This is a genomic window from Arthrobacter sp. efr-133-TYG-120, assembly GCF_030209785.1.
In the GTDB taxonomy this organism is placed as follows: domain Bacteria; phylum Actinomycetota; class Actinomycetes; order Actinomycetales; family Micrococcaceae; genus Arthrobacter.
Map to the genome: position 1 here is coordinate 1 of NZ_JARVRI010000035.1, position 55,538 is coordinate 55,538.

The 55,538-nt window shown below is 64.8% G+C and carries 56 protein-coding genes (1 of these 56 running past the window's edge); 16 read left to right on the forward strand and 40 right to left on the reverse strand.

Annotation, left to right across the window (positions count from 1 at the left end; genetic code table 11):
- Positions 1-469: PRC-barrel domain-containing protein (locus QRN51_RS18350; protein ID WP_284991249.1), on the reverse strand; the 469-nt coding region annotated here is incomplete at its 3' end.
- Positions 470-577: 108 nt separating this feature from the next.
- Positions 578-1,774, reverse strand: a complete 1,197-nt coding sequence (locus QRN51_RS18355) for an SLC13 family permease (protein WP_284991250.1) — start codon at positions 1,772-1,774, stop codon at positions 578-580.
- An 82-nt stretch (positions 1,775-1,856) separates the two neighbouring features.
- Between QRN51_RS18355 and QRN51_RS18360 the strand changes: the two genes are divergently transcribed.
- Entirely contained in the window at positions 1,857-2,342 is a 486-nt protein-coding gene (locus tag QRN51_RS18360) for a DinB family protein (RefSeq protein ID WP_284991251.1), read from the forward strand.
- An 83-nt stretch (positions 2,343-2,425) separates the two neighbouring features.
- On the opposite strand, the gene QRN51_RS18365 is transcribed toward QRN51_RS18360, so the two are convergent.
- The gene (locus QRN51_RS18365; RefSeq protein ID WP_284991252.1) at positions 2,426-3,367 is read right to left on the reverse strand and encodes an aminodeoxychorismate lyase; all 942 of its coding nucleotides are present in this window, start codon (positions 3,365-3,367) and stop codon (positions 2,426-2,428) included.
- 109 nt (positions 3,368-3,476) lie between these two features.
- On the opposite strand from QRN51_RS18365, the gene cls reads away from it, so the two are divergent.
- On the forward strand, positions 3,477-4,949 hold the full coding sequence (gene cls, locus QRN51_RS18370; protein ID WP_284991253.1) for a cardiolipin synthase: 1,473 nt from the start codon (positions 3,477-3,479) through the stop codon (positions 4,947-4,949).
- Positions 4,950-4,953: 4 nt separating this feature from the next.
- Here cls and QRN51_RS18375 read toward each other — a convergent pair whose 3' ends face one another.
- Positions 4,954-5,400, reverse strand: coding sequence for a MarR family winged helix-turn-helix transcriptional regulator (locus QRN51_RS18375; RefSeq protein WP_284991254.1), 447 nt, complete (start codon positions 5,398-5,400; stop codon positions 4,954-4,956).
- A gap of 112 nt (positions 5,401-5,512) precedes the next feature.
- Between QRN51_RS18375 and QRN51_RS18380 the strand changes: the two genes are divergently transcribed.
- Positions 5,513-6,610, forward strand: coding sequence for an FAD-dependent oxidoreductase (locus tag QRN51_RS18380; protein WP_284991255.1), 1,098 nt, complete (start codon positions 5,513-5,515; stop codon positions 6,608-6,610).
- 21 nt (positions 6,611-6,631) lie between these two features.
- Here QRN51_RS18380 and QRN51_RS18385 read toward each other — a convergent pair whose 3' ends face one another.
- Positions 6,632-7,345, reverse strand: coding sequence for a hypothetical protein (locus tag QRN51_RS18385; protein ID WP_284991256.1), 714 nt, complete (start codon positions 7,343-7,345; stop codon positions 6,632-6,634).
- A 71-nt stretch (positions 7,346-7,416) separates the two neighbouring features.
- On the reverse strand, positions 7,417-7,881 hold the full coding sequence (locus tag QRN51_RS18390; RefSeq protein WP_059389862.1) for a DUF8821 family protein: 465 nt from the start codon (positions 7,879-7,881) through the stop codon (positions 7,417-7,419).
- 136 nt (positions 7,882-8,017) lie between these two features.
- Here QRN51_RS18390 and QRN51_RS18395 point away from each other — a divergent pair, with 136 nt between their 5' ends.
- On the forward strand, positions 8,018-9,598 hold the full coding sequence (locus QRN51_RS18395) for an NCS1 family nucleobase:cation symporter-1 (RefSeq protein WP_284991257.1): 1,581 nt from the start codon (positions 8,018-8,020) through the stop codon (positions 9,596-9,598).
- Positions 9,599-9,601: 3 nt separating this feature from the next.
- On the opposite strand, the gene pabB is transcribed toward QRN51_RS18395, so the two are convergent.
- From pabB to uriH, 5 genes are all read right to left on the reverse strand, one after another.
- Positions 9,602-11,713, reverse strand: coding sequence for an aminodeoxychorismate synthase component I (gene pabB, locus QRN51_RS18400; RefSeq protein WP_284991258.1), 2,112 nt, complete (start codon positions 11,711-11,713; stop codon positions 9,602-9,604).
- Positions 11,710-12,270, reverse strand: a complete 561-nt coding sequence (locus QRN51_RS18405; RefSeq protein WP_059389864.1) for a low molecular weight protein-tyrosine-phosphatase — start codon at positions 12,268-12,270, stop codon at positions 11,710-11,712. The genes pabB and QRN51_RS18405 overlap by 4 nt, the downstream gene beginning before the upstream one ends.
- A gap of 93 nt (positions 12,271-12,363) precedes the next feature.
- The gene (locus QRN51_RS18410) at positions 12,364-13,308 is read right to left on the reverse strand and encodes a ribokinase (protein WP_284991260.1); all 945 of its coding nucleotides are present in this window, start codon (positions 13,306-13,308) and stop codon (positions 12,364-12,366) included.
- Positions 13,305-14,732, reverse strand: coding sequence for a uridine transporter UriT (gene uriT / locus QRN51_RS18415; protein WP_059389865.1), 1,428 nt, complete (start codon positions 14,730-14,732; stop codon positions 13,305-13,307). The genes QRN51_RS18410 and uriT overlap by 4 nt, the downstream gene beginning before the upstream one ends.
- Positions 14,733-15,764 (reverse strand): uridine-preferring nucleoside hydrolase UriH, encoded by a 1,032-nt coding sequence (gene uriH, locus QRN51_RS18420; RefSeq protein ID WP_284991261.1) that lies wholly within the window; start codon positions 15,762-15,764, stop codon positions 14,733-14,735.
- A gap of 223 nt (positions 15,765-15,987) precedes the next feature.
- Here uriH and QRN51_RS18425 point away from each other — a divergent pair, with 223 nt between their 5' ends.
- Together QRN51_RS18425 and QRN51_RS18430 are read left to right on the forward strand one after the other, a co-directional pair.
- A complete protein-coding gene (locus QRN51_RS18425; protein ID WP_284991307.1) occupies positions 15,988-16,998 on the forward strand; it encodes a LacI family DNA-binding transcriptional regulator in 1,011 nt (336 codons plus the stop codon).
- A gap of 164 nt (positions 16,999-17,162) precedes the next feature.
- A complete protein-coding gene (locus tag QRN51_RS18430; RefSeq protein WP_284991262.1) occupies positions 17,163-17,573 on the forward strand; it encodes a hypothetical protein in 411 nt (136 codons plus the stop codon).
- Between the two features lie 242 nt (positions 17,574-17,815).
- Here the strand turns inward: QRN51_RS18430 and QRN51_RS18435 are convergent, their stop codons facing one another.
- The 7 genes from QRN51_RS18435 to QRN51_RS18465 all read right to left on the reverse strand — a co-directional run bounded on the left by QRN51_RS18435 (position 17,816) and on the right by QRN51_RS18465 (position 22,263).
- Positions 17,816-18,439 (reverse strand): LysE family transporter, encoded by a 624-nt coding sequence (locus QRN51_RS18435; protein WP_284991263.1) that lies wholly within the window; start codon positions 18,437-18,439, stop codon positions 17,816-17,818.
- Between the two features lie 65 nt (positions 18,440-18,504).
- Positions 18,505-18,903 carry a type II toxin-antitoxin system VapC family toxin gene (locus QRN51_RS18440; RefSeq protein WP_059389868.1) on the reverse strand — a complete coding sequence of 133 codons (399 nt, stop codon included), beginning with the start codon at positions 18,901-18,903 and terminating at the stop codon, positions 18,505-18,507.
- On the reverse strand, positions 18,864-19,115 hold the full coding sequence (locus QRN51_RS18445) for a type II toxin-antitoxin system Phd/YefM family antitoxin (RefSeq protein WP_059389870.1): 252 nt from the start codon (positions 19,113-19,115) through the stop codon (positions 18,864-18,866). Before QRN51_RS18445 ends, QRN51_RS18440 begins: the two co-directional genes overlap by 40 nt.
- A gap of 82 nt (positions 19,116-19,197) precedes the next feature.
- Positions 19,198-19,659 (reverse strand): hypothetical protein, encoded by a 462-nt coding sequence (locus tag QRN51_RS18450; RefSeq protein WP_284991264.1) that lies wholly within the window; start codon positions 19,657-19,659, stop codon positions 19,198-19,200.
- Between the two features lie 48 nt (positions 19,660-19,707).
- The gene (locus tag QRN51_RS18455) at positions 19,708-20,961 is read right to left on the reverse strand and encodes an RNA polymerase sigma factor (protein ID WP_284991266.1); all 1,254 of its coding nucleotides are present in this window, start codon (positions 20,959-20,961) and stop codon (positions 19,708-19,710) included.
- A 3-nt stretch (positions 20,962-20,964) separates the two neighbouring features.
- Positions 20,965-21,324, reverse strand: coding sequence for a YciI family protein (locus QRN51_RS18460; RefSeq protein ID WP_284991268.1), 360 nt, complete (start codon positions 21,322-21,324; stop codon positions 20,965-20,967).
- Between the two features lie 123 nt (positions 21,325-21,447).
- Positions 21,448-22,263, reverse strand: a complete 816-nt coding sequence (locus QRN51_RS18465; RefSeq protein WP_078107399.1) for a methyltransferase domain-containing protein — start codon at positions 22,261-22,263, stop codon at positions 21,448-21,450.
- Positions 22,264-22,349: 86 nt separating this feature from the next.
- Here QRN51_RS18465 and QRN51_RS18470 point away from each other — a divergent pair, with 86 nt between their 5' ends.
- Complete coding sequence (locus QRN51_RS18470) at positions 22,350-23,192, forward strand: hypothetical protein (RefSeq protein WP_284991269.1); 843 nt, start codon at positions 22,350-22,352, stop codon at positions 23,190-23,192.
- Positions 23,193-23,199: 7 nt separating this feature from the next.
- On the opposite strand, the gene QRN51_RS18475 is transcribed toward QRN51_RS18470, so the two are convergent.
- The 13 genes from QRN51_RS18475 to QRN51_RS18535 form a co-directional block, all read right to left on the reverse strand.
- Entirely contained in the window at positions 23,200-24,426 is a 1,227-nt protein-coding gene (locus tag QRN51_RS18475) for a pyridoxal phosphate-dependent aminotransferase (protein ID WP_059389874.1), read from the reverse strand.
- Between the two features lie 64 nt (positions 24,427-24,490).
- The gene (locus tag QRN51_RS18480) at positions 24,491-25,420 is read right to left on the reverse strand and encodes a PASTA domain-containing protein (protein ID WP_284991270.1); all 930 of its coding nucleotides are present in this window, start codon (positions 25,418-25,420) and stop codon (positions 24,491-24,493) included.
- 27 nt (positions 25,421-25,447) lie between these two features.
- Positions 25,448-25,921, reverse strand: coding sequence for a hypothetical protein (locus tag QRN51_RS18485; RefSeq protein WP_284991271.1), 474 nt, complete (start codon positions 25,919-25,921; stop codon positions 25,448-25,450).
- A gap of 13 nt (positions 25,922-25,934) precedes the next feature.
- Positions 25,935-26,465: a phage tail protein gene (locus QRN51_RS18490; RefSeq protein ID WP_284991272.1), complete on the reverse strand. Its 531-nt coding sequence runs from the start codon at positions 26,463-26,465 to the stop codon at positions 25,935-25,937.
- Positions 26,458-29,106 (reverse strand): baseplate J/gp47 family protein, encoded by a 2,649-nt coding sequence (locus tag QRN51_RS18495; RefSeq protein ID WP_284991273.1) that lies wholly within the window; start codon positions 29,104-29,106, stop codon positions 26,458-26,460. The genes QRN51_RS18490 and QRN51_RS18495 overlap by 8 nt, the downstream gene beginning before the upstream one ends.
- Positions 29,103-29,540 carry a GPW/gp25 family protein gene (locus QRN51_RS18500; RefSeq protein ID WP_113990730.1) on the reverse strand — a complete coding sequence of 146 codons (438 nt, stop codon included), beginning with the start codon at positions 29,538-29,540 and terminating at the stop codon, positions 29,103-29,105. The genes QRN51_RS18495 and QRN51_RS18500 overlap by 4 nt, the downstream gene beginning before the upstream one ends.
- 10 nt (positions 29,541-29,550) lie before the next feature.
- On the reverse strand, positions 29,551-29,892 hold the full coding sequence (locus QRN51_RS18505) for a hypothetical protein (RefSeq protein WP_059389879.1): 342 nt from the start codon (positions 29,890-29,892) through the stop codon (positions 29,551-29,553).
- A complete protein-coding gene (locus tag QRN51_RS18510; RefSeq protein ID WP_284991274.1) occupies positions 29,892-31,412 on the reverse strand; it encodes a phage baseplate assembly protein V in 1,521 nt (506 codons plus the stop codon). Before QRN51_RS18510 ends, QRN51_RS18505 begins: the two co-directional genes overlap by 1 nt.
- The gene (locus QRN51_RS18515; RefSeq protein WP_284991275.1) at positions 31,409-32,167 is read right to left on the reverse strand and encodes a CIS tube protein; all 759 of its coding nucleotides are present in this window, start codon (positions 32,165-32,167) and stop codon (positions 31,409-31,411) included. Before QRN51_RS18515 ends, QRN51_RS18510 begins: the two co-directional genes overlap by 4 nt.
- Before the next feature lie 1,124 nt (positions 32,168-33,291).
- Positions 33,292-33,783: a phage tail protein gene (locus tag QRN51_RS18520; RefSeq protein WP_268020181.1), complete on the reverse strand. Its 492-nt coding sequence runs from the start codon at positions 33,781-33,783 to the stop codon at positions 33,292-33,294.
- A gap of 1 nt (position 33,784) precedes the next feature.
- Positions 33,785-35,053 carry a phage tail sheath family protein gene (locus QRN51_RS18525; RefSeq protein ID WP_284991276.1) on the reverse strand — a complete coding sequence of 423 codons (1,269 nt, stop codon included), beginning with the start codon at positions 35,051-35,053 and terminating at the stop codon, positions 33,785-33,787.
- Positions 35,054-35,066: 13 nt separating this feature from the next.
- A complete protein-coding gene (locus tag QRN51_RS18530) occupies positions 35,067-35,729 on the reverse strand; it encodes a hypothetical protein (protein WP_059389883.1) in 663 nt (220 codons plus the stop codon).
- A gap of 51 nt (positions 35,730-35,780) precedes the next feature.
- The gene (locus QRN51_RS18535) at positions 35,781-36,317 is read right to left on the reverse strand and encodes a MarR family winged helix-turn-helix transcriptional regulator (protein WP_059389882.1); all 537 of its coding nucleotides are present in this window, start codon (positions 36,315-36,317) and stop codon (positions 35,781-35,783) included.
- A gap of 105 nt (positions 36,318-36,422) precedes the next feature.
- Here QRN51_RS18535 and QRN51_RS18540 point away from each other — a divergent pair, with 105 nt between their 5' ends.
- Positions 36,423-38,648, forward strand: coding sequence for an MMPL family transporter (locus QRN51_RS18540; RefSeq protein WP_284991308.1), 2,226 nt, complete (start codon positions 36,423-36,425; stop codon positions 38,646-38,648).
- On the opposite strand, the gene QRN51_RS18545 is transcribed toward QRN51_RS18540, so the two are convergent.
- On the reverse strand, positions 38,624-39,559 hold the full coding sequence (locus QRN51_RS18545; RefSeq protein WP_284991310.1) for an NAD-dependent epimerase/dehydratase family protein: 936 nt from the start codon (positions 39,557-39,559) through the stop codon (positions 38,624-38,626). The two genes, QRN51_RS18540 and QRN51_RS18545, sit on opposite strands and share 25 nt — an antisense overlap.
- A gap of 156 nt (positions 39,560-39,715) precedes the next feature.
- On the opposite strand from QRN51_RS18545, the gene QRN51_RS18550 reads away from it, so the two are divergent.
- The 7 genes from QRN51_RS18550 (at position 39,716) to QRN51_RS18580 (ending at position 46,545) form a co-directional block, all read left to right on the forward strand.
- The gene (locus tag QRN51_RS18550; RefSeq protein ID WP_284991278.1) at positions 39,716-40,441 is read left to right on the forward strand and encodes a TetR/AcrR family transcriptional regulator; all 726 of its coding nucleotides are present in this window, start codon (positions 39,716-39,718) and stop codon (positions 40,439-40,441) included.
- Between the two features lie 21 nt (positions 40,442-40,462).
- Complete coding sequence (locus QRN51_RS18555) at positions 40,463-41,254, forward strand: oxygenase MpaB family protein (RefSeq protein WP_284991280.1); 792 nt, start codon at positions 40,463-40,465, stop codon at positions 41,252-41,254.
- Positions 41,255-41,260: 6 nt separating this feature from the next.
- Positions 41,261-42,142, forward strand: coding sequence for a DUF817 domain-containing protein (locus QRN51_RS18560; protein ID WP_284991282.1), 882 nt, complete (start codon positions 41,261-41,263; stop codon positions 42,140-42,142).
- Between the two features lie 141 nt (positions 42,143-42,283).
- On the forward strand, positions 42,284-44,146 hold the full coding sequence (gene dnaK, locus QRN51_RS18565) for a molecular chaperone DnaK (RefSeq protein WP_284991283.1): 1,863 nt from the start codon (positions 42,284-42,286) through the stop codon (positions 44,144-44,146).
- Positions 44,147-44,148: 2 nt separating this feature from the next.
- Positions 44,149-44,808 (forward strand): nucleotide exchange factor GrpE, encoded by a 660-nt coding sequence (locus tag QRN51_RS18570; RefSeq protein WP_284991284.1) that lies wholly within the window; start codon positions 44,149-44,151, stop codon positions 44,806-44,808.
- Positions 44,809-45,130: 322 nt separating this feature from the next.
- Positions 45,131-46,093, forward strand: a complete 963-nt coding sequence (locus QRN51_RS18575; protein WP_284991285.1) for a DnaJ C-terminal domain-containing protein — start codon at positions 45,131-45,133, stop codon at positions 46,091-46,093.
- A 29-nt stretch (positions 46,094-46,122) separates the two neighbouring features.
- Complete coding sequence (locus QRN51_RS18580) at positions 46,123-46,545, forward strand: heat shock protein transcriptional repressor HspR (protein WP_284991311.1); 423 nt, start codon at positions 46,123-46,125, stop codon at positions 46,543-46,545.
- A 4-nt stretch (positions 46,546-46,549) separates the two neighbouring features.
- On the opposite strand, the gene QRN51_RS18585 is transcribed toward QRN51_RS18580, so the two are convergent.
- The 6 genes from QRN51_RS18585 to QRN51_RS18610 are packed head-to-tail and all read right to left on the reverse strand — an operon-like array spanning position 46,550 to position 53,557.
- Positions 46,550-47,185, reverse strand: a complete 636-nt coding sequence (locus QRN51_RS18585; protein ID WP_284991286.1) for a CG0192-related protein — start codon at positions 47,183-47,185, stop codon at positions 46,550-46,552.
- A 10-nt stretch (positions 47,186-47,195) separates the two neighbouring features.
- Positions 47,196-49,586 carry a bifunctional salicylyl-CoA 5-hydroxylase/oxidoreductase gene (locus QRN51_RS18590; protein ID WP_284991287.1) on the reverse strand — a complete coding sequence of 797 codons (2,391 nt, stop codon included), beginning with the start codon at positions 49,584-49,586 and terminating at the stop codon, positions 47,196-47,198.
- A gap of 14 nt (positions 49,587-49,600) precedes the next feature.
- On the reverse strand, positions 49,601-51,259 hold the full coding sequence (locus QRN51_RS18595) for an AMP-binding protein (protein WP_284991289.1): 1,659 nt from the start codon (positions 51,257-51,259) through the stop codon (positions 49,601-49,603).
- Positions 51,260-51,299: 40 nt separating this feature from the next.
- Positions 51,300-52,190: an acyl-CoA thioesterase gene (locus tag QRN51_RS18600; protein ID WP_059389899.1), complete on the reverse strand. Its 891-nt coding sequence runs from the start codon at positions 52,188-52,190 to the stop codon at positions 51,300-51,302.
- Between the two features lie 5 nt (positions 52,191-52,195).
- The gene (locus tag QRN51_RS18605; protein WP_284991290.1) at positions 52,196-52,678 is read right to left on the reverse strand and encodes a cupin domain-containing protein; all 483 of its coding nucleotides are present in this window, start codon (positions 52,676-52,678) and stop codon (positions 52,196-52,198) included.
- Positions 52,679-52,711: 33 nt separating this feature from the next.
- A complete protein-coding gene (locus QRN51_RS18610) occupies positions 52,712-53,557 on the reverse strand; it encodes a fumarylacetoacetate hydrolase family protein (protein WP_284991291.1) in 846 nt (281 codons plus the stop codon).
- Between the two features lie 161 nt (positions 53,558-53,718).
- On the opposite strand from QRN51_RS18610, the gene QRN51_RS18615 reads away from it, so the two are divergent.
- Entirely contained in the window at positions 53,719-54,117 is a 399-nt protein-coding gene (locus tag QRN51_RS18615; RefSeq protein ID WP_059389887.1) for a RidA family protein, read from the forward strand.
- Positions 54,118-54,120: 3 nt separating this feature from the next.
- Here the strand turns inward: QRN51_RS18615 and QRN51_RS18620 are convergent, their stop codons facing one another.
- Positions 54,121-54,273, reverse strand: coding sequence for a sigma factor-like helix-turn-helix DNA-binding protein (locus QRN51_RS18620; protein ID WP_172465689.1), 153 nt, complete (start codon positions 54,271-54,273; stop codon positions 54,121-54,123).
- Between the two features lie 139 nt (positions 54,274-54,412).
- Positions 54,413-55,538 carry the 3' portion of an amidohydrolase gene (locus QRN51_RS18625; RefSeq protein WP_284991292.1) on the reverse strand. The gene runs 161 nt beyond the window's last position, so the window shows 1,126 of its 1,287 coding nt (coding positions 162-1,287); the start codon falls outside the window, past its right edge; it ends in the stop codon at positions 54,413-54,415.

A 55,538-nucleotide genomic window follows, 5' to 3' on the forward strand; every position in this document is an offset into this window, starting at 1 on the left:
GTGGCGGGCCACCGTGCGGCGGATGCGGGCCACCGTGCGGGGCTGGGTGTGGCGGACCGCCGTCGGGCTCGGTCTCCCCAGCCGAGGCTTCGGGCACCGTCCCGGCTTCCTCGGGATCGGTTCCCGTGGCGGCATCGTTGGATTCCTCCGCCGCGAGCCCGTAATAGCTGTAGAGTTCCTGTTCCTGCGTCTCCGTGATCACGCCGCGGTCGCTCTCGATGCGCGGGCCGTTCTTCACTTTGTCCTTGGCAAAGGCCACCCTGATCACTGAATTCTCAATGCTGGCTCCGGAAAGCGGGGCGAAAGACTCGGACATGCCGAACAAGCCGGTCCGCACGGTGACAAACACAGGATCCCCGGAATCACCGCTCGTGAAGACCTGTTCAACTGAACCGATTTTCTCCCCGGCGGCGTCTACCACAATCCCTCCGTTGAGGACGATGTTGTCGATGTCCTGCAGGCTGAGCATGATGCAGATCCTTCTCGTATCGAGGTTCCGGCGGTACCGGCCAAGCTGTTCTACATTCTGTCCTGAATCTTCGCGCCCGGCGACAGGGTCCATCTCTGCCGAACGCACTCACTGGCCAGCGATTGCCAGCACCGCCACCGCTGCGAACACCGTCAGAGGCGCAACAATCAGGCCGAAGATCGCATAGCCCTTCCACGTAATCAGCACATTCATGCGCATGAGCCGATCGTGCCACAAAAGGGTGGCCAAGGAGGCCCACGGTGTGATGATCGGGCCCGCATTCACTCCGATCAGCAAGGCCGCCATCCGCACAGGCGACCCGGCCAGCGGTTCTGCCAGCAGGTACGCAGGCAAATTGTTGAGGACATTGGAACCGGCGGCGCCTGTCGCGGCAAGCCGAACCAGATCCATAAAGCCCTGGCCTTGTCCGGCCAGCTGACTCAGCAACACGGGAGCCCCCAGATGCCTGGCTGCTTCCATCACCAGAAAGAGGCCGGAAGCGAACAGCAACAAGGACCATGGAATCAGCGACGCCTTGAGAACCCGCGGGCGCCGTAACGCGAACACCACACCAAGAACCACTGCACCGGCCAGGGCCGGGATCCAGACCGGGACCCCGGACACCAGCGCGGGTAGCAGCAGCGCCAGCACCACGGCGCTGCACGCGAGCAGGACCCGGTCCGCCGCAGGCCTGGAATCAGCCCCGGCCAGCTGATCCGGCCTGATCCGTCCGACCGGGATCCGTGAATAGCGGTTGCGCAGATCCCGCCGGAAGACGACGGCGATGAACAGCAGGGGTACGACGACGGCGGCAAGCGAAGGGGCCCACATCAGGCCGGCAAACCCGCCCGGAGTAATACCGCCAAGGCTGTGCTGGGCCAGAAGGTTGGTCAGGTTGGAAATGGGCAGCAGCAGGCTTGCCGTGTTGGCCAGCCACACCGTCGTCAGCGCGAAGGGCAGGGCCGGCAGTCCAGCTTGCCGCGTCACGCTGACCACCACGGGGGTCAGCAGCACCGCCGTCGTGTCCAAAGAGAGGAAGACGGTACTCAGCGTCGCGAATGCCGCCAGTAACAGCCACAAAAGAATGCTGTATCCGCGGCCCCAATAGCGGAGCCGGCGGGCAGTCCAAAGGAACACTCCGGCCTCACTGCACAGCTCAGTAACAACCGTCATCGCGACGACAAACAGCAGAATCGGCGCCACCCGATCCACAAGTGCCACTAGATCGGTGAAAGGCAGGGCGCCGGTGGCGATCGCCACGGCTCCGGCCGCAAGGAGGACCGCTCCAATGATCGCCAGACGCATGAACGGAGTCTATTCCCCGGCTAAGCTCGGATCACATCGATACTGACTGAATCCCTGCTTGACGGAAAACAGAGGTGCAACCGTGACGCTTGCCGAAGACAACCTCAACCAGCCAATTCGCATCCAATTCGAGGCATTCATCGATGAGCACCGGCACGCGCTCAACGGCTGCTTGAACGGGTTGACGGAGGAACAGGTCCGGCGGTCATTGGTGCCGTCCCGGACCACCCTGCTGGGCCTCGTAAAACATGCGACCTTCGTGGAGAAGGTCTGGTTCGACGAAGCCATCACGTGCCGTTCGCGCGCGGAGATCGGCATCCCTGCGACGCCGGATGAATCTTTTATCCTCGACGACGGCGACACCATCGCTTCAATCCAGCAGGCACACCGCGAGGCATGCGAAGCATCGCGCCGGGCGTCATCGTCCTTGGGGCTCGACGACATGCTCAACGGCAACCGACGCGGCCCGCTCCCGCTGCGCTGGGTGTACCTCCACATGCTGCGCGAGCTTGCGCAACACTGCGGGCACGCGGACATCCTGCGGGAACAAATCACCGCACCCAAGTGACTCGCAATAGATGTCGTTTAGGGCGCTCTAAACGACGTCTGGTGCTAGTTAGACAGGGCAGGGGAGGCAGTTGGCGCGAAAACCTACTCGATCCCCGCGAACAGCTCGTTCAGCTCGGCCGTCAGCTGTTTGCGCATTGCCGGCGTGCCAATCTCCCTGCCATCCACGTGGTTGACGGGCGCGATGAGCCGGATGCTCGAGATCAGCCACACCGCGTCCGCGTCGAACAGGTCTTCCGGGACCAGCGGGCCGTAGCCGAGCTCCCAGCCCGCTGCCTTCGCTTTGGCGAAAAGCGCATCTTGGGACGTGCCGGGCAGGATGCCGCTGTCCAGCTGCGGAGTGATGAGGCGCTTGACCGTGCGCGCCGAGCCGGCGCCGTCGTCGACCGTTTCGACGTGGGCCAGCAACACCGTGGAGGTCGGGCCCTCCAGGACGCGGCCGTCCGTTGACGTGAAGATTGCGTCGTCCGCACCTTGCTTGTGCGCGTAGCGCAGCGCGGCCATGTTCACCGCGTAGGAGAGCGTCTTGGCGCCGAGCAGCAGCCAGGGGGCGCGGTCGCCCGCCTCCGTGTCAAAGCCACGGTCAAGGAGTACGACGTCGATGCCCGTCTCGCGCTGCCGGCGACTGCCCGCGGGGGACGGCGAAGCCTGGATCCAGCACGTGGGAGTCGAGGCGCCTTCCACCCCGCGCGTCACCAGCAGCTTGACCACTACCTCGTCTTCGGCCGGGCTCGGCGCGGGGAAGGCGTCCCGGAATTCGGTGATCGCGGTGTCGATCGCCCGGCGCCAGACGTCCTGTTCGGGAATGTTGAGGTCCAGTGCGCGGGCTGAGCTCTCTAGCCTGTTCAGGTGCGCTTGCACCTTGCGCGCACGGCCCTCGACGGCGAGCAGCGACTCGAAGACGCCGTCGCCCCGGGTGGCGCCCAGGTCGGTTGCCATGAGCTGTGGCTGGCTGGAATCGGCGACGCGGCCGTTTTCGAACGCTGGATCCAGGAAAACGAGGACCGTCGAGGCAGGTAAAGTCATGCTTCCAGCTTAGTGCTGGCCCACAGGACGAACAGTCGCGAGCGGTGCGCCAGATAGGCTGGGCTGACTGTTGGTTCTTTGACTAACTATTCGATCGTGGGGGTGTGGGGTGCTGTTTCCTTTTCAGTTCGGGGTTGAGTGGACCTGGCTCCTCAGCGCGTGGGCCGTCGTCGAGATTATCCTGAGGGTGGTGCTGCTGGGCGTCATCCCCGGTAACCGCCGCCCCACCACGGCCATGGCGTGGCTCCTGGCCGTCTTCCTCGTTCCCTCCGTCGGCTTCGTCCTGTTCCTGTTGTTCGGCAATTTCCGCTTGTCCCGCCGTCGTCGTGAACAGCAGGAGGAAGTCAACGATCGGGTGCGTGCAGGCACGTCGGCGCTCGCCGACGTCGTCAGCACGTACTCGGGACCCGAATGGGTGACGTCGGCCGGTGAACTGAACCGGCGGCTGGGATCCTTGCCGATGGTGGACGGCAACTCCGTGGAGCTCTTCCCCGGCTACGAAGAGTCCATCAAAGCCATGGCGGAAGCGGTCAAGGGGGCCAAGAAGTTCGTCAACGCGGAGTTCTACATCATGAGCAGCGACTCAGTCACGGACGAACTGCTCACCGAGTTGGAACAGGCAGCCGCGCGCGGCGTCAACGTCCGCCTTCTGTTCGACCACATCGGCACGCTGCGGATTCCCGGCTACCGAAAGCTGGTCCGCAGGCTCAAGCGCGGCCAGATCCAGTGGCGCCGCATGTTGCCGTTGTTGCCAATCCACGGCCAGTGGCGCCGTCCGGATTTGCGGAACCACCGGAAAATCCTGGTGATCGACGGCGAAATTGCCTTCACGGGTTCCCAGAACCTGATTGAGCCCTCCTACAACAACCCCAAGCACCGACGCGCCGGGCGCAAATGGGTGGAGCTTATGGCGCGGATGGAGGGGCCGATCGTTGCGACCCTCAACGTCGTCTTCGCCACCGACTGGCTGAGCGAAACCGACGAATCCCTCGAACATCAACTGCAAGTCGCGGTCCAGGCAACACCCGGCAGGATGACCGCACAGGTGGTTCCGAGCGGCCCGGGGTTCGTCACGGAAAACAACCTCCGCCTGTTCAATACGCTGATCTACTCGGCCCAGCACCGCATCTCGATCTGCAGCCCGTACTTCGTGCCCGACGATTCCCTGCTGTACGCCATCACGACGGCGGCCCAGCGTGGCGTCGACGTGGAACTTTTCGTCTCCGAGAAGGGCGACCAGTTCCTGGTCCACCATGCGCAGCGGTCCTACTACGAGGCGCTGCTGGAAGCCGGGGTACGGATCTACCTGTACCGCGCGCCGTACGTCCTGCACGCCAAGCACTTCACCATTGACGAAGAAGTGGCCGTCCTCGGTTCCAGCAACATGGACATGCGTTCCTTCTCGCTCAACATGGAGGTGTCCGTGATGCTCCTGGGCGCCGAAGCCGTGGACAGTATGCGCTCCGTGGAGTCGAGCTACAGGGAAATGTGCCGCGAGCTGACCCTGGAGGGCTGGTTGCACCGGCCGATGCTTGCCAAATACGTGGACAATGTAGCGCGGCTTACGGCGACCCTACAGTAGGGACTCAGTCCTCGCAGGCCTCGTCCGCAGGTTCGCCGTGGATCCTCGACAGCAATCCATGGAGTTGCTGGAGCTCATCAGCGGAGAATCCCGCAAAGGCCTCCTGCTCGACGTCGGCCACCGCAACTTCAATGGACGCCACCGCGCGTTTGCCTTCCGCGGTGATTTCTACGATATGACGACGGCGGTCCGCGGGGTCCCGGCGTCGTTCCGCCAGCCCTTGGCGCTCAAGGTCGTTCAGGACCGCTACTAGTCCGCTCGCGTCGATGGAGAGAGCATCGATCAGGCCCTGCTGACTGAGCGGGCCGGACTCGTCAAGCCGGCACAGCAGCACGGCATGCCTCGGGCTGAGCCCGGAGGAGTCCAGCGCTTGGCGGAGGCGCGTATTCATGATGCGCCCGTGACGCGCAAGGAGGAACCCCAGTTGCTTTCCCGCTGCCGAAGAACTCATCAGGAAAATCTTATCACTGAGGAAATTATTGATAACCAACAATCGTTGTCATTCATAAACGATCTGGGCGGCACAAGCCGCGCAGCGTGAGCTTTCTACCGAGGGAGTTGCCATGAATGACCAGGCTCAGCACCCCACTGTGGTGGTTATCGGCGGAGGCTACGGCGGGATTTCCGTAGCCAAGGCGTTGGACGAACACGCGACGGTTACCTTGGTGGAGCCCAAGGACGCTTTCGTACACAACATCGCGGCCCTCCGATCTGTGGTCCAAACCGATTTCCTGCCGCGGATGTTCCTTCCCTATGACCGCCTGTTGGCGCATGGAGAGGTACTCCGGGACCGCGCTGTCCGGGTGGACGGGCACACGGTCGAGCTGGCATCGGGTGCCAGCCTGGCGCCGGACTACCTTGTCCTCGCCAGCGGTTCCAGCTACCCCTTCCCGGCCAAAAGCGATCGAATGGTCACCAGCGACGCCATCGCCCGCTACCAAGCCGCACATGACGACCTCAAACGTGCCGACAGGGTGATGCTGCTGGGCGCCGGGGCGGTAGGCCTTGAGTTCGCAGGCGAGATCGCGGCGGCATGGCCGGAGAAGGACATCGTGATGGTAGATGTGGCGGCGGACATCCTTCCCGGGCCCTACGATCCACGGCTGCGGATTGAGGTCAACCGGCAGTTGGATGAACTCGGCGTACGCCGGATTCTGGGAAGCCCGTTGGTGCAGTTGCCTCCTGTTCCTGCGGGTGAATTTGCCACCTTTACCGTCAACACCGCGGACGGTACCGCCATCCAGGCGGACATTTGGTTCCGCTGCTATGGAATAGCCCCGCAGACGGACTATGTGGCGGGAGGCCTCATTGCCGCGCGGAACGCCGAGGGATACCTTGACGTCACCCCCGAACTCCGCGTTGCGGGCTTCGAGAACGTCTACGCTTTGGGCGACATTTCGGCGATCGACGTGAACAAGGCGGGCGTCGCGGGTCGCGAGGCCGCAGTGGTTGCCAAGAACATCCAAGCCCAGATCGAAGGCTCCACGGATCTGGCCGCTTACACGCCGTCGAAGCCCGTCATCATCCTTCCGTTGGGACCGTCCGGCGGCTCGGGACAACTGCCCGACGGCGAGATCGCCAGCCCGGAGCTGATTTCCCAGATCAAGGGCCAACACATGATGATCGACCGCTATGTCGAAATGTTGAACCTCGGCGCTTGAGCTGTCCGATTCCGCTGACTGCTAGCCGAGGACGGCGTTGACGAGTTTGACCAGTTCCGCCGCGGAGTCCGCGGTGACAGTGGCCCCCGTCTTGATCGCTGTGGCTCCGAGATTGCCTTTCACGCCGGTCACGGTCAGTGTGGTCACCTTCTGGCCCGACGGCAGGACCTGGGTGCTCAACGCTCCCGTTGACTGGTCCCCGCTGGTCTTCTGCGGCAACGGCTGGGTCTGGGTAGTGACCTTCTGCCCTCCCACCTCGATCGTGAAGGTGGAACACTGCGCCAGGGCATCAGCGGATTTCTTCGTCTGGCCGGCCAGGACGGCGGGGTCCTTCACCGCCAGGGCGGTGATCACTGTGACGGACTTATCCGCCGCCGAAATGCTCTCTCCTGCCGCATACGTCGCACCGTCCGGGACTTGCGCGTTGGTGTTCGCCAACGCTGCGCACGCCGGGGGTGTGATGACGGCGGACGCGAGCATCTGCTTCGCCGCGATGATGCCTTGATCGAGCTGCGCGGCAGGCACCACGGTCAAGGGCTTGCCCTGGTCATCCTTCAACTGCGCGACGATGGACGCAAGTTCCTCGTTGGTGTACGCCTTCGGTGTAGGAGTTGGTGTAGGCGTCGGTGTCGAGGAAGAAGCGGCGGCGTTGCCCGGATTTGCGGGACCTCCGCAGCCGGTCAACGCCAGTACGCCAGCAAAGAGAATCCCGAGCGGTGCGAGCATTTTTTTCATGTGTAGACCCCAATTTTTGTGGCGGCACGGCCTTCCCGGTGGTAGCGCCGGCTTCGCGCACATGTGGTGGTTCAGTACTCGCCCTTGATCACGAAGTAGGAGCCGCGGATGACGCCTGCCAGCTTCGACTTCTGGCGAGCGAATTTGAAGCGTGACGCCAGTTCTTCCGGAATCTCCATGCCGTCCGAGAGCTTGAATCCGACAGCCCGCTTCCCGTCGGCCTCGATGCCGTACATAACGTTGACCGACAACCCGGACTCGTAGAAGACGTAGGCCATCCGCAAACCGTCGACGTCGAAGGCGGTTGCTTCCAGCGGGCGGGAGCTGATGACGATGTCACGCTCCTCCTTCAGGATGCGGCTCACGCGCTCGACGACTTCCGGAACCTCGCCGGCGGGGCTCACTGTGAAGACGTGGCCGTACTTGTTCCGGTAGTAGCGGCCCTCGTTGGCGCGCAACCCGGCAAGCGCCTCGGCAACGGGAGACGATTCCAGTCCGACGGTAGAGACATTCTCGAAGTCAACGATGTACGGCATGCACCCTCCTGGTAAGACGTAGTGGGACCAATGCTAGCGCTTGGCGTGCGGGCACTCCCAAGGGGGCTTTCCTTCGCGCCGCAATGGGGCGATTCTGGAATTCCAAGCATGTTTGGAAGCGTTCTTCGGAGGCGTTATGGCGCGGAAAAACGAGTCACCGGCTGTGCAGGCACCGCCCGAGCCGGGAGACGAATACCCTGAGAAAGTCCGGATCCTCGCCGAAGGCCGACTGGTCAGCGACAGGCTGTGGAACGCGGACCTCGCACCGGCCCGGCAACGCAACTGGAGGGTCCGCAGCCTCTTCGCCCTGTGGATGTGCGACGTCCACAGCATCGCCGGTTACACTTTCGCGGCCGGCCTCTTCATCACGGGACTGGTGGGCTGGCAAGTCTTCCTGGCCCTGGTCCTCGGCATTACCCTGGTCTATTTCCTCATGAACTTTGCCGGGACGGCCGGGCAGAAAACGGGCGTACCGTATCCGGTCCTGGCGCGGATGTCCTTCGGCCTCTTCGGCGCCAACCTGGCTGCCCTGATCCGGGCACTCATCGCCATCGCCTGGTACGGCATCCAGACCTGGCTCGCTTCGGAAGCCGTGCTGGTACTGCTGTTTTCCGTGTGGCCCCAGTTGACGTCGCTCGACGGTCCGGACGTGCCCCGCATCCTTGGCCTGACGCCACTTGGTTGGGCGGCTTTCCTGGTCCTCTGGGCGGTCCAGCTGCTGGTCATCCGGCGCGGCATGGAGACGGTCCGGAAGTTCCAGGATTGGGCGGGCCCTGCAATCTGGGTGGCCATGTTCGCGCTCGCGATCTACATCCTGACGCAAGCGGGCAACAAGTTCAGCCTCTCGATCCCCGGCGTCGCGCCCTTGGACGGCCCGGCAGCCCTGACCCAGTTCTTCTCTGCCATCGCCCTCACAGTCACCTACTTTGCCGCGCTTCTCCTGAACTTTTGCGATTTCTCCCGGTTCGCACCAGACCGGAAGACCATCCTGCGCGGCAACTTCTGGGGCCTGCCCGTGAACTTCATCGCGTTCGCCCTGGTCACAGTGGTGGTCACGGCCGGTGCGGCGTCCTACTTCTCCGCAGACCAGTACCGCGGGCAGGACATGTTCAAGGTCATCACCGATCCCGTGGCGATCGTCCAGGCGATCAAGAATCCGTGGATCACCATCATCGCCGCCGTGACGTTCGTGGTGGCCACGATCGGCATCAATGTGGTGGCCAACTTCGTTTCGGCCTCCTACGACCTCGCCAACGTGGCCCCGCACCGGATCGACTTCCGCCGCGGCGGCCTCATCAGCGCGGTGCTCGCAATCGTGATCCTGCCCTGGAACCTCTTCAGCAGTCCCGTAGTGATCGTGTACTTCCTGGGCGGCCTCGGCGCGCTTCTCGGTCCGCTGTTCGGGGTCATCTTCACGGATTTCTTCCGCATCCGGCACCAGCGGTGCAAGGTCTCGGACCTGTACCACGAGGACGAGAAAGGCCTCTATTTCTACACCAAGGGCTGGAACCTCAAGGCCATTGCGGCGCTGGTCCCTGCCGCCGTCGTCGCAGGTGTTTTGGCCCTGGTCCCGGCCCTGCAGACATTCCTGCCGGGAGGCTCGGGCCTGGGCCCGTATTCATGGTTCGTGGGGGCCATCCTGGCCAGCCTGATTTACTACACGATCACCCGCAACGATCCCCGGACGGTCCGCGCCCGTACGGAGGAACACGACTGACGCTCAGATAGTGGGAAACTCCGCGCCCAGGGCGGAGAGCACGCCGAACGCCTTGGTCCGGATTTCCTCGTATTCGTCCTGGGGCGTCGAGTCCGCCGTGATGGCGCCCCCGACGCCGAGACTGAGCGTGCGTCCGCCGTTGCCGTCGGGACCCATCACCAGGGTCCGGATCACGACGGCGAGATCGGTCGCCGCATTGAGCGAAAAGTACCCGATCGCGCCGGAGTAGACCCCGCGCGGTCCGGACTCCAAGCCGTCAAGGATGTCCATGGTGCTGATCTTCGGGGCGCCCGTCATGGAGCCGGCAGGGAACGCGGCCGCCACGGCCTCGGCCCGCGGTGCTCCAGGCCGCAGCCGGGCGTCGATGGTGCTCACCATCTGGTGCACCGTCGCGTAGCTTTCCACCGCGCACAACCGGCTGACGGTCACCGACCCCGGCACGGCGAAGTGGCTGAGGTCGTTGCGGAGCAAGTCCACGATCATGATGTTCTCGGCACGGTCCTTGAGCGAGGATTCAAGGCCACGGCGCAGCGCCTCGTCGATGACCGGATCGTTGGCCCGCGCCCTGGTGCCCTTGATGGGCTCGGCCCGCATGCCGCCGTCGGAAGTAATCCGCAGGAAGCGTTCCGGCGAGGTACTCGCAACCGTCAGGTCACCGAACCGCAAGTAGCTCGCGAACGGCGCCGGGTTGCGCTTGCGCAGCGCGAGGTAGCTCTCCCACGGGTCCAGCCCGGGATCCGGGGCGGTCACCGTGGTGGTCAGGCAGACTTCGTACGTGTTGCCCTCGGCAATCTGGTGCTGGGCCTCGGTGATTTTGCTTTTGTACTCGTCCTCGGTGTCGCGGCTGGAGAACTCAAGCGCCACTGTGCGACCCCCGACGGCGGGATCCCCGGCCGAGTGCCTCGGCGCACTTTCGGGTGCCGACGCCGCGGACAGCACGGCCTCGCGGGCAAGCCCAAGCCATTCGTCGGCGTCGGGAGCATCGATGGCGAGCAGCCAGACGGCAGCGTCACGGTGGTCGATCACCACAGCCCGTCCGGCAAAGAGCAGCGCCGCATCCGGAGTGCCGGCTTGGACATCACTGCCACCGGTCTCCCGCTTCAGTTCGTAGCCGAGGTACCCCAGCCAACCGAGCGTGAATTCGCAGTCATAGCCTTCCGGTGCCCGCAAAGCCTTGCGGCCCCACACGGTGTCCAGCCAGCGGAAGAAGGGACCTGCGGTCACCGCGGTGGCGCATCCGGCGCTGAGGCGGGTGGTTCCGGAGCTGTGCATCACAGACTGACCGAAGGAGCCGCCGTCGTCCGCGAGGATACTGAAGCGGCTCCGCTCCGCCGCGGCGTTGGGGGACCCGGCGTTGGGGGACCCGGCGTTGGGGGACCCGGCGTCGTCGACTGTGCCCCTGTTGGAGGCCGCATTGGAGGAATCGAGCCAGACGGCGTTGGCGGACCGGGCGTAGAGCGCTTGGAACAGGGCTGCGGCGTCCGGCGTGGCATCGATCCGTTCGGCCTTGAGCTGCAATCCGCGGCGTGCCGAGAGCTCGGGAGCCAGCACGGGGGAGAGCGCAGGGAGGTAGTTCAGCGCCTGCAGGGCATCGTCCGGGGCATTGCCGTCTGCCCGATTCAGTACCCTGACGTCAATGTGGTCGAGGACCTGGTCGGTCTCCAGCCATTCGTCCTCCTGCGCTGCCCAGCTGTCCCAGAACGGTTCGTAGCTGCTGCCGTCCCGGGCCATGGCACGGTGCCGGCGGTCGTCGTCGGGAGCGTCCACCCAGACCACGGCGTCCAGCATGGGCCGGGCGGCACTCGCGGCTGCTCCGACGCCCTCGACGATGACGATTTCGGCAGGCAGGGTGACGTGGCTGCGGCCGTCGTAATGTTTCTCCCAGTCCCAACTGACCCACTCGGCGGCGTCGCCGCGGCGCAGCGGTGCCAAGACCGTGGTGACGTACCGCTCGATACCCGCGGCGAGGCCGTTCCAGCCCGGATAGATATCTTCGAGATGGAACAGCGACACCTTGTGATGCATGCGGAGGCGGGCGGCTAGTTCGACGGCGAGAGTGGTCTTTCCCGCGCCGGACCGGCCATCGATGGCGATGATCACGGGTGCTGGGGTCATGAAATAGAGCGTACCTGCTGCGGGTCGTGGTGCTGTCCGTGCTGCCTGGCGGCGAGGGCGTCCCGGGTGTGCGCGACGATCCCGGGGACGGCCGCGCGGATGAGGTCCCAGGTCACGTCGAAATCGTGGTGGCCCCCATACCAAGGATCCTCGATGCCCAGGTCCAGGGTGCTCCGGCCGGCAACGGCTGGGTCGAAACTGCGCAGCATCCGGATCTTGGCGAGGGTTTCCGAATCCGGCGCGGCCTCGTGCAGCCAGCCATAGTGATCCACGTCGAGCGCCAAAATCAGGTCCCGCTCCCGGAACCACTCCTGGCGCCAACTCCTGGCAATGTGGCCTTCGGAGCGGATGCGGTGGGCCGAAAGGACGCGGGCTGCGCGTGGATCGATGGGATGTCCGGCCTCATAGGATGTAGTCCCCGCGGAGTCCACAACAACCGCTCCACCAAGCCCTCCGGCGTCGAACGCTTCAGTCAACATCAGTTGCGCCATGGGTGAGCGGCAGATGTTTCCCGTGCAGACGGTGATGATGCGGTATGGGCTCGACGCTGAGTACATGGAGCAAGCATGGGGGATGCCACCCCGTCTTGGCTAGTCAAAAGGAGGGTGAGATTACAGGATTTGTAAAGTCGCTGGTGGAGGCGTAATGAGTCACGAAATCCGCAAGTGCTCCAGGACTTCCTCGGCGCCGGGGTAGGCGGCCTGGGTGCCCTTCTTGGTAGTGGCGAGCGCTGCGGCAACCGATGCGAACGCCGCGGCTTCCGCCAAGGTAACACCTGCGGCGAGGCGGGCAGCCACGGCGCCGGTGAAGGCGTCCCCCGCACCGGTCGTATCCACGGCACTGACCTTGGTGGGTGCGATGCGGGAGATCTGTTCCCCGGACGCGGCGAGTGAATCCAACACCACGGAGCCATGCGAGCCAAGGGTAACGAGCACCCGCTCCAGCCCCCGCTCCGCGAACTGGCTCCGGACCGGCTCCCAGGCGCTTGCGTGTGCGCCGGGATGGGGCATCTCGGCGTCGCCCAGGAACATCGAGGCTTCGTGGGCGTTGACCAGCAGGACATCGCTCAAGGCGGCCAGGCTCTGCGGGATCTCGGCGAACGGCGAGAGGTTCAACAGGACTGTTGCGCCGGCGTCGTGCGCTGTTTTGGCGGCAGCCTCCACGGTCTCAAGGCTGACCTCCAGGCAGAGGCAGAGCACCGCGGCGTCGTCGAAGGCGTCCGCCGGCACGTCCGCCGGGGCGAGCGTTCCGTTGGCGCCGGCCGAAATGATGATGTTGTTCTCACCGTTCGTGTCCACCGCGATGACCGCGACGCCGGTGGCCACATCCGCGGAACGGCGGACGCGGGAAACGTCCACGCCGGCCCCTTCCGTGGAGGTGAGCAGCATGTCGCCGTTGGAGTCGTTTCCAACAGCGCCGATCAGGGTCACCGTGCCGCCCAGCTTGCTCGCCGCGACGGCCTGGTTGGCGCTCTTGCCGCCGGGATTGACCGCGAAGCCGTTGCCGTGGACGGTTTCGCCCGGGAGCGGGAGCCGCTCGCAATAGATGGTCAGGTCCGCGTTCAACGACCCGACGACCACGATCCTGCGGTTCACTTTTCAACCTCGGCTTCGAGCGGCTTGGGGATGAGCAGCGACGCCGCGAAGGCGGCAACCGTGATGGCCAGGCCGACGACGACGACCGTCAAGTACGAGGCCTTGGCGTCGCCGAGCGCCGAGGTGGCCACAAGGACGGCCGGCAACACGAGGAAGCTCAGGCCGGCGCCGAGGTTGAAGGCTCCGGCGTTCATGCCGGGCAGGAAGCCGGGGTTGCCGGCGGGGGAGAGGACAACTCCGAGTCCGTTGAGCATGATGTTGACCGTACCGGCGTACATGATGCCGAGCAAGGCCGTTCCCACGATCATGAGGGGCAGGCTGCTGAGTCCGAGGAACGCGATGATGGCAAGGGCCACGATGCTTCCCAGCATGCCGATGCGCAGGACTTTGGTGTAGCCGAGCACGGGAGCGAGCCGGCCGCTGATGGGTCCGAACACCCAGCCGAGGAGGGCGTACGGCGTGAGGATCATGAGCGACATCTCGGTGGGTCCAACCCCGAATCCCGGGGCCGCAGCCTGGACGTAGGCAGGGACGATGCCGTTGATGACTGCGAAGATACCGGTCATGGCGAGCGTGGTGGTCAGCAGTGGTGCCCAGGTGGAACGCTGGCGAAGGTGGATCGTTTCCACCATGGGCTTCTTGGAGCGCTTCTCGACTGTCCAGAAGGCGGCGAACGCGGCTGCGGCGACCACGATCAGCCCGATGGCCAGCATGAGCGTTCCGGAAGAGAAAGCGCCGACCAGCTTGGATCCCTCGTTCAGTGCTGTCAGGAGTGCGCCCACAGCGATGACAATGAAGAACACGCCAAGCCAGTCCATTCCGGTACCGGCGGCGGGCTTGCTTTCCCCTGCAAGGATGGCGATCAAGGCCGTGGCCACGATTGCAAGGCCAACCATGAGCCAGAAGATGCTCCGGAATCCGAAGTGCTCGGCGAAGTAGCCGCCCACGAAGGAGTCGACGCCGGCGACGCCGCCATTGACCGCTGTGATGAGGCCCATGAGGGCTCCGTACTTGCGCGGGTTGTTGACCGCGGAGCGCAGCATGATGAGGCACAGCGGCACGGTGGGACCGCTGACGCCCTGGATGATGCGGCCCACGAAGAGCCAGGTAACGTCGGGCGCCATGGCCGCGATGACCGAGCCGACGGCCATGAGCAGCATCATGCCGAGGAGGATCTTCTTACGGCCGACGATGTCGCTCAGGCGCGGCAGGAAGAGCGAGAACAGGGCCGCGGCCGTGAAGAACCAGGTTTGGGAGAGGCCGATGACCGCCTGGTCCGTGTGGAGCTCGTTGCCCATGGTGACCAGGGCCGGACTGAGCATCGATGCGTTGAGCTGGAACGCCACGCAGGCCGCCAGCAGGGCAACCATGAGGGCGGTGACGTTGCCGCGGTTGGTCTTGGTTTCGTTGATGAGGGTGGTCATTTACTTGGCCTCTCCTGCGATCCCGGCGGCGGCGGGCGTGGCGGCGGTGGTGGCGGCAGCGCCGGTTGTGGGATCGCCGATGCGGACGATCGCGTCGGTGACGAGGTTCCAGAACTTCTCGTGGTCGAGGTCGACCGCGACGGAGGTGTTGCAGTCGGCCGGTGCGGGGGCGCGGAAATCGGCCACGGTCATGCCAAGGGTGAGCTTGCCCTGCAGTTCGATGTCAACGGGTACCTTGCGGGTGGTCATCACGGTGGGGTCGATGACGTAGGCCACGGCGCAGGGATCGTGCACCGGGGGATAGTCAAAGCCCTGGGCGTCCTTGTAGGTCTTGGTGAAGAACTCCATCAGTTCCATGACGAACTTGGCGGGCTGGGTGCCCACAGCGGCGATCTTCTCGACCACTTCCGGGGTGGCCAGGGCCTGGTGCGTGAGGTCCAAACCGACCATCACTACGGGCCATTTTTCGTTGAAGACGATGTGCGCGGCCTCGGGGTCGATGATGATGTTGAATTCCGCCACGGCGCTCCAGTTTCCTACGTGGTAGCCGCCGCCCATGAGGACGACTTCCTTGACGCGTTCAACGATGCGCGGCTCCTTGCGGGCGGCCATGGCGATGTTGGTGAGTCCCGCCGTGGGGACCAGGGTAACGGTGCCCGGCTCGTGCGCCATGATCGTCTCGATGATGAGGTCGACGGCGTGGCGCGGGTCCAGCTCGATGGTGGACTCGGGCTGTTCCGGGCCGTCCATACCGGTTTCGCCGTGGATGTCCGGTGCGGTTTCGATGGAGCGGACCAGCGGACGGTCGCAGCCGGCGGCAAAGGGAACACCCGTGATGCCTGCGATGGTGCCCACGGACAGGGCGTTGCGGGTGACCTTCTCGAGGGTCTGGTTGCCGACCACCGTGGTGACGGCGAGCAGTTCGATGTCCGGGTTGCCATGGGCCAGCAGCAGGGCAACGGCGTCGTCATGCCCGGGATCGCAATCCAGGATGATCTTCTTGCGTTCACGGGTCATGGTGTTGGGATCCATGTTCATCTCCACGTCATTGGGGCCTGCCGAGGCAGGGCGCTAAAGCATTCAGAGGAATTCTGGCACTGGCTTGCCGGTCACGTCAAACGCTTAACGCTGATTGCGTCAAGCGCTTGATGCCTTGCGGCGTGGGAAGGGGCCGATTCCCGGCTACGATCGTTGTATGGAATCCGCGGAACCAGTGCATCGGGCCTTAGGCCGTACGCAGCGCGTCACCGCGGCGATGGTGGCCTCCCTGGCAGGGGTCTCGACTGCCACCGTCTCCCTGGTTGCCAACGGCAAAACGCAGGGCAGGGTCTCCGAGGACAACATTTCGCGGGTCCGCCAGGCCATCGCCGAGCTAGGCTACGTGGTGGATGGCATCGGCAGTTCGTTGGCCAAGGGCGTGAGCTCGATTGTGATCCTTGTGGCGCCGGACATTTCCAACCCCTTTTTCGCCAAGGTCATTGCCGGCGTCCGGGAATCGCTCGGCTCCGAGTACCAGCTGCTGCTTTCAGTGACCGACGCCGGTGAATTCCCCCGTGCGGAGGACGTCCGGAAGCTCCTGGCCCTTCGCCCTGCCGGGCTGCTGGTGGATGCGCCCAACGCGGCCTTCCTGGAAGACCTTTCCGTCGCCGGGCCGCTAGTCCTTCTCGATGCGCCCGGCCTTGAGGCCTACGCTCCATCCGTGAACCTCGATGTTGCCCACGGCGCCCGTGAATTGGCCGCGCATCTTGCGGCCTCCGGGCACAAGCGCGTTGCCTACGTGGACAGCGTGACCGGCACCGCGACGTTCGAAGTGCGCCGGGCGGCGTTCTTGGATGAGGCACATTCCTGCGGCATTTCCGTTGCCGACGCGCACATCATCAGCACCACCATCGACGTCGGCGCTGCCGCGGCTGCCTTCGCTGCCGCCTGGCCGGACTGGCAGCGAGCCGGGGTCACCGCCGTCGTCTGCGGAACGGACACCCACGCGTACGGCGTGCTTCAGGAAGCCCGCGTGGCCGGGGTCCGGATTCCGGAGGAACTGGCGGTTGCCGGCTTCGACGACCTGCCGTATTCGGCCACGAGCAACCCGAGCCTGACCAGTGTGCACTTGCCGGCCACTCCACTGGGACTCAAGGCCGGCGAACAACTCCGGGGGTTGATGGAAGGCCGTGAACTGGACCAGCCGCAACTGACCCTCGAGAGCTCGCTGGTGGTGCGCGGCTCCACGAGGGCGTCAGCCCTGGGCGTCTTCGGCACGGCTCTCTGAAGAGACTTGGCAGGGGGATTCGTTCGGAAAGCCCGACGGCGGAGCTCCCCTTGTGCATCCGCGTGCGCCCTTTCGTCGAGGTCAATGAGCGATGCGCCGCATCCCACCTCACAGCGGCGGAACTCCTTGACCTGCCGCGACGTCGCCAGAAGGAGCCAGCGCAAATGTTCCATGTGATCCGCCCCGAGGGTGCTGCCCACCTCAACCGGCCGCACGTCGTCGTGCACCGCATGAAGCTCTATGAGGACGAGGTCACTACGGTTGATGGCGTCCCCGTCACCACTGTGGAGCGTACCTGGTTGGACATGGCCGAGATACTGACCGTGGACGAATTGGTGGTCATGGGGGACAGCTGTGTGCGGATACCGCGGGTTGAATTCGAAGGGCGGGACACGCCGCTGTGCACTCTTGGGGATCTTCAGCGAGTGATCGATCGCCATAAGGGAAAGAGAGGGCTGCGCAAAGCAAAATTAGCCATCCAACTGATCCGGATAGGCTCGGATTCGCCGCAGGAGTCATTGCTCCGCCTGGCGAGCACAAGTGGTGCGGGACATCAGCCGTTCGGAACGGTATGAGGCGCTCGGTTGGACGGAGGTCCGGATCTCAAAGCGCCACATGGTGAACGATGCGAAAGCTGCGATAGCCAAGGTCCGAGGCGCGCTGGTCCAGGCCGGCTGGCGGCCTGCCCGATCTTAAAATCGATTGCTCCGCAACTGTCGTTCTGAAGGTTCAATACGACAGTTTGGGCCCACGCCGGCGAGGGCCCCGGCCTGAGCTTGCGAAGGCTGGGAGCCGGTGGGGAGCAATCGATTAGTTTCTAGTGGATGGCGGCGAGCAGCACGCCCACGGACATGAAAAGCACTCCGAACGTGCGGTTGAGGACTCTTTGGCCGTGCTCGTTGTGCGTGAACCGTTGGAATGAACGGGCCGCCAAGGCGAAGAAGAACCACATGACGCAGATGTCGATGAAAACGATCGTGGTGCTGAGGATTAGATACTGCGGTATCAGCGGCTGCTCGGGGCGGATGAATTGGGGCATGAAGGCCAGGAAGAAGACGATCGCCTTGGGGTTGAGCAGGTTGACCCAAACGCCTCGCTGGAACATGGACCAGGCCGGCTCGTTCCGCCGGGCCTCTACTTTTTCCTTGTCCAGGTCCGGCCGGTGCAGGAATTGTCGGATGCCCATGTACACCAGGTATGCCGCCCCCGTGTAGCGGATCACGTTGAAGACCACGGGTGAGCTCGAGACCAGAACACCTACCCCGAGCGCAACGATCAGGATGTGCATGATTAGTGCCGTCTGTTGGCCCAGCACTCCCCAGATGGAGCGGCGGAATCCGGAGTTGAGCGAATTGCTCATGGTGGAGATGGCGCCCGCGCCGGGAGTGAAACTGATCAGGGTGCCGGCGCCTACCAGGGCCAGCCAAAGCGAAATTTGCACCAATCCAGCTTATGCCCGAAGGAAGCCGGGCCCGGACGAGCTGATGAGCCTACACGGACGAGCGGTTACCAGAGCGTCTCCACCAACGGGAAGCTATGGAATTCCTGATCGGCCGTGATAACCACCATCGATTCCACGATGGCTTGCGCAGCGATCAGCCTGTCGAACGGGTCTCGATGCTCCCAATCGAGGTGCGCGGCCGCTAGCGCATGGACACTCCGAATGGACAGCTCCTCGTTGCACAGCTCGGCGACATGCCGCGCATAACCCAGAAGCAGTCCGTCCAAGCCGGGGAGCTTACCCAGCTTGTGCTTGTAGCCGATCTCGTAAGCGCTGGCGGATGATGCCACGAGGCGGTTGTCGAATGACTGGATTGCGCGTCTCGCCTTGGATGAGAGCTTCCTGGGTTCCGTCAGGGCCCAAATCAGGGCATGCGTATCGAGGAGATAAGGGGTGCTTCCCACAGCGTAAGTTCCTCCTCATCCATGGGCTCTAGGAAATTGTCGGGAAGTTGTCCCTTGACGAATCCAAGGCGGCGCTTGGTGGGCCGCTCAATCTTCACGAGCCGTGCGACGGGCTTGCCGGCCTTGGCGATAACCACTTCCTCGCCCCGTTCAACCATGTTGAGGAGCTCAGAAAGGCGGGTCTTTGCCTCCTGAACGTTGTACTGTGCCATGTTGACCAAGTTTAGTTGGTCAACCCATCCGACGTAAGGCTCAGTGGCACGGTGGATGCTTCTGGGCCACAGCCGACGGCGCTCAGGCACACTTGCCAAACTTCGAATGCACCCAGTGAAGCATCGTTTCCGGGAGATCGTCGCCAAGTACATATTGGTCGAAGTAGGAGTGCGGGCCGTTGGACATGTACCCGTTTTCGTCGAGCCCAAAATGGCCGATCATGTGAAGCCCTTGCCGTGCCGCTGCCTCTGACAAGTGCTTCGCCTCCGCGAGGATTGGCTGTTCATTGAAGTAGTCGTCCTCGGCCCAAATTCCGGCGTGCGCGATCGCAAAATACGTCGAGCCCTCGATATCCAGGTCTTCCAGGATGGCGTCCCGGAATGGATTCAAGCTGCCTTCAAAGGACTCCGTGACAACCCGGATGCTTTCCAGCTGCATCTCGGCGTCGAGGCCAATCACGACGAGTCTTGGGTAGAGTTTTTCATCGTGGACTATGAGCGGACGGGCAAGAATCTGGAGGTCAAAGCCTGCTTGAATGATCATGTGTTGAGGCTATTCGCGGCCGCGGCCCACAAACAGAGACCACTTTGCCTATGTGGACAACTGCCCCAGTTTGGCCGCCTTCACCAGGAGATACTGCCGCTCCTGCAGGCTCCCCGTCTTCTTCGCCGCGGCAAGAAAGCACTCCCGGGCGCCCGCAAGCTCGCCGGCCATTTCGAGCAGGTGCCCGCGAACGGCGTCGAGCCTGTGCCAGTCTCCCAGCCCGGCCCCAAGCCCATCCAACAGTTGAAGGGCCGCCCGCGGCCCTTCAACCATGGCCACGGCAACTGCCCGGTTGAGCGCCACAACCGGACTCGGGGCCATGGCTTCGAGGACCGTATACAACGCCAGGATCTGTGGCCAGTCGGTCTGGTCCGCGGAGGATGCCTCGGCATGGACTGCGGCGATGGCGGCCTGCAGCTGGTAGGGGCCCGGACGGCCGACCCCGAGCACTGTTGACAAGAGTTCAAGGCCCTCGGCGATCTGGGTCGTGTCCCACAGCCGGCGATCCTGTTCCGCGAGCGGCACCAACATCCCGTCCGGGAGGGACCTCGCCCGTCGTCGTGCGTCGGTGAGCACCATGAGGGCCAGCAACCCGCCCACTTCGAGCTCGCTCGGAAGCAGCCCCCGAAGGAGCCGTGCAAGGCGGATGGCCTCGGCAGTGAGGTCTTCGCGCTGCATGGACGGGCCTGAACTGGCCGCGTAGCCCTCGTTGAAGATCAGGTACAGGACCTGGAGTACGACGCCGAGCCGCGCCTGTCGCTCGCCCGTTTCCGGGAGCTCGAAATGGGCTCCGGCCTTCTTGATGCTCTGCTTGGCCCGGCTGATCCTCTGGCCCATAGTGGCCTCCGGGACGAAGAACGCGCTGGCGATTTCCGCCGTCGTGAGCCCTCCGACTGCCCGCAAGGTCAGTGCCAGTTGCGAGGGTGCCGAGAGGGCGGGGTGGCAGCACAGGAACAGGAGGGTGAGGGTGTCTTCCGCAAACCCTTCCGAGTCACTGCTCGAGGAGGGGTCCTCGCCGGGCGGCGGTTCCATGGCCGCCGCGCGTTGTTCTCGAGCCTGCCGGGCACTTTCGCTGCGCCAGTAATCCACCAAACGCCGCGTGGCGACCGTGAGCAGCCACGATCTCGGGTTGTCCGGGACACCGGAGGCGGGCCATCGCAATGCTGCCTCGAGCAGGGCTTCCTGGACGGCATCCTCGCACTCGGCAAATTGGCCGTGCCTGCGGACGAGCACGCCAAGGACCTGCGGCGCCAGCGTGCGCAGCAGGTCCTCGAACGTGGATTCCCGGGAAGGTTCGGCCAAGCGCTAGACCTCCGGCGGCGCGTCCTGGACGCGGCGCAACTCCACAACCGGCGCGTACTTCACGATGCTGGAGCAGATTTCCACGGCCCGTTCCTCGCTGGCGACATCCACTACCCAGTAGCCGATGAGGGATTCCTTGGCCTCGGCGAAGGGCCCATCGGTGGTGATGACCCCGGTGTCCGTCTGCTTGACCAGCTTGGCGGTGCCGGGGTCGGCCAGTCCGGCGTTGAATACCATCTCGCCGGAATCGGTGAGATCTTTGTCGATCTGGATCATGAACCCGATCATTTCCCTGATCCATTCGGGATCCGCGGTCTCCATCATGCCTTCGGCCGAACCAAACATCATGATCATGTATTTCATCTCGAACTCCTTATCAGGGCGCTCCGTGTGGGCGCTTTCGTTCATGGGTCGGAACTACTGGACGGTTTTCGACATGGTTGATGGAAATTCCCGGAAAATGTTTGGCGGGCTGTCCGCGGGCCGTTACGCCCGTGCGATCACTTCCCCGTTCGGGATCAGGAAAAATCCATCATCCGTGGAGCCCCAACGGTGCCATCCGGCGGCGATCCGGGCCAGGTCAGCCTCGTTGGCCAGCCCGTATTCCAGGGCCTGCTCTGCAAAGGCGGAGTGCAGGACCCGCTCGCTCCACACCCGCGACTGCCAACGGCGCTGCTGCGCCGTGGCGTACAGCCAGTTGCTGCTGGAGGGCGCGACGTCGGTGAAGCCCGCCTGCTGCGCCCAGGACACAAGCCGCCGCCCGGCGTCGGGCTCTGCTCCGTTCCGTCGGGCGATCTTCTGGTAGAGCTCCATCCAGTCGTCGAGCTCGCGGACCTCCGGGTACCAGCTCATGCCGTGGAAGTCGGCGTCGCGTACTGCCACGATGGCGCCGGGCTTGGCCACGCGCCGCATCTCGCGCAGCGCGGCCACGGGGTCGGTCAGGTGCTGCAGGACTTGGTGGGCGTGGACCAGGTCGAAGGTCTCGTCCTCGAAGTCCAGATCGTAGATGTTGCCCGTCACGAACTCCACGTTTTCCACGCCGCGTTCGGCCGCAAGCGTGGCAGCCTGCGCCACGATCTCGGCGGAACGGTCGAGCCCGACGACCTTCGCGGGAGCCACCAGTTCCGCGAAGTCGCAGGTGATGCTCCCGGGCCCGCATCCGACGTCGAGCACTGATGTCCCGGCGGTGAGATGCGGGATGACAAACGCGGCAGAGTTCTCGGCTGTGCGGGAGGCGTGGGCGCGTACGACGGACTCGTGATGGCCGTGTGTGTAGACGTCTTCAGGCTTCTGCTCGTTCATAGGGAAACGCTACCCCGATGGAGTGGAAAGCGGGCGGAACTTGGGCTAAACCTTGTTTTCAAACCCCTGCCTGCCACAATGGACCCATGGCGCCAGCGTGGTGGGGTCAGGGGTCGCAGCTGGGGCGCGGATCGGGCCTCGGCCGGTTGCGTGACGGACCATCCCCGGATGCCTTGCGCCGCCCGTTCTTCGTTGCGGCAGTGGCCGTCTTCGCCGTCGTCGTGTTGGCTGAAATCGGCTTGTCGATCCTCCTCGGCGGGACCGCCGTCGAGCCCGTTTCGCCTGACGCCGCGGACGAGCTCGGGGTCCCGATCGACGTCTTCTTAAAGACCCAACGCGCATCAGCTGCTCCGCCGGGCGCCGGGATCGGTTTCCTTGCGTTCCTTGACGGGCTGTTGCTGTTCACGGTGGTGATGCTCGGACTCAGCCTGATCATGGAGCTCAGGGTTTACGGACGGATCCAAGGCATCATCACCTTGATTGTCACGTTTCTCTGGGTGGTCGGCGCGTTCTTCACGGCCCTCCTCACCTTGGCGAAGCTCTTCCTGATGTTCGGCCTGTTCGTCGCTGCACCCTTCGGGACCATTGCCTACCTGGCGCTATGGGGAAGTTTTCCCACGAGCCAGGCTGCGGCCATCCTTGCCCTCCTGTTGCTGCTCAAGATCGTTTTCGCGGTGCTGCTGGTTCTGAGCCAGCCGAAATTCCTGAAGGTCACTGGGCTCGTGGTGCTGCTTCTGGTATCGGTGCTCGTGCAAGTCATCCTGGGCCTCATCCACAGTTTCCTCCCCGGGCCACTTGTGTCCATCGGGGACCAGTTCTGGGCACTCATTACCGTGGTGGTGGCCTTGGTGTGGGCCCTGATCATGCTTATTGGCTCGATCCCGGCGATCATCAACGCGCTGCGGGTCAGCGGCTCGGCGGGGGACTAGAAGGGCCCTACTCTTGCGGCCGGTTCCGATAGGCGGCCAGGAAGGTCGCGATCCTGCGCACGGCCTCCTCGATCTCGCGGACGGAGGGCAGGATCACGAAGCGGAAGTGGTCCGGGGTTGGCCAGTTGAAAGCCGAACCGTGGGAGACCAGGATTTTCTGGTCCTGCAGGAGGTCGAGGACGAATTTCTCGTCACTCTCGATCGGATAGACATCAGGGTCCAACCGCGGGAACAAGTACATGGCCCCGGCTGCCGGTACGCAGCTCACTCCCGGGATCGCAGTCAGGAGCTTCAAGGCCAGGTCCCGCTGTTCGCGGAGCCGGCCACCTGGCCTGATGAGTTCCTCGATGCTCTGGTAACCGCCCAGGCAGGTCTGGATGGCGTGCTGCGCGGGAACGTTGGAGCACAAACGGAGGGACGCCAGCAGCTCCAACGCTTCGCGGTATTCGGCGGTTGCCGCGTGCGGGCCGGTCACAGCGACCCAGCCAGCCCGGTAACCGGGCATGCGGTAGGCCTTGGAAAGGCCGCTGAAGGTCAGGACACAGATGTCGTCAGCCACGGACGCTGTGTGGATGTGCTGGGCGTCCTCGTAGCGGATCTTTTCGTAGATCTCGTCCGAGAACAGGACAAGATCGTGCTTGCGCGCCAGTGCCGCGAACTGCTCCAGGATGTGGCGGGGGTATACCGCGCCCGTGGGGTTGTTCGGGTTGATGATGACGATGGCCTTGGTGCGCTTGGTGATCTTGGCTTCGACGTCGGACATGTCCGGCCACCAGTTCTGGCCCTCATCGCAGAGATAATGCACCGGCTTGCCCCCAGTGAGGGTCACGGTGGCCGTCCACAGCGGATAGTCCGGCGCGGGAATGAGGACCTCGTCGCCGTTCTCCAGGAACGCCTGCAGCGTCATGGAGATCAGTTCGCTGACGCCGTTGCCGATGAAGATGTCCTCGACGCCGATATTCATCAGGTTCTGGGTCTGGTAGTACTGCGAAATGGCTGTCCGTGCCGTGAAGATGCCCTTGGAATCGCTGTAACCCTGGGCACCGCGGAGGTGGTGGATCATGTCCACCACGACGGACTCCGGCGCTTCCAGCCCGAACGGCGCGGTGTCCCCAAGATTCATCTTGAGGATCCGGTGGCCTTCGGCCTCCATGGTCTTGGCCGCTTGGAGGATGGGCCCACGGAGTTCGTATCGGACGTTCTGTAGTTTGCTGGAGTGCTGCATCGGACGCATGGTTGATCATTTCATGGGCGGCACCGTTTTCGGCACCCGGATGACACGCAGCACCGAGGGCGCCCTACTGCTTGGTCGCGCAGATCTGCGGCTGGACCATGCAAATGTTGATGGGATTCGGCTCGATGATGACGTTTTGCCGTATTTCGGTGCGGACCAGGACCAGGGCGTTCTGGTTCACCTTGCTCCCCACATCGGGATTTACCCCAACAACCACGCAGCTTTGCAAGAATCCGGACGAGGACGTGCACGTGGAACCCTGGGTGAAATCCAGTTGGATTTTTGCGGTCTGGAAGGCTGTGCGGGCATTTTCGATCCGCGAGCCAAGGACCGCGGGCACCACCGATTTCACCGGCGTCGCGATCTCCAGGTTGACGGTGGAACCGCGCCCGGCGGGCTTGTTTGCCTCCGGAGACTGGGTGACCACCGTCCCGGCGGTTTGATCGCTTTCCTTGTCCGTGGTGGCCGTCGAGAACCCGGCGTCCTTGAGGATTTGTACCGCCTCTGCTTGCGGCTTGCCTTTCACGTCCGGCACATTGACGTCCTTGAGGAGGAACCAGATCACCCCACCAATAGCCGCCAACAGCACCACGCCGCCAATGATCACCCACAGCCACGGGAATCCCGGGCGCGGTTTCGGTGTTTCGGCGGGCTTGGTGACGGTCAGCGTGACGACGTGGGCCTGGTCGGCATAGTCCTCAGGGGCGTCGTCGGCCGAGTAGGCAATCAGTTTCACGGGATAAGTGCCGGGCGCAGCACCGGCAGTGTCGAAATTGACCAGGTATTGCTCGGTGGCTCCGGCTGCGATGGTCCGCAACGGAGTGGGGATGGTGGCGTACGTCGGGGACGGCGGTGTGCTCTCCGCTCCGGGAAAGGCTCCGAGCACCACGCGTTCGGAGCCTGGAGCTCCGTTGGTCACGGACGCCGTGAGGGAACCTTTGCCGTCCTTGAGTTCAACAGTGGGAGAACTCAGCGTCATGGTGATGGTGCTCATGCGACAACCGCCTTTCGGGCAATGAACTCATCCTCCTGCTTCCAGGAGCTTCAGCGCACACGTGCCGACAACGCGGCACGCGATTCCCAGCTGCCCTCCTGAAGTGCCGAAGGTCAAGCTGACAGTGTCCCCGGCAGAGACGTCCTGCTCTGTTCGGGTGCCCTCCACGACGAGGGTCACGGTGACTGCCTGCTGGGGAGCCAGCCGGGCACGTTTGGTGGGGCTGCCCAGATCGAACAGGCCCCCGAACTTCTTGACCTCGAAAACGCAGCTTCCCGCCACGAGCAGCTGCGTTGCCGCCGCGGAACACTGGCCGCCCGGGCCCACGAGATCCGAGGCAGCGAGGGTGCCTCCTTTGGCAACCTGCGAGAAGCCCGACTGCCAACTGGCCGCCGCGTTGTTGTTCCCGCCGCCGCAACTAACGCCGAACACCAGGATGAGCACAGCGATGACACCGCACGCGATCACCACGATGAGGGGCTTCCGGTTCCCGGCGTTCACGGCACAGGCCCGTTCATGTGCCCACCACCTCGATCTCGTCCGTCACGTGGGCGGGCTTGATGCCCTTCACGATCCTGCGGACCAGCTCCACTTGCCCAGCGGCGGCCGCGGGGACCAGAACCTTAATGTGGAACTCGCCCGGGACGGATTCGACGTCGAACCCCGGGACCCCGGTGGCCAGCTGCAGGAAGCGGGTGAGACCGTCCACGGTGCCCCGACGTGCGGACAACGAGGCCGCGCACGCGATCAGGTCCCGCTGGCGGGCCACAGGGACTCCTGCCGCCGCGGAGTCCACGGACTCCGGGCTTCGCAGGGTCAACCAGTCAAGGTCCACCCACCGCGACAGGAAAGGAATGAACGACGACGGCGAGCGGCCTGGATCGGGAACGGTGTGGATGCGGTCCAAGACATCCCGGACGGGCCCGTGCATGTCCTCGGCCACGGCGATCAGGGCCTGCAATGGGGTACTGGTTTCCGCCGCCACCTGGAAGATCTCGGGCAGGACCTTCAGCAGAGGAGAGTTACGGGGTACGGGCTCAACCATTGCCATGCACCACTTCGATCCGGTGCTCGCCCGAGGAGAACAGCCACGTCTCGGGAAGCGTCACGACGTCGTCAACCATCCGCCGCGTACAGCTCGCCCAGGACAGGGCGTTGTCAGTGCTCCGGTAGATCCCCTTGGGGCCAGCCGCGAACGCAAGCGGCAAACCGTCGTCGCGCACTACGCCGGACACAGCGCGGACCGGCTCGAAACGGGTACGGTCCCGCAGGGGCAGCCCGCAGTTCACATCGGGCACGCTCCACTGAGCAGAAGCCTGGCCGAGCTGAAGGCGCAACACGCCGCCGCTTTGCGTGGCGGCGTACGCGGCATTGCCCGTCACATGCACGCCCCAACAGCTTCCACCGGTCCAGCCCGCGCTGAATTGTTCCCACGACGCCATGAGAGCGGCGTCGAACTGGGTGCGGGTCAGCTCATCGAATTTCAGTCGCACGCAGCCCGTCCCTGTACCTTCGGGTACGGAACGGCCGAGCCAGACGTAGCTCGCGCCGCCGTCGTACTGAATAGTCATGCAGCGGATGTCCTCGCCCGCCGCCCTGATCTGCTTGAAGCTGCCGGCGGCCCCGGCCTCGGGGGAAAGCCAGACGCCCGCGGAGGCCTCCGCGGCTACCACCACACCGGTGCGGCCGCGCACGTCCACCAAGGCGTCCACCGCGTAGAAGCCGCGGTCCGGTTGGGTGGAATCCACGACGTTCTGGACCGGAATGGCGCCCTCGCCCATCGGCAGTTCGTAGAGGCCATGCTCGCCGGCGAGCAGCAGAACCGGAACTCCTTGCCGGTCCACCCAGCACAAATCCGCGACGACGAATCCAAGTTCCGCCGCCCGCCGCCACGATTCGCCGAGGTCATCGCTGACGTAGATGCGCGAGCCCGCGGGGGTCACGGTGCTGACGGCCACCATGCCGGGATGCTGTCCGGGACCGAAACCGCCGGGTTCAAAACCACCGGCGCCGAAGCGGCCCGGCGCCGGAGAACGGAAAGGCGCGATGGACTTCACCGTTTCGCTGGCCGCCTCCGAGACGAACTCGGCGCATGCCTCCCAACCGTCGCCAGCATTGGTGGTGCGGAAAAGCGTGCTGTCCTGCGCCACGAACCAGGTGTTGTCCTGTCCTTGAGCCTGAACCAGCCCCAAGGCATCGGTGTCCGGAACCTTGTCCACTTCGAGCCGTACGCGGTCCACGTACTGGACTCCGGGTTCGGCTTCCTCCATGGCACGGTAGAGGTTGGAGACGCGCAACGGCTTGCCGAAGCCCGAACCGTAGTTGGACGAGCCCGGGCTGAGCGGGCTGATGCCTTGTGCGAGCCGGCCCACGATCCTGGACTTCACGGCATCGGCGTCCTCATCGGGGCGCACCACGATCCTCGCGTCCACCAGCACTTGTTTGTAGAGGCCCCAGCGGACCACGGGCTCCGCCCCGACCGTGGATCGGCGGCGCAGGTATTGCTCCACCTCGAGCCGGACGCTTTCACGGGCCTGGGCGGTCAACTCGGCGGCGCGCACGGGAACCGGAGCGGCTGTGCCTTCTTCGGAAACACCCGGCACGAACGGCACCAGCACCACCTCCACCTCGCCCGGTTTGGCGAACGCCCAGATGTCCCGGCGGGTGAATGCGCGGGCCCGCGCGACGCCGCCATGGCGCATGGCCAGGACCTCGTAGTCCCGCACTGTGACGGCCCTGTCCCGGGCCTGGAAATCCTGCGGAGCCCGGCGGAGCGCATTCTCCAGCGATTCGCCGTCGCGGCCTCCCGTGGCGGGTTCCGGGTTGCTGACCTTCAGCCCCGGGATCGGGGTCCGCATGATCGTCAACTGGCCCGCCCCGACATTGCCGCGCTGGCCGCCGCCGCCGCGGTACCAGGCGCGCACCCCGGCACCCGGACCCGGAACGACTGCTGTCCGCGCAACGGACTCATCGTCCCACCATGCGAACATCACGACGCCGGCACTGCGGTCGATCCGGACGGGCGCCTCGTCCGGTCCCGCGTCCGCGAAAGCCTCAACTTCGCGGCAAAACCGGAAAGGCTTGCCGTCCACCAGGACAGCTTCGCCGCTGCTCAGCTGAGTGCCCGCGGGGACTTCGACGGCGATGGACAGGCCTGCCCCGGAGACGATCGGCGCGTTCGGGATGACGAAGCTCTGGCCCGGGCGGCCGGTTCCGACGCCGATCGGGACGGCGTCGTACAAGGTGACATCGGCTGCCGGGACCTGCACGCTGGACTGGCCCGCTGCGAGGACGGCCGCCGTCGTCGTCGTGAATACCGGTTGCGGCGCGCCGGGCACGCCTGGTGGGCAGCTGACCTGGGTGCCGCGAGGGATGCGGATGTCCTGGCCGTCGGTAGCGCTTCCCGCCGACGTTCGCGTGAATTCGAGGATGGTTTCGGCTGTGCTCGGCGGGTACAGGCTGGTGCCGAGCAGGTTCAAGTAGACGGCATACAGTTTTTCCGGCACCCTATTGAGCCGGTACATCAGGGTGTCCGTGAGGTAGGCGAATGCCTCGAGGATGGTGATGCCGGGATCGTGGACGGAGAGGTCCGTCCACTCCGGGGCGATCTGCTGGATGCGCTCGCGGGCGCCGGCCACTAAGTCCGCGAAGCTGCGGTCATCGAGATTCGGGACGGGGATACTCATGCCGCACCTCCGGAGGCGACGGGCAGGGCGATGGCGAGCTGGTCCTCGAGCTGGGTGGAACGGACCCGGTACCGCAACCGGACCTCCAGCACTTCAGGGCTTTCGGGGGAGCGGGAGGCATCCAAGGCCAGGACGGTGATCCGGGGCTCCCATTGCTCCACGGCCCGGGCAACGTAATGGATAGCCAGGCCTGCCGTGGTGTCATCCGCCGGGGCGAAAGCGAGCCGGAACAGATGGCAGCCGTAGGTGGGGCGGTTGACGCGCTCGCCGGGCCTCGTACTCAGCAGCAGGAGGAGGGCCTGACGCACCGAAGCTGCGTCCGTGACGGTGGCGAGCCGTCCGTCGGGCGTCAGCCGCAAGCCGGGAAGGCCGGTGGCGGCATCGAAATCCGGGTGCACGAAGGCCACCGACTTGTACCTGGGGACGCTCACCATTCGCCGCCTCTCATGATCCCGCCGCCACGAATTCCTGGCCCGGCCGCCGGACCGTGTACTTGACGGCACCCGGCGGGGTGCCGTCCGTGTAGCCCTCCACAGTGTCCAGGCAAACCTTATTGCCGCCGATCCGGACAAAGCCCGAGTATCCCTTGATCACCGGCAGTGTCTTGTTGCAGGGCTTGATGTTGAGACCCACGTTCGGGCACATGCTGATGTCGCGTCCTTGGGGATCGTCGTCTACCAAAACCGGCGAGCCGGCAACGCGGACCCACTGCTGGGAAGGGACGTTTTCCACTTTGCCGTCGTGCCCGCAGCGCAAGATGGCCTCCTTGATGAGGAGCTTCGGCATCACGCCTCCTCGAAATCGACGGTCTTTGCCCGGATCTTCATGGCCTTGCCCGGTGCCTCCAGGACCAGGTCCGTAGCCGAGGTGATCCGCAGCTTTTCCGGCCCGATTTCCACCGTTGAGCCGTGGCCGTTCGTGAAACTGATGGTGCGGCTGCCGCCGTCGAGCACTATCTGCTGCCCGTCAGCGCTCCGGAAGGTGTACCGGCTGTCCCGGGGAGTGTTCACGCTCTTGTCCGGGGTCTGTTCGCGGCCGTAGAGCCCGCCCAGAATGATGGCCTGCGCCGGATCCGTGGCAGGCAACAGGACGAGCACCGTGTCCTCCGGGGCGGGCGCCACGACGAGGCCTTTCCCTACTCCAGCTCCCATTGTGAGGACCGGCGCCCAAGCCGATTCAAGCGGCGGATACGCAGGGAGCCGAACGCGTGCCCGGCCGCGGCCCTCCGGATCGTCCACATCCAGCACTGTGCCCAGGGTGAAGACGTCGGGACGCCGTGCGGTCGGGGGTTCCGGGGGTCGTGTGGTGATGGTGGTTTCGTATCCGGTGCCGTCCAGCCGGTGGGTGGCGGTGGCAATCGCGTAGGTGCCTTCGAGCGACGTCGCGAGTCCGCGCACGCGAACCCGACGCCCCGCCCGGAGGCGCGGATCGCCGTCGGCGACGAAAACGGCGGTGACTTGCCCGGCCATCCGGACGTCGAGCTCCGCCTGGGCCAAGCCGTGGGCTGCGGATGGGGATGCGAGGGCCTCATTGTCGCGCAGGAGATCTCCGCCCGCGCCGACGCTCGGGAGCGCAGGGTCTGCGGAGACGTCGGCCTTCGCGTCGCTGGTACTGGCGGAGGCTTCTTGCACGGAGGCGTCGTCGGACCGCCAGCCCGTGGACTTGGCCCCGAGATACGCCGGCTCCTGGCTCAGTTCCACCTCGGCCGAATGCAGGCTGCTGCCAAGTTCCAGCTCGATGGGTTCGCCTTCGCCGGACAAATCGCCCAGCCTCAGGGCATCGCCATCCACCACCGGATACGCACCCACCCGGGCGCTCTGTTCCACCAACAGGCTCAAGTCCGAGCGGGCACATTGATACACCTCGCCCAACCGTGCCGCGCCGCCCACCACTTGCAGGCCCGTGCCCTCCGTGAGCGTGCGGGCTAACCCGGCAAGGTCGACGTCGCTGTGCAGCCGGGTGAACTGGCGTTTCCTCAACCGGTGCAGGGCGTCGTAGGCACGGACGCGGACTTCCTGCGAAAGATCTGCGCCGTAGCTGTGTTCCACCACGGTCACTTCGCCCACGAAAAGCGGAGTGCGCTGGCCACCGAGTTCCACGCGCAGCGCATCCCCCGGCGCGGGATCCACTCCGCCGCGCGCTGTCGCCGAGCGCCCAGGTCCCGGGCGCCAGCTGATGAGGCACTGGACCGGCCTTGCCAATGAACTGAGGACCTGCACGGAGATGATCGCCGCCGTTTCGGCCGCGGAGAGGCGGCGCCGCCCGAGGGTGACGATGAGTTCCGGCAGGCCCTGAAGCTGCCTCATGGCGCCTCGCCAACCGGGGGAACAGCGAGGGGACCGTTGAAGTGGGCGGGGTCGTCGATGTTGTTGTACTCGAGCAACAACTTCCACAGCATCGGCGTGCCAAAGGCGGCCAGGCTGAGGCGCCCCAGCTCGCCGGGCGGAACCTCCGGAACCGGCTCGCCGCCGTCGGGCGCATTTGCATCCCTGTCCGTGCTGCCGTCGCCGCCCACCGCGAGCGTATCCACGGGCGGCGCCGTCAGGTCAACCGCCGGCAGCCGCTGGGCGAGCTCGTAGTTCTCGCCGCCTTCCTCGTCGGCGCTCTGCCCTACCCGTACGAATACCATGCGCATCCACGAGCGCAAGGGGGAGCCATCCGGCGAAAATCGGTCGAAACGCTCCGCGACTTCGGTCACGATCCCGGGCACGTTCCATGCGCGACCCCACACGAACCGGACCGACGGGGGCCGGCGTTGCCTCTCGACTTCGGCCGAGTTCTCGGCGAGCGCCCAGATGGGCCGCGTCATCTGCCGCACGTCCTGGACATGGAGCGACGCCGGCGCGAGGTCGACGTCGAACAGGAGATCCAGGCGAAGCTCGGTGTGGCCACCTCCCGTGAAGAGCAAAGGATCGTCCGCGAGCCCCGTTCCGGTCAGCTTGCCGCCCGCCGAGCGCCGTGGCTCCACGCCCGCGGTTCGCGACATGACTACGGTTTCCGGATTGAGCAGGCACCCAAGGTGCTCCCCCGTGTCCTCGATCAGGAATGCGACGCGTTCCATGTCAGACCGCCAACTGTTCGTTGCTCAGACGAGCGGCGCGGGCCAACGCTTCGGTTGCTGCTCTTTCCGCGGCGGGCTGCGCCGCCGGGCGTGTGCGCAATTCCGGCCAGTTTCCAGTGAGCGGCGACGCCGGATTGCGTTCGGTTGTTGTGCTCGGGTGGCCTTGGCGTTCTGCGTTCGGGTGCTCCGGGCGCGGGTGGTCTGGGCGGACGACGACGGCGCGCGCCGCATCTGGCGGCTGGAGCTGTGGCATTGTGGCCGGCTGAGCCGTGATTGGGTTAGGCGGAGTTGCGATTGGCGGGCTGGCATGAGGCGGGCTGGTCTTGTTGGAGCGTGTGGGGGCTTCCTGGCGTTGCGCAGCTTGTTCAAAGGCTGCCTGAGTTGGGACTGCTTGTTCAAAAACCACTTGTCGAGTGGCGGGCCGGTCCGTGGCGATGACCAGCGGGATTCCACGAAGTCTCAGCACCGGGCGCACTGCCTGCGGAGCGTGTGGGGATACGGCCTCCACCGCGGGGGCTGCTGGGGCATCGATGGTTGCCTCGTCTACGGGGATTGCCGGCGGCGCGAGGTGTGGCCAGGAAATGCTGGCCGCGCTTCCGGCGGCACGGTCCGGCAGGGAGCCCGTGGATGTGGGTCTCTGCAGTCGCGAGCCGAGCATCAAGCGGGGGAGCATACGGGGCACGGGCCCCGGGGAGCTACTCCGGGGCGGGCTTGCGGCGCCGGTCCCGCTGACGATATCGGGGCGGGACTCGCCGGGATCTGAGCGAGCGTTGGGGTCGGAGGGGGATATATCTGCGCGAGCGTTGGGGTTGGTTGGGGGTATATGTGAGCGAGGGTTGGGGCTGGCGGGGGGTATATCTGAGCGAGGGTTGGGTGGGGTGGCGACGAGACCGGCGTCGCGCAGTAACCGGACCCAATGCTCCGGCGCGCCGGAAATGTCCAGTCTTCGTACCGGCGTCGGGCGCTCAGTCTCAACCTCCCGCCCAGTCCCAACCTCGCGCCCTGTTTCAACAACGGCAGCCCCGGCACCGCCGTCAGGTTGCAGCGGCCGTTCGAGCCTTTCCGCGAGTTCCCGCAGCCGCCGCGCCGCCGCGTGACGCCACAGGTCCCGGGGCCGCCTCCCATCAAGCCACGGGAGCGCGGGCATCGTCGAGCTCCAAGCGGTCGTACGCGATGCTGAGGGATTCGATGGCCAGGTCCTTGCCGAGGGCATCCAATGGGGCCCCGAACCAGTCGCATGGCCAGGCGCCCAGCAAGTTCCAGCGGCGGACCTCCACCGAGCCGGCGTCGTTGAGCATGGCGATGGAGACGTTGCGCCGCTCCACATGCCCATCGACGGCCTTGAACAGCCATTGGAGCATTTCGGTGGAGTCGGTCAGCCCATAGCGGAGGGTCACCGGGGTGTACTCGACCTGGCCGGGGATGACCCGGACCGTGCTGTTCTCGCCGCCGGAGCGGTACAAGATGCGGTCGATCTTAAGCCCAAGCCCTTCAACCTTGGTGAAGTGTCCCTGGACCACGCCCTGGATGACCAATTTGAAGTTGTAGGCGCGGTAGGGGTCCACGACGTTCCCGGGTTGGGCAGCAGGGGCCGGCGTGCTTGGCTGCGTGCTCATTTCAGGCTCCTGCGCTCTCTGTCTCGCTCGTGTTGTCCGCCGACTGCATGAGCTTGAAGATCACGAACTCGGCGGGTTTGACGGGTGCGATGCCGATCAAGGTGACAACCTGCCCCGCATCGCGGACTTCGGGCGGGTTGGTTTCTTCATCGCATTTCACAAAGAAGGCCTGTTGGGGAGTAGTGCCCAACAGTGCCCCGTCCCGCCAGACGTTGGTCAGGAATGCACCGATGTCGCGTCGAATGGACTTCCACAAGGTGTGGTCGTTGGGTTCAAAGACCACCCAGCGCGTTCCGTCGGCCACGGATTCCTTGATCATGTTGGTCAGCCTGCGGACGTTGACGTAGCGGTATTCGCTTGCCTCGGGTGCCTTGGTCCGGGCGCCCCAGATGCGTATGCCTTCTCCCGGGAAATAGCGGATGCAGTTCACTCCCGCCGGGTTCAGTACTTCCTGTTCGCCGCGGCTGACCCGCCGGACCAGGTCCAGCGCGCCTTGGATGGGTTCGTTCGCGGGGGCCTTGTGGACCCCGCGCGTTGCGTCCACGCGAGCCCACACCCCGGCAACATGGCCCGACGGCGGTTGGGTCACCTTCTTGCCGGACACCGGATCCGTCATGACGATCCACGGAAAGTACAGCGCGGTGTAGCCGCCGGGGGATTGGGGCGCTCCGATCGCGTCCTCGCCAGTCGCCCGCGCCGTCTTTGTGTTGTCGGCTTTGTCGTCGGACTTGCCGTCATCGGAGTCGCCGTCGCTCGACTTCGGTGCGTCCGGCACGCCGGAAGTAGCCGCCCGGGTGAGGGCTCCGACGTCGTCCACTTTCTCCGGAGTGTCCATGATCGCCATGCGGTCTTGCCGCAAGGGATGCTCCACGTGGGCCTGCAGCGCCGCGTACGCTTCGGCGTCGCTGTATCCGGGGGCGGCCACCATGGAGATGTCGTCGATCGCTTCGAACAGGGTCACTCCGCTGGGCTTTGCGGCCGTGCCTGTGAGACTGCCGCCGGTACCGATGTTGACCACGTAGCAGCGGCTGCCGCCGTTGGCGAAGAATCCGAAGACAGCGTTGGACAGGGGTGTCCCCTGCGTGGACTTGCCAACGTATTGGTCCACGAACTGGGTCCAGTTGTCCAAGACCCTTGCTTCATCCGGATACGCCAAGGGATCCGGGGACACTCCTACGAAGCCGGCAATGCTGGTGCTGACCTGTCCGATCGAGCGTGCACCGCTGGGCACTTCCTGTACATACACTCCCGGCGCCTGGTAATTCGCCATGGTGTGCTCCCTTTCACTCCCACCGGATGATGACCGGCAGGCTGCTCGTGTCTGCTGAGACTTCACGTTCAGTGCCGCGGACTGCCACGACAAAGTGCTGGAGTTCGTCTGCCGAGGCCAGGACCTCGAAATGGCCGGTGGGATCGCTCACGACGGCGGCGGCGGACGAATGCGGGCGGATGTAGGCATCCGGGATGCCCTTGTTGTGGACGTCGACCAGCCGGCCGTGGATCCGGCGGGCCACTGTGGTGGACGCGATGAGGGGTTCAGTGACAGGCGGTCCGAAAGGCTCGTCGAGCCGTATCCCCACCGGGACGCGGATCAGGAAACCGAGGCCTTGGCGGATGCCGGAATCGTATTCGTCCGGCTGGAACTCGCCACTGGAGACCACCGAGTACTGGGTGTTTTGCTCGAGGGTCAGCAGGAGTTTCTCCATGTTGTCCAGTTGCGTGGGGCCGTGGCATTCCACGGCAACTTTGAGCTCGAGGTCCAGCAGTGGGCCTTCACGCCGGGAGCGGCCCACCCGATTCAAGGCGACGGTGTGGACGGTGACAGCGGCATCGCTTGGTTGACCGGAAGGTGGTTCGGAGCCGTCGTCGAAGCGGACACGCTCGGGCGAAACGGCGTCGGAAAGTATCCCGAGGAGCTCGGTCAACGACGATCTCACAACACCCACGGTGACACCCCAGTCCCACAAAGTGGTCCAGCACAGCCGATGTGCTATAGGTTACTCCCGCAGTGGCCTGCGAGTCACTGGGATCACAGGCGTAACTCCATTCGATGGTTCCTGGTTTGGCGTGACATCGTTCCGGGCAGTCATGGTGGCTTCGATGACCCCTTGCATGAAAGCCATCACTACGTGGAGTTCTTCCGGCGAAAGCGCGTCGATGACCGGGGCGATGGCGCTCGCCAGGGGGGAAAACAATTCGCTGCCGGTGGCACGCGCGGAATCGGTCATCTCCAGATGAACCTGACGGCGGTCCTTCTCGCTGCGGCGTCGTGCCAAGTGGCCTGCCCGGTCGAGCCTGTCCACAAGGGCTGTTGTAGCCGGCGAACTCAGGTTGAGTGCCGCCCTGAGCGCTCCGGGAGTCATCGTCTTGCCCTCCCGTGCGGCAGCCACCATGGCTGCCAAGGCATTCAGGTCCGTCCGATGGAGGTGGTGGCGGTTGCTGACGGCCTCCACATACCGCTCCGTCTCGAGCGTGAACTGCTGGAGTAGCCCAAGGAGTACGGCTGCGGACCGGACGTGCTGATTGTCATCCATGAGGCCTCCTTCAGCCTCAAATTATCCCACCGAGATGTCATTGACCAATTATCTCCATGATAGATATATTTTGCCATGGAAGTAATTACGGAGGGTGCGGGCATGATGGACAAACGGATTGGAACCGGGCGACGCAGCAGTTCGCGGTGGTGGTTGGCGGGGGCAGTGCTATCGCTGGTGGCGTGGATGGCGATCGGCGGAATCGGCGGCCCGACCTTTGGGAAGCTCAGCGAGGTATCCAGCAACGACCAAGCATCCTTCCTGCCAGCGAGCGCCGAATCCACCGAAGCCCGGGAATGGCAAAGCAAGTTCACTTCCAGCGGCAGCGTTCCCGCAGTGGTGCTGATCGAGTCTCCTGAGAAACTTTCACCCGCTCAACTGGCCGGATTGGCGCCCCTCGGCACCCAACTGTCCGCCGCCGTCGGGGTCAGCCATTCGACGTCGACGGTCGGGCCGATTCCGTCCACGGACGGCAAAGCTGCGCAGTTCATCGTCCCGGTGGAAGAAGGAAACGGGGTCAAGGGGAGCATCCAAGCGCTTCGCGAGAAGGCGGCGGGGTATGCAGTGGGGGCAGGGCTTCCCGCTGGAACAACCACCTACGTGACGGGACCGGCGGGCTTCCTTGCCGACTTGGTCAACGCCTTTGGCGGGATCGACGGGATATTGCTCTTCGCTGCGCTGGGGGCCGTTTTGGTCATCCTGCTGGCCGTCTACCGATCCGTGGTGCTGCCCTTTGTGGTGTTGCTTACCGCCGTCTTCGCGCTTTGCGGCTCCATCCTGGTGGTCTTTGCCTTGGCGAAGGCGGGCGCGATCCAATTGACGGGACAAAGCCAGGGGATCCTGTCCATCCTGGTAGTCGGCTCAGCCACCGACTATGCCCTCCTCTTTGTGGCCCGTTACCGTGAGGCCCTGGGTCAGGCGTCGAACAAATGGTCGGCTGTGGGACGCGCATACAAGGGGAGTTTTGGCGCCATCCTGGCATCCGGGACAACGGTCGCCTTGGCGTTGCTTTGCCTGCTCTTCTCGGAACTGAATTCAAACCGCGGATTGGGGCCTATCGGCGCAATCGGAATCGTCTTTTCAATGGTGGCCAGCCTGACGCTGCTTCCTGCGGCCCTCGGCTTGCTCGGCAAGTCCGCATTTTGGCCGCGTGCGCCGAGGACGGACCCGGCCGCGAGCGCCGGACCGAGCGCCGGATTCGCCGGGGTCGCAGGCTCGGCAAACTCCGACATTCCACGGGTCTGGAGGCTTCTGGCTGGCATCATCGCCAAGCGGCCCAGGGCCGTTTGGCTGGGCGCAGCCGCCGTTTTGGTGGTCTGCGCGCTGGGCCTGCTCCAGCTCCAAGCCAGCGGAGTTCCGCAGTCGGCACTCATCCTGAGCAAATCCGAGGCAGTGGACGGCCAATCGGCCCTGGGCCGGCACTATCCCGCCGGTGCAGGAAGCCCGGTGGTGGTTGTGGCCGACGAAAAGGCGGCAGTCGCGGTACTTGCGGAAGTCAAGGCCCAGGAAGGCATCTCGGATGCATCGGTGGTTTCGGCCCAACCGGATTCCGGCGTCCGCCCGCTCGCGAAAGCTGCGACGGAACCAGCCCCCTTGGTGCGGGACGGCCGGGTGTTGATCAATGCCACCTTGTCTTCGGAAGCCGACTCGGCGAAGGCCGAACAGACCATCGCCACGCTCCGGCAGAAGCTCCATGAAAAGGCCCCAGGAACCCTGGTGGGAGGAACCACAGCCACAGCCGCGGACACCAATGCGAGCGCGCAATCTGATTTGTGGCGCATCATCCCGATCGTTTTGGCCGTCATCCTGTTGGTGCTCATGGCACTGCTGCGCTCCGTCCTGGCGCCGCTATTGCTGATCGGGACTGTGGTGCTGTCCTATGCGGCCGCGTTGGGCGTCTCGGCCTGGGTGTTCAACCACGTGTTTGGATTCCCTGGAGCGGATGCCTCGGTTCCGCTCTTCGGTTTTGTCTTCCTCGTGGCCCTCGGCGTTGACTACAACATCTTCCTCATGACCCGCGTCCGGGAAGAGTCGACGCTCAACGGAACCCGGGCCGGTATCTTGAAGGGGCTCGGCGCCACCGGCGGGGTGATTACCTCGGCCGGAGTGGTTCTTGCCGCAACCTTTGCCGCGCTTGGGGTTATTCCGATCCTCTTCCTTGCGCAGATCTCCTTTATCGTGGCGTTCGGGGTGCTGCTCGACACCACGATCGTGCGCTCGCTGTTGGTGCCTGCCCTGGCTTACGACATTGGCGGGCGGATTTGGTGGCCGGGCCGCTTGGCTCGCGATCCGGCGTCGAAAGCGGGTCAGTGGGCAGCCACGGCTTCCTGATCCCGCCACCAGGCCACGGTCGTCGCCATCGCGTCCGCAAGCGGCGTCGGTTCCAGACCGAGCTTGGCGTGGCTTGCTGTGGAGTCCATGACGAACGGCCGCTCGAACTGGTACAGCATTTCGGCCAGCTCCCTCATGTCGGTGGAAAACAGGCCGAGGGTTCGGAGCAGCCAGCCCGGAACCACACTCAGCTTCGCTTCGGGAACGCCGGCCGAGCGTGCGAAGTTTGCGGCAATTTCCCGCATCGTCATTGCCGGACCCGTGGGGGCGTGCAGTACCGAGTTCCAGAGTTCGGGCTTTTGCGCTGCGGCGATCATGGCTGCGGCAAGATCCGGGACGTACGTGAAAGAGTGCGGCTGCCCGGCGCTTCCGAGAACCTGGACCGTCTTGCCCTTGAGGACCAGGGGCACCATGCGCTCGCCGGCATGCGCCATGCGGGCCCGCGGCCCGAAGAAATCGCCCGCCACCACGCTGACGGTATTCGCCGGGTGGGCTTGGCGGGCCTTCAGCAGGGCAGAGCGGATCCCGCGCTTCCCGCCGGTCGCCTCGCGCGGGCTGCTTTCGGTGATGGTCTTGTCCGGCTCGCTGTAGGAGTAGAGGCTCTCAGGGAAGACGACGACGGCGCCCGCTGCCCCCGCGGCGTCCATCACCACTTGCTCTGCTCCAGGAAGCTCGGCCGCCCAGGCTTTGGCCCGGTAGGCAGAACCGTGGATGCAGTGGAAGACGGCCGTGGCGCCGTCGAAGGCTTGCGCCAACTTGCCCGGATCCGAGACGTCCACCCGGAGCTTTTCGACCAGCGGGTGGTCCGGGCCGCTGCCTGAGCGGGTCAGGACGCGCACCTGTTCTCCGTGGTCCGCGAGTTGCTCGGCAATGGTCCATCCGACGGGGCCTGCTCCTGTGACGACGTACATGGTGTTGCTCACTCTCTGGTTGGGGATCCATTTCTCGGGTGAAGCTCTATTTCGAGAGCAGTGCTCTCTGAATTCAGGATGAACCCATTCGAATTGCCTGTCAAGAGCACTGCTCACATTTGTTGTCAGTGCTCTCCTTTGTGGCATGCTGGATGCATGGACCTCCCTTCCGCCGCAGCGGCCAAGCACTCGACGCCCCGCGAGCGGGCCCGGGCCCAGACCGTGGCGGACATCATCCGGCTGGGTCGCCGGCACCTTGCCTTGCACGGCGCAGCGGGATTGTCCCTGAGGGCGGTCGCACGCGATCTCGGCGTGGTGTCCTCTGCCGTGTACCGCTATGTGGAGAGCCGCGACGAACTCCTGACCCTCCTGCTGATTGACGCTTACGGTGAGTTGGGCGACGAAGTGGACACCGCCGTCGACGCCCTCCCGGAGGACGACTACTGCGGCAGATTCCTGGCGCTCGGGCGGGCCGTTCGCCAGTGGGCACTGCGCGAGCCGGCACGGTATGCCCTCCTGTTCGGCAGTCCGGTTCCCGGATACCAAGCGCCCGCAGAGCGCACCACGGAACCCGGAACGCGGGTGATCTACCGGATGGTGGGGATCTTCGACGCCGCCTACCGCGCAGGCGCCTTGGCCGCCGAAGTGGCGCCCGCCGTCGTCGTTCCTCCTGCCCTTGCCGCGGACCTCGCGGCTATCCGGGCCGAACTGGGCGTGGCCGTTCCAGAACCTGCGTTGGCGAGGGGCGTGCTGGTGTGGACGTCGGTCTTTGGGGCGGTCAGCTTCGAGGTGTTCGGCCAATACGGCGCCGACACCTTTGCCGCGCGCGACGAGCTGTTTGAGCACCAGCTCGAGGTGCTGCGGGGGGTCGTGGGGCTGTAGTCGCGAAGGTACAGTAACTGCATGGCCCGTGGACTTGCTGACATCGGTGCGGAGGGCGTCTTGCTCGCCGGGGCAGGCCGCGCCATCCTGATGCAGATTGCCAATCCCGCGGTCGGTCACGGCGTCGCCGAGCACAGCAATTTCGCCGAACGGCCGCTGGACCGGCTGCGTGCCACCATGACGTACGTCTACGCCGTGGTCTATGGCACGGAAGAGCAACTGGCCGCCGTGCGCCGGGCCGTGAATCGTGCCCACGCGCCGGTTCGCCGGGCCGCGGACGATTCCACCGCGGGGTACAACGCCTTCGACGCGCAATCCCAGCTCTGGGTGGTTGCGACCCTCTACGACACCGCCGTCACCGTTTACGAAAAGGTCCATGGAGCCCTCGACGACGACACGGCCGATCGTATCTACCGCGAGTACGCGCGGATCGGGACAGCGTTGCAGCTGCCCGCCGAGCTCTGGCCTGCCGACCGCCCGGCCTTCGCGCGCTATTGGGACGAATCCTTACGGAACCTCGAGCCGGATGCAGCCGCTTTGAGGGTGGCACACGAACTCCTGCACCCCGTGAGCGGGCCGTTCTTGATGCGCTTGAGCATGCCGTTGGTCCGGCTGGTGACTGCGGGCTTGCTGCCGGAGCATCTTCGCGCGGGATTCGGACTTCCGTGGAAGGCCCGCCATCAACGCAGCTTCGATGGCACCATTTGGCTCTTGGCGGCGGCTTATCCCAGGCTGCCGGAAAAAATCAGGCATTGGCCGAAAAACTACTATCTTGGCCGGCTCGGACCGGGCGAGCCGGGCCCTGGCAAATAGGCGCCCATGCGTGAGCTCACCGCGGTGGAGGAACTTATCGACGGGAGCGCGAGCCGCTTCCTGGGAAGTGCCCCGGCCCAAGGACTGCGATCCAGGCTCACTGAGTTCACGGTCTTCGGCCTCAAACAGGCGTGGGCGTGCGTCTTCGGCGCCTCGCTCCTTGCCGTCATTTTCGCAGCTCACCTCTGGTATCCGGCCAACGCCGGCCTCGCGCGGAACGATTTCCTGACGATCGCCGCCGTCGTGATCCAAATCCTCATGGTGGCCGCGAGGCTGGAAACCTTGCGCGAGCTCAGGGTGATCGTGCTCTTCCACTTGGTGGGAACGGTCATGGAGTTGTTCAAGACCGACGTCGGCTCGTGGTCCTATGAAGCCGAAGGTGTCCTGCGGGTCGGCGCCGTTCCGCTCTTCAGCGGCTTCATGTACGCAGCGGTCGGCTCGTACATGGTGCGGGTTTACCGGGTTTTCGATCTGCGCTTCGCGAGGTATCCGCGGCGTTGGATCACTGCGGTCCTGGCTGCGGCCATCTATGTGAACTTCTTTTCGCACCACTTCATCGTTGATGCGCGCTGGGTCCTGCTGGCCGCCGTCGTCGTGATCTATGGCCGGTGCGTCATGCACTTCCGGGTGTTCCGGCGTCGATTCCGGATGCCGCTGGTCGTCTCGTTCCTGCTGGTGGCGCTCTTTATCTGGATTGCCGAGAACATCGCCACCTGGTCGCACGCCTGGTTGTATCCGAGCCAACTGGACGGCTGGCACTTGGTGTCCCCGGACAAGCTCGTCTCGTGGTTCCTCCTGATGATCATCTCCGTGGTGCTGGTGGCGTGGGTGTACAGGCCGATGCCGCCTGACGCTGCACGCGTTCTCCCACGGCGAAATCGGGCGTAAATCCCCGAGTTTCCGTGGTCTTTTGGCTTCCGGTGAGCAGAGTTGAGCGTACTCGACTCAACTTTGGATTGACATTGAATGAGGCCTGAGTACAGTTGAGTGCAGAACGCTCAACCCGGTTTCATTGAAAGGAAGCAACATATGTCACGCGCTGTAGGTATCGACCTCGGAACCACTAACTCCGTCGTCTCTGTTCTCGAAGGTGGCGAGCCCACCGTCATCGCCAACGCCGAAGGTGGCCGCACCACGCCGTCGGTCGTTGCATTCTCCAAGTCCGGCGAAGTCCTGGTTGGCGAAATCGCCAAGCGCCAGGCCGTCAACAACATCGACCGCACCATCGCTTCCGTGAAGCGCCACATGGGTACCGATTGGTCCGTCGCCATTGACGACAAGAAGTACACGCCGCAGGAAATCTCCGCGCGTATCCTCATGAAGCTGAAGAACGACGCCGAGAGCTACCTCGGCGAAAAGGTCACCGACGCTGTCATCACCGTCCCGGCCTACTTCAACGACGCCGAGCGCCAGGCCACCAAGGAAGCCGGCGAAATCGCCGGCATGAACGTCCTCCGCATTGTCAACGAGCCCACCGCCGCGGCACTTGCCTACGGCCTGGACAAGGGCAAGGAAGACGAACTCATCCTGGTCTTCGACCTCGGCGGCGGAACGTTCGACGTCTCCCTGCTGGAAGTCGGCAAGGACGAAGACGGCTTCTCCACCATCCAGGTCCGCGCCACGGCCGGTGACAACCGCCTCGGCGGCGACGACTGGGACCAGCGCGTTGTTGACTACCTGCTGAACCAGCTCAAGATCAAGGGCATCGACCTTTCCAAGGACAAGATCGCCCTCCAGCGTCTGCGCGAGGCTTCGGAGCAGGCCAAGAAGGAACTCTCTTCCTCCACCAGCACCAACGTGTCCCTCCAGTACCTGTCCGTCACCCCCGACGGCCCGGTCCACCTGGACGAGCAGCTGACCCGCGCCAAGTTCCAGGACCTCACCAAGGACCTGCTCGAGCGCACCAAGAAGCCGTTCCACGACGTCATCGCCGAGACCGGCATCAAGCTCTCCGAAATCGACCACATCGTGCTCGTGGGCGGTTCCACCCGTATGCCTGCCGTCTACGACCTCGTCAAGGAACTCGCCGGTGGCAAGGAGCCCAACAAGGGCGTCAACCCGGACGAAGTTGTCGCCGTTGGCGCAGCCCTCCAGGCCGGTGTGCTGAAGGGCGAGCGCAAGGACGTCCTCCTGATCGACGTCACCCCGCTCTCCCTCGGTATCGAAACCAAGGGCGGCGTCATGACGCACCTGATCGAGCGCAACACGGCCATCCCCACCAAGCGTTCCGAGACCTTCACCACCGCGGACGACAACCAGCCGTCCGTGGCCATCCAGGTCTTCCAGGGCGAGCGTGAATTCACCCGCGACAACAAGCCGCTGGGCACGTTCGAACTGACCGGCATCGCTCCGGCACCGCGCGGCGTCCCCCAGGTCGAGGTCACCTTCGACATCGACGCCAACGGCATCGTCCACGTCTCCGCCAAGGACAAGGGCACCGGCAAGGAGCAGTCGATGACCATCACCGGCGGCACCGCGCTCTCCAAGGAAGACATCGACCGCATGGTCCGTGAAGCCGAGGAACACGCAGCCGAGGACAAGGCCCGCCGCGAAGCTACCGACACCCGCAACACTGCCGAGCAGCTCGCCTACTCCGTAGACAAGCTCATCGCCGAAAACGACGAGAAGCTGCCGGAAGAGGTCAAGACCGAGGTCAAGGCCGACGTCGACGCCCTCAAGAAGGCCCTCGAAGGCACCGACGACGCAGCAGTGAAGACTGCTTTCGAGAAGCTGCAGCACTCGCAGTCGAAGCTGGGCGAAGCGATCTACTCGCAGGCCGGTTCCCCGGATGGCGCAAGCAGCGCCGCAGGTGCTGAAGGCGCCCACGCCGGCGCCACGGCAGACGAGGACATCGTCGACGCCGAGATCATCGACGAAGACGAAAAGAAGTAAGCATGCCTCACCACGGCAACGACGCAGAGCACTCACCTTCCAACAACGAGGGCAACGAGCAGCACAAGCCGGTCATTCGGGACAACCGCAAGGTTGACCCCGAGACCGGGGCCGCTCGCCACACCCAAGGATCGGCAGCTGAATCCAACGCCGCTGCCGAGGGCGACGCCCTGTCCCAGGCTGAGGAAATCCTCAACGGCATGGAGGTCCCGGCTGAAGAGTCGGTAGCCCCCGGCGCCGCTGCGGAAGCAGAGGCCGCGGAACTCCGCAACGACCTCTTGCGCCTGCAGGCCGAGTACGTCAACTACCGCAAGCGCGTCGAACGCGACCGCGCCGTCGCAGGGGAAATGGCCGTCATCGGCGTCCTGAACGCCCTGCTGCCGGTGCTCGACGACGTCGACGCCGCCCGCCAGCACGGCGACCTCGCGGACGGCCCGTTCGCCGCGATCGCCGCCAAGCTGGAGAACGCGCTGAAGACGTACGGCCTGGAGCGCATCGCGGAAACCGGAGTCGAATTCGACCCCACGATCCACGAAGCACTCATCCAGCAGCCGGGCGAGGACATCGAAGTTGACACCGTCAGCCAAGTGCTGCGCTCCGGCTACCGCTCGGGCGGCCGAGTGCTGCGCGCGGCCCAAGTGATCGTGGCTGTGCCGGCTTAGACGGAGTTACCGCCTCACCGCGCCTTCGCGGATGAGGGGGCCCCGCCCCTTCGCGTGGCGGCTTGGTCCTTACGGACCCAAGCCGCCACGCTCCGGCAGGCCCGATGCCACTCCCGGGCCCCCTCATCCGCTACGGCTCAAGCGGTTTTCTCGCCTAAGGTGAGTTGACCACAAGCTCGCAGCGATACATGGGCCCCGGGAGTGGCATCGGGCCTATCGGAGCCGGGTGGCTGAGGATCGAAGATCCTTGGCCACCCGGCGGAGGGGCGGGGGCCCATGTATCGCGGAGAGCTCGGCAAGAACAGATCGAAAGGAAACGCCCTTGGCCAGCCAGGACTGGGTTGAGAAGGATTTTTACGCCATCCTTGGTGTCGCCAAGGACGCCTCTGACGCTGACATCAAGAAGGCGTACCGCAAGCTTGCGCGGAAGTACCATCCGGATACCAATTCCGGGGATGCTGCTGCGGAGAAGAAGTTCAAGGACATCTCGGAGGCCTATTCGGTGCTCTCGGATGCCGAGGAGCGCCAACAGTACGATGCCATTCGCGCCATGGGCGGGGCACGCTTCGCCCCGGGCGCAGCTCGCGGCGGCCCGGCCAATGGCGGCTTCGAGGACCTGTTCGGCGGGCTTTTCGGCGGCGGACGCCAGCCTGCCGGTGCCGGGGGCATCCCGCCCGAGTTCGCTGACCTCTTCGGCGGTGGCTTCGGCGGTGGACAGACCGGTTTCCAGCGGGCCCCGCAAAAGGGCAGCGACCGCACGGCGTCCACCTCGATTTCCTTTGCAGGCTCCATTCATGGCACCACGGTGAGCCTCCGCGAAAGCAACGGCAACGTCATCGACGTGAAGATTCCCGCGGGCATCAGGGACGGCCAGAAGGTCCGCCAGCGTGGCAAGGGCAACCCGGGCGCAGCCGGAAACGGGGACCTCATCATCACGGTGAACGTCAAGCCCCACGATTTCTTCAACCGCGACGGCGACAACATCCGGATCCATGTGCCGGTCACCTTCGCCGAGGCGGCCTTGGGTTCCAACATCCACGTGCCGACGCTTGACGGCGACACTGTCACCGTCCGCGTCCCGGCCGGCACGCCTTCCGGGCGGACGCTCCGGGTCAAAGGCCGAGGCGTCAAGACCTCGAAGGGCACCGGAGACCTGCTGGTGACGATCGACGTCTCCGTCCCGCAGAACCTCAACAAACAGGCCGAGGAAGCTGTCAAGGCGTTCGCCGCGGCCACGGCCGACGCCGATCCTCGCCACGACCTGGCCGCCAAGGCCCGCTTGTAGCGGTAGAAGACATGGGAGGGGACGTAGGCATGGGCATCGACATCAACCAGCCGATCTTCGTCATCTCCGTCGCGGCCGAACTGGCTGACATGCACCCGCAGACCCTGCGCCAGTACGACCGCCTCGGGATCGTGTCGCCGAGCCGTGCGCCGGGCAAGTCCCGGCGTTACTCCCAACGCGACATCGACCGCTTGCGCGAGGTCCAGCGGCTCTCCCACGAAGGCGTGTCCCTTGAGGGCATCAAGCGCATCCTTGAGCTCGAAAACCAGGTGGTCGCGCTGCAATTCCGCGTGGCCGAGTTGAGCGAGGAACTGCAGCGGCGGCGGAGCCCCATGGAGGCCCGCGTTTTCGCGGCGGGAGCAGCCGGCGACGTCGTCAGCCTGGCCCGCGGGCAGCGCCCCCGGGCGCGGTCCCAGGCAGTTGTGGTGTGGAGACCGCGACCGGGGGAGTAGTCCTCTAGGGCCGCGAGAGGGACGCCAGTAGCACCGGCGCCTCCTGCCCGGCCCACGTGCCCCGAAGGGCAGCCGAATCTTCCGAATCCTGGATCCCCAGATCCAGGACGCGGTTCACCTGGACGGTGAGTTCACCGGCGTCGATGCTGGTAACGCCGCCTTCGGTGATCGGCGCTGCGGGACTCAGAGCGGGGACTTCGCTGCCGGGGGTTCCACTGCCCTTGGCCTCGACGGAACTCGCCCTTGGCTCCAGCACGCCGTCCATGTCCACGAACTGTTCGGCTTCCCGCTGCCCAGTGAGGATGGCGGTGGCCAGGGCAGCGACGTAGACGGGATCGGTGCAGGCGTCGTACACCCACCTCGTGCCCAACACGGAGTGTTCCATGGTGCCGAGCAGCGAGTGCTCCGCACGGGGCAATTCCGAACCCCGGTAGCTCAGGGGAACCTGGTAGACCTTGCCGCCGTGGGAGACCAAGTGGGTTTCGAGGCCGACTTCGCCGTCCGGATCATCGAAGCGGTACGCACCGAGCAGCTCGGGCGGCGCGGAGCCATCCTTGGTAAACCACGGCTGGACGCGCAAATACCTTTCGATGAGCTCCAGTTTGCTGGGACGCAGGGTTGCTTGATGGATGATAGCCATGGGGTCCAGCCTAGTTGGCCAGCGCGGGGGCGGAGACAGACTGCGGGGTCCAGCGTAGGTGCGTGTTGCCGGCGTCGGATTCCGGCTCTTTCAAGAGGGACAGGCGGGGGCGCACCGCATCCGTGCGGGAGCTCGGCGGTTTCCGCCGGCCCGCCCGGAACTGAGGCACCCACTGCGCTCCGGGGCCCTGGTATTCCTGCTCGGCTGCGGCGTGGAGTGTCCACTGGGGGTCGAACAGGTGCGTCCGGCCAAGCGCCACGAGGTCTGCCCGTCCTGCAAGGAGGATGGAGTTGACGTCGTCGTAGCTGGAGATGGCCCCGACGGCGATGACGGCTGCTCCCGCCGGCGCGGCAACTTCCTGCCGGATGCGGTCGGCGAAAGGAGTCTGGTAGCTGCGGCCGAAAGCCGGTTGTTCTTCCTTGGCGACCTGGCCGGTGGAGACGTCGATCCCCGCGGCGCCGTGGGCCACGAATGCCCGCGCGATGTCGAGCGAGTCGTCCGAGGTGTTGCCGCCTTCGATCCAGTCCGTCGCGGAGATGCGTACCGTCACAGGCTTGCTGGCAGGCCAAGCCGCGCGGACGGCGTCGAACACTTCCAAGGGGAACCGCAGCCGGTTCTGCACGCTACCGCCGTATTCGTCCTTCCGGAGATTGGACACCGGCGAAAGGAAGGAGGAGAGCAGGTAGCCGTGCGCGGCGTGGAGCTCGAGGAGGTCGAAGCCTGCTTCATCGGCCCGACGGGCAGCTTCCACGAACTGGGCTTTGATGGCTTTCATGCCTGCAAGGTCGAGTTCCACGGGCGTCTGGTTGCCGGGACCGTACGGCAGGGCCGACGGGCCAACGGCCTGCCAGTTGCCGGATTCGAGCGGTTCGTCGATGCCTTCCCACATCAGCCGGGTGGAGCCCTTGCGTCCGGAGTGTCCGATTTGGGCCCCGATCTTGGCTGTCGAGCGAGCGTGGACGAAGTCCACGATTTCCTTCCAGCTCTCGCGCTGGCCGTCCGTGTACAGGCCGGTGCAGCCGGGGGTGATCCGCCCGCTCTCGGAAACACACACCATTTCGGTCATGACCAGTCCGGCACCGCCGAGTGCCTTGGAGCCGAGGTGGACTTTGTGGAAGTCGCCGGGGACGCCATCCACTGCGGAGTACATGTCCATGGGGGACACGACGATGCGGTTCTTGAGCTCGAGTCCGCCGATCCGGAACGGTTGGAACATGGCCGGGGCGGTCTCCGCCAGTCCTTGGGATTGGGCGAAGTTGCGGTCTACGGCGTCGGCGAATTCCGGGTCGCGCAAGCGCAGGTTCTCCTGGGTGATGCGGCGGCTCCGCGTGAGCAGGTTGAAAGCGAACTGCGTCGGGTCCTGCTCCTTGTATTGGGCGATCCGCTCGAACCATTCCAGCGAAGCCTGGGCTGCACGCTGGGTGGAGGCGACAACCGGACGCCGCTCGGTTTCATAGGCAGAGAGTGCAGATTCCACATCCGGGTGCTCGTGCAGGCAAGCGGCGAGTGCCAGAGAGTCCTCCATGGCGAGCTTCGTGCCCGAGCCGATGGAGAAGTGTGCGGTGTGCGCGGCATCGCCGAGGAGCACAACGTTGCCGTGGCGCCAGTTTTGATTGCGGACGGTGGTGAAGTTGATCCACTTGGAGTTGTTGGACAGGACCTCGTAGCCATCGAGTTCCTCGGCGAAGATGGAACGGATCTTGCTGATCGCCTTCTCGTCGGACACGCCTGGCGGGAAGACATCGGCTGCGGTCTCGTCGAAGCCGGCAGCCCGCCACACGTCCTCGTGCATTTCGACAATGAACGTGGATCCTTCGTCGGAGTACGGGTAGCCATGGATCTGCATGACTCCCCATTCGGTTTCCTTGACGAAGAACTTGAATGCCTCGAATACCTGGTCTGTGCCCAGCCACATGAACTTGTTGGGCCGCGGGTCCAGGCTTGGAGAGAAGGAGTCCGCATATTTGGCGCGGATCTGGGAGTTGATCCCATCTGCGGCGAGGACCAGGTCATGGCTGGCCTCAAGCTCTTCAACGGGCGGCGCGACGGTCTGGAAACGCAGGTCGACTCCGAGTTCGGCGCAGCGGCGCTGAAGCAGTTCCAGCAGTTCCTTTCGGCTCATGGCCGCAAAGCCCTGGCCGCCCACCGTCACCGTTTCGCCGCCGAAGTGGATGTCGATGTCGGACCAGCGGGCGAAGCGACGGCTCATGTACTCGGCCACGACGGGGTCGGCGTTGCCGATGCCGCCGAGCGTCTCATCGGAAAAGACGACGCCGAAACCGAAAGTGTCGCTGGCGGCGTTGCGTTCCCAAAGGGTGATGTCGTGTGACGGGTCGAGCTGCTTCATCAGGGCCGCGAAGTACAGGCCGCCGGGGCCGCCTCCTACGATTGCGATTTTCATGCTTTTGCTCCTTTTCAGGCCTGGCCGAGGCCTGCGCCGGCAAGTTGTTCGGGGTCGTTGTTGATGCGGTCGCGCAGCTTGAAATGCTGCAGTTTGCCGCTGGGGTTGCGGGGAAGTTCGTCGACGAACCGGATGTCCCGCGGGTACTTGTAGGGGGCGATCGTCCGTTTGACGAAGTCCTGGATTTCCTTGCGCTTCGCGTCATCGCCTGTGACACCTTCGCGCAGGACGATGAACGCGCAGACGACGCTGCCGCGTGCTTCGTCGGGGCGGCCGATGACGGCGTTCTCCACCACGTCGGGGTGCAGGTCGATGGCTGTCTCCACCTCTGGCGCGCCGATGTTGTAGCCGGAGGAAACGATCATGTTGTCCGAGCGGGCCTGGTAGGTGAAGTACCCGTCCTCGTCTTTCGTGAAGGTATCGCCGGTGACGTTCCAGCCGTTGACCACATAATTTGCTTGCCGGGGGTCGTCCAGGTAGCGGCATCCAGTGGGGCCGATGACCGCGAGCCGGCCAAGCTGCCCGGGTCCGAGTTCCAGACCCTCGTCATCGAGGATGGTTGCCCTGTACCCTGGCACTGCCCGTCCGGTGGTGCCGGGCCGGATGTCATCGCCCGCGGCGGAGATGAAGACGTGGAGCATTTCCGTGGCTCCGATGCCGTTGATGAGCCGGAGGCCTGTGGCCTCCCGAACTGCCTCCCACGTTTCCTTGGGTAGGTGTTCGCCGGCGGAAACCGCAATGCGCAGTCCGCTAAGCAGCTCGCCGCGCTTTTCCTTGAGGATGGCGCGGTACGCAGTGGGCGCGGTGAAAAGGATAGTGGCGCCGGCAGCGGCTGCACTCTCGGCAAGTTCAACCGGGGTAGCCCGTTCGGTCAACAACGACGATGCGCCGAAGCGCAGCGGGAAGACCACCAGCCCGCCGAGGCCGAAGGTGAAGGCGAGGGGCGGCGAACCGGCAAACACGTCGTCTGCGGTTGGCTGCAGGATGTGGCGGGCAAAAGTGTCGGCGTTCGCGAGGATGTCCCGGTGGAAATGCATTGTGATCTTGGGCGTGCCCGTGGTGCCCGACGTCGGGCCGAGCAGCGCGACGTCGTCGGCGGCCGTGGGCACGGCAGTGAATTCGCCGCTCTTGGCGGCGCAGCGGGACGTGAGGTCGCCGGCGTCGTCGGTTCCGTAGGAGAGGACAACGGTGTCCTCGCCTGCGGCCGCGGCCAGTTCGTCCATGAATCGGTGGTCGGAGATCGCCACAGCCGGACGCGTGAGGCTGATGAGGGTGCCGACCTCGCTTGAGCGCAGCATCGGCATGGTGGTAACCACCACGGCCCCGGCTTTGAGCACGCCGAGCCAGGCAGCAACGATCCAGGGGTTGTTCGGTCCGCGAAGCATGACGCGGTTACCGGGCACCACCCCGAGGTCCTCGGTAAGGACCTGGGCCACCTGGTTGGCGCGCTGCTGCAATTCGCCGTAAGTCCAGACCGTACCGTCCGGGGTACGCAGGGCGGGCCGCGCGGCACCGTGGTTTGCGACGGCGTGGTCAATGAGTACCGCCGCGGCGTTGAGCCACTCGGGGTACTGGAGTTCCGGCAGGGTGAATTCGAGCGTCGGCCATGTGCCCGCCGGTGGCAAATGGTCGTAGGTGAAGGTGTCCACGTGGGCTGATCTCAACATCGTCATGGCCACTCCTTTCAGTAATACGCGGATAAGTCGGGTGTGTTCAGGAGCCGGCGCGGATCATGCCCTCTTGGGCCACCGTCGCCAGCAGGCGTCCTTGCCTGTCGAAGAAGCGGCCCATGGCAAGCCCGCGGTTGCTCTGCCCGGATACTGCTTCCTGGGCGTAAAGGACCCAGCCGTCGGCGCGGCCGGCCCGGTGGAACCACATGGAGTGGTCCAGGCTGGCCGTGGCGAGTCCGGGACTGGACCAGTGGAGTCCGTTCACCCGGAGCAGGGGCTCCAGGATGGTGTAGTCGCAGACATATGCCAGTGCCGCCCGGTGCAGATCGGCGGTCGCGTGTTCGTTGCCGGCGTCAGGCAATTGCTCGAAGGCCTTGACCCAGATCGCCTGGTGCGGCACGGAATCGCCTTCCACCTGCAGATATACCGGGCTGGGAATATGCCGCATGTCGAAGCTTCGCTTCGAAGACCAGTATTCGGCGGCCAGCCCCTCGACCCCTTGGAGCACCTCGGCGGCACTGCGGAGGGATTCGGGCTCGACGGCGGATGGCGCCTCAGGCTGGAAGTCCGGGCCGTCTTCGGGCACTTGGAAGGAGCCCATCGCCGCGTAAACGGTCTTGCCGTTCTGGTAGCCCCGTACGCTGCGGGTCGAGTATCCACGGCCGTCGCGGAGGCGTTCGACCTCGTAGCGGACGGTGGCCCCGATCTCCACGGGGCGCATGAAGTAGCTGTGCATGGAATGCAGCGAGCGGTCGTCGTCGACCGAGCGCATCATCGCTGCCGCGGCCTGGGCCACCATGTCTCCGCCGTAGGCTTTGGGCCACGGGACGTACTGCGAGGTGGCTTCGTAGGCTTCGTCGTGGATCTGGGCGTGGACGGCCGTCAGCTCGATGGCCTTGAGGAATGTCTCCGACGTCAGGGTTCCGGTGGACATGTCCATCAGGCCCTGCGGAAGTCTGCGAGGGTCTCGTCGGCAACGTCGTCAAGGTTGACCACGAGGTTCTCCGGGGTGCGCGCGGTCAGCCATACGAGTTCTTCGGTGATGGACATGTTGGCCTCGACGTGCGGCATGAACGGCGGGACGAATACCCAGTCGCCGGTCTTCATGTCTAGGAACTCGGAGTAGTTTTCGCCGAAGTAGATGCGTCCGTGGCCGCGGAGCACGTAGCCGCCGGTTTCCGCTTCGCCGTGGTGGTGCGGCAGGGAGCGGTAGCCGGGAACGTTGGAGACCTGCCCGAACCAGATCTTGGTGGCCGGCGTGTGCTGGATGCTGACGCCGGAGACGCGGATGCAGTCGCCGGACTGGGCGGTGTTGGTGTCCTCTTCACCCGCGCGGGTGACGACGGGTACCACTTTGCCGTCCGGCTGGGCGTAGATGGAGTTGTCGCCTTCGAGGCGGTAATCGGTTGCGGTTGGGTTCATGGTGGTCACTCCTTTGAAGTGGTTGGTATTGGCCTAGGCGATGGCGGGGACGGGTGCGTGGATCCGGAAATTGTTTTCCAGCCGTCCGATCCCGTCGATTTCGGTGGTGAGGACGTCGCCGTCGTTCAGGAAGCGCGGCGGTGTCATACCCATCCCCACTCCGCCGGGCGTACCGGTCAGGACAAGGTCGCCTGGGCGCAGGGTAGTGAAATGGGAAATGTAGGAGAGCAGGCGTGCCGGGCCGAACACCAAGGTGCTGGTGTTGCCGTGCTGCACGAGTTCGCCGTTGACGTAGCCGCGGACCTCGAAGTCGCCGTCGGCCTCGTCCGCGGTCAGCATGACTGGCCCCACCGGTGTCGTTCGGTCGAACGCCTTGCCCTGGAACCACTGCAGCGTGCGGTTCTGCCAATCCCGCATGGAGACGTCGTTGGCGATTGTGTATCCGGCAATAGCCTTCCGCGCTTCGTCTTCGTCCGCGCCGAAGAGTTCGGAGCCGACGACGACGGCCAACTCGGCCTCCCAGTCGACGCGGCTGCTGCCGTGGATGTGGATGGTGTCAGCCGGGCCCGTGAGGGTGTCCGCGTACTTGGCGAAGAGCGTGGGGTATTCGGGAAGATCGCGGCCCATCTCCTGGATGTGGTCGCCATAGTTCAGTCCGCAGCAGATGACTTTGCCTGCCCGCGGAAGCAACGGAGCGAAGTCGGGGTCGGCGATGGCGTTGCCTCCGGCGGCCACGGCTTTCTCCACGATGGTTCGCCACTGCGGCTGGGCAAGAAGCGCCCCGACGTCGCTGGCCGGCAGCGCGAGGTAAGAGTTGGCGCCCGTGGCGAGTGCCGCCGTCGTGCCTCCACCGGCCGTCCGCAGGGTGGCGAGTTTCATGCGTTTTGTCCTTCCATTGCTGCTTCTCAAAATACTGCTTCCCGAAATACATATGTCGACTTTTTTACGATCGTCACATATGCTCAACGTAGCACGGCAGGAATGATCTGCACAGAGGCTTTCCAAAAGTTTTCGCAGTTGCCACAACGAGGAGGAACAGCATGAGCCACAAGACGATCAACCCGGAGTCGCTCCCCAAGCCATCCGGGTTTGCGCACGGCATGCTCGCCGGAAACACCTTGTTCCTGGGTGGGCAGACCGCCCTGGACAAAGACATGAACATCGTTCCCGGCGGCATCGTGGAGCAGTTCACCCAGGCGTTTTCGAACGTCCTCACTACGTTGCGCGAGGCCGGCGGCCAGCCCGAGGACCTCGTCAACGTGACCATCTACCTGACCGACGTTGACGACTACACGGCCAACGGCCGCGAGATCGGAAGGATCTGGCGTGAAATGGCCGGATCCCAGTACCCCGCCATGGCCGGAATCGGCGTCACGCGGCTATGGCAGAAGGAAGCCCTCATTGAGATCCAAGGCATCGCCGTCATCCCTGGGCGCTAGGCGTTAGGCCAGCCAACCGTCTTTGCGGAGCCGGTCCTGGAGGCTGAGGACATTGCCCACGTCGATTCCCGAGGCGGCGTAGCGCTGGCGGACCCTGTGCAGGTGGGATTTGACCGTTTGTTGACTGATTCCCAGGAGCTCCGCAACTCCACGCATGCCATGGGGCTCGGGCCCAAGATCGAGGCGACGGTGTCGGCGAGTGTCCGGCCGTCGTCATTGAGTTCACCGACGACGGCGACATCGGCCGACGAGAAGGCGTCGGGACGGCAATCCCGACGCCTTCAGGCAGGTAACGCTAGAAGTCCGCTGCTTCGGCGCACGGACCGGAAGATTCTCCGACGGTGATGAGCCGTCGTCGTTCCGTGGTGTCCAGGGCAAGGTCTATCGCTGTCCACGCCATCGCTGCCCCGCCTTCCAACGCTGCTTTGTCGGCGTCCTCGCTGGCGCACCAGCGGGCAAACTCCGGCTGGTGATTTGACGCTCCGTGGGCTTCCACCCTGATCACTGGATGAATTGACGGTATTGCCAGTGAGACGTTGGCCATGTCGGTCGAGGCGGCTTCCGACAAGCGCTTTTCCAAGGGCTCGTCATCAAAGCGGCGTCCAAGGGACTCCGCGTTCGCTTGGTAAAAACCGACCATCGGCTGATCGTTCCGGAACCCGGAAAACTCCCTTGTTTCCTCAGTGATGTGCAGGCTGGCGCCGGTCGCGACAGCTCCCGCTTCGAAACAGACAATGAGCTGCTTTTTGACCTCGGCCAGCTCCTTGACGCTGTTGGCGCGCGCATCGTAGAGCAATTCAGCGGCGCCCGGGATGCTGTTGGCCGCTTCACCTCCCTTGGTCACAATGCCGTGCACGAGCGCCCCCGGCAGAAGCTGCTGACGGAGCAAACCGATCGCAACTTGGGCCACGGTGGCGGCATCGCCGGCGTTGATTCCTTCGTGGGGTGCCGCAGCCGAATGAGCCGTGCGTCCCGTGTAGCTTGCGCGAAGCCCGACTACGGCCCGCGTGTGGTGATCCGCGTACTCCTTGGTAGCGGGATGGACCATCATGGCCGCATGTATGCCATCGAACGCGCCGGCTTCCAGCATGATGATTTTTCCGCCTCCGGCTTCCTCCGCCGGAGTGCCGAAAACCTTCACGCACACCCCAACGCTGTCAGCGACCTCGGCTAGGGCGATTGCTGCCGCGACGGAGGCGGCGGCAATCACGTTGTGCCCGCAAGCATGGCCGACTTCAGGCAGCGCATCCATCTCAGCGCAGAATGCCACGACCAATTCGCCATGACCCGAGGTTGCGACGAACGCGGTTTCGAGATCCGCTATGCCGCGTTCTATGTCGAATCCGTGCCGCTCAAGAAGATCCGTGATGGCCCGCGCCGATTCGTATTCAGCGAACGCCAGCTCCGGGTTCGCATGCAAC

Excerpts from the sequence above, each read along its gene's own strand:
- QRN51_RS18385 (WP_284991256.1), bottom strand. The coding sequence starts at position 7,345 with ATGAAAAAAATGCTCGCACCGCTCGGGATTCTCTTTGCTGGCGTACTG.
- QRN51_RS18580 (WP_284991311.1), top strand. The coding sequence starts at position 46,123 with ATGGGCATCGACATCAACCAGCCGATCTTCGTCATCTCCGTCGCGGCC.
- QRN51_RS18510 (WP_284991274.1), bottom strand. The coding sequence starts at position 31,412 with ATGAGGCAGCTTCAGGGCCTGCCGGAACTCATCGTCACCCTCGGGCGG.
- QRN51_RS18445 (WP_059389870.1), bottom strand. The coding sequence starts at position 19,115 with ATGGCACAGTACAACGTTCAGGAGGCAAAGACCCGCCTTTCTGAGCTC.
- dnaK (WP_284991283.1), top strand. The coding sequence starts at position 42,284 with ATGTCACGCGCTGTAGGTATCGACCTCGGAACCACTAACTCCGTCGTC.
- QRN51_RS18470 (WP_284991269.1), top strand. The coding sequence starts at position 22,350 with ATGGCGCCAGCGTGGTGGGGTCAGGGGTCGCAGCTGGGGCGCGGATCG.
- QRN51_RS18465 (WP_078107399.1), bottom strand. The coding sequence starts at position 22,263 with ATGAACGAGCAGAAGCCTGAAGACGTCTACACACACGGCCATCACGAG.
- QRN51_RS18390 (WP_059389862.1), bottom strand. The coding sequence starts at position 7,881 with ATGCCGTACATCGTTGACTTCGAGAATGTCTCTACCGTCGGACTGGAA.
- QRN51_RS18375 (WP_284991254.1), bottom strand. The coding sequence starts at position 5,400 with ATGAGTTCTTCGGCAGCGGGAAAGCAACTGGGGTTCCTCCTTGCGCGT.
- QRN51_RS18610 (WP_284991291.1), bottom strand. The coding sequence starts at position 53,557 with ATGAAACTCGCCACCCTGCGGACGGCCGGTGGAGGCACGACGGCGGCA.
- QRN51_RS18570 (WP_284991284.1), top strand. The coding sequence starts at position 44,149 with ATGCCTCACCACGGCAACGACGCAGAGCACTCACCTTCCAACAACGAG.
- QRN51_RS18495 (WP_284991273.1), bottom strand. The coding sequence starts at position 29,106 with ATGAGTATCCCCGTCCCGAATCTCGATGACCGCAGCTTCGCGGACTTA.
- QRN51_RS18605 (WP_284991290.1), bottom strand. The coding sequence starts at position 52,678 with ATGAACCCAACCGCAACCGATTACCGCCTCGAAGGCGACAACTCCATC.
- uriH (WP_284991261.1), bottom strand. The coding sequence starts at position 15,764 with ATGGATCCCAACACCATGACCCGTGAACGCAAGAAGATCATCCTGGAT.
- QRN51_RS18620 (WP_172465689.1), bottom strand. The coding sequence starts at position 54,273 with ATGCGTGGAGTTGCGGAGCTCCTGGGAATCAGTCAACAAACGGTCAAA.
- QRN51_RS18365 (WP_284991252.1), bottom strand. The coding sequence starts at position 3,367 with ATGACTTTACCTGCCTCGACGGTCCTCGTTTTCCTGGATCCAGCGTTC.
- QRN51_RS18545 (WP_284991310.1), bottom strand. The coding sequence starts at position 39,559 with ATGTACGTCGTCACAGGAGCAGGCCCCGTCGGATGGACCATTGCCGAG.
- QRN51_RS18555 (WP_284991280.1), top strand. The coding sequence starts at position 40,463 with ATGGCCCGTGGACTTGCTGACATCGGTGCGGAGGGCGTCTTGCTCGCC.
- QRN51_RS18505 (WP_059389879.1), bottom strand. The coding sequence starts at position 29,892 with ATGCCGAAGCTCCTCATCAAGGAGGCCATCTTGCGCTGCGGGCACGAC.
- QRN51_RS18585 (WP_284991286.1), bottom strand. The coding sequence starts at position 47,185 with ATGGCTATCATCCATCAAGCAACCCTGCGTCCCAGCAAACTGGAGCTC.
- uriT (WP_059389865.1), bottom strand. The coding sequence starts at position 14,732 with ATGACCACCCTCATCAACGAAACCAAGACCAACCGCGGCAACGTCACC.
- QRN51_RS18535 (WP_059389882.1), bottom strand. The coding sequence starts at position 36,317 with ATGGATGACAATCAGCACGTCCGGTCCGCAGCCGTACTCCTTGGGCTA.
- QRN51_RS18395 (WP_284991257.1), top strand. The coding sequence starts at position 8,018 with ATGGCGCGGAAAAACGAGTCACCGGCTGTGCAGGCACCGCCCGAGCCG.
- QRN51_RS18595 (WP_284991289.1), bottom strand. The coding sequence starts at position 51,259 with ATGACGATGTTGAGATCAGCCCACGTGGACACCTTCACCTACGACCAT.
- QRN51_RS18590 (WP_284991287.1), bottom strand. The coding sequence starts at position 49,586 with ATGAAAATCGCAATCGTAGGAGGCGGCCCCGGCGGCCTGTACTTCGCG.
- QRN51_RS18600 (WP_059389899.1), bottom strand. The coding sequence starts at position 52,190 with ATGTCCACCGGAACCCTGACGTCGGAGACATTCCTCAAGGCCATCGAG.
- QRN51_RS18425 (WP_284991307.1), top strand. The coding sequence starts at position 15,988 with ATGGTGGCCTCCCTGGCAGGGGTCTCGACTGCCACCGTCTCCCTGGTT.
- QRN51_RS18405 (WP_059389864.1), bottom strand. The coding sequence starts at position 12,270 with ATGTACTCAGCGTCGAGCCCATACCGCATCATCACCGTCTGCACGGGA.
- QRN51_RS18500 (WP_113990730.1), bottom strand. The coding sequence starts at position 29,540 with ATGGTGAGCGTCCCCAGGTACAAGTCGGTGGCCTTCGTGCACCCGGAT.
- QRN51_RS18380 (WP_284991255.1), top strand. The coding sequence starts at position 5,513 with ATGAATGACCAGGCTCAGCACCCCACTGTGGTGGTTATCGGCGGAGGC.
- QRN51_RS18525 (WP_284991276.1), bottom strand. The coding sequence starts at position 35,053 with ATGGCGAATTACCAGGCGCCGGGAGTGTATGTACAGGAAGTGCCCAGC.
- QRN51_RS18490 (WP_284991272.1), bottom strand. The coding sequence starts at position 26,465 with ATGGTTGAGCCCGTACCCCGTAACTCTCCTCTGCTGAAGGTCCTGCCC.
- QRN51_RS18475 (WP_059389874.1), bottom strand. The coding sequence starts at position 24,426 with ATGCGTCCGATGCAGCACTCCAGCAAACTACAGAACGTCCGATACGAA.
- QRN51_RS18355 (WP_284991250.1), bottom strand. The coding sequence starts at position 1,774 with ATGCGTCTGGCGATCATTGGAGCGGTCCTCCTTGCGGCCGGAGCCGTG.
- QRN51_RS18550 (WP_284991278.1), top strand. The coding sequence starts at position 39,716 with ATGGACCTCCCTTCCGCCGCAGCGGCCAAGCACTCGACGCCCCGCGAG.
- QRN51_RS18515 (WP_284991275.1), bottom strand. The coding sequence starts at position 32,167 with ATGGAACGCGTCGCATTCCTGATCGAGGACACGGGGGAGCACCTTGGG.
- QRN51_RS18560 (WP_284991282.1), top strand. The coding sequence starts at position 41,261 with ATGCGTGAGCTCACCGCGGTGGAGGAACTTATCGACGGGAGCGCGAGC.
- pabB (WP_284991258.1), bottom strand. The coding sequence starts at position 11,713 with ATGACCCCAGCACCCGTGATCATCGCCATCGATGGCCGGTCCGGCGCG.
- QRN51_RS18615 (WP_059389887.1), top strand. The coding sequence starts at position 53,719 with ATGAGCCACAAGACGATCAACCCGGAGTCGCTCCCCAAGCCATCCGGG.
- QRN51_RS18450 (WP_284991264.1), bottom strand. The coding sequence starts at position 19,659 with ATGATCATTCAAGCAGGCTTTGACCTCCAGATTCTTGCCCGTCCGCTC.
- QRN51_RS18520 (WP_268020181.1), bottom strand. The coding sequence starts at position 33,783 with ATGAGCACGCAGCCAAGCACGCCGGCCCCTGCTGCCCAACCCGGGAAC.
- QRN51_RS18460 (WP_284991268.1), bottom strand. The coding sequence starts at position 21,324 with ATGAAATACATGATCATGATGTTTGGTTCGGCCGAAGGCATGATGGAG.
- QRN51_RS18430 (WP_284991262.1), top strand. The coding sequence starts at position 17,163 with ATGTTCCATGTGATCCGCCCCGAGGGTGCTGCCCACCTCAACCGGCCG.
- QRN51_RS18540 (WP_284991308.1), top strand. The coding sequence starts at position 36,423 with ATGGACAAACGGATTGGAACCGGGCGACGCAGCAGTTCGCGGTGGTGG.
- QRN51_RS18480 (WP_284991270.1), bottom strand. The coding sequence starts at position 25,420 with ATGAGCACCATCACCATGACGCTGAGTTCTCCCACTGTTGAACTCAAG.